Source organism: Sulfurospirillum sp. SCADC, assembly GCF_000743525.1.
Lineage (GTDB): Bacteria > Campylobacterota > Campylobacteria > Campylobacterales > Sulfurospirillaceae > Sulfurospirillum.
Genome location: NZ_JQGK01000004.1, coordinates 114,585 through 170,297 on the forward strand (window position 1 = coordinate 114,585; position 55,713 = coordinate 170,297).

The window sequence follows — 55,713 nt, forward strand, 5'->3', positions numbered from 1 at the left end:
CAAGGCGAAGAAGCGCTTGCCCTTGGTTATGATATGGAGCGCACGGGTTTACCACTGGTGGAGGCGTATCTTGAAGAGGTGCTTTTTGGAAGCAACAGTCAAAAAGCCAATCTGATCATCTCCTCCAATCGTAAAGAGATCGAGTCACTCATCGTCGAATCGATGGCATCGTTTGAGCAAGAGCTGCACTACTTAAACATCTCGCACGAAGAGATTGAGCAAGCTTACGCCAAACACCAAGACGAAAAAACAGTGATGGCAAGTTTCCTAGAGCAGATCAAAACCAGTGTGGCGCAAAGCAAAGAGGAGATGGAGCACTACTTTGGTACCCTTCAAAAATTTGCAAGCAACCAACTTGATAAACTGCAAAATGTTGTAAAACGACGTATTACCGATGATGTCAGTTATGAGTTTAGTAAAAACAAAAAAGCGCCCAAAGAGGAGCGCATTGGCTCGATGATCGAGACGGCGATGAAAGATGGTTTGGTCGATGTGGTGCGGGATTATCGCTATGAATTTCAAAAAAAGATGCAAAGTGCTTTAGAGTACATGGATGCCCAATACGGCGAATTTAAAAGCGATACATCGGCACATCATTTTGATGCGAGAGCCTTTTGTGAAGAGCATTTGGGCTCACTTTTGATCTTTAAAAACAGCACGATTGTGATCTCTGGCGTCAATGATGCGATCAAAAAATACGGCAAAAATGATCTTAATATGCTTTCAACATCCCTTGATACGATTTTGGGAACCGAATTTTTACATGTCAAAGAGATGCTCGAAGCGAAATTGCACACCATCAATCATGAGCTATTAAGCTCTTTTGTAAGCCTCTGCGAAGCACCAGCACGTCTGATCGAGGAGCGTTTTAGCACTGAAGAGGCGCTGTTAGAAAAAGCAATGCGTCAGATGAAAGATGCAACACTGAACCGTGAAGCGCGCATTTTAGAGATCGAAGAGAAAAAACGTGTGATGGGCATTGTTTTAAATGATTTACATGTAACTAAGGAGTCAAAATGAGCCTGATAGAGAGTTTTGTCACCTCCTATAAAGAGCATTTTTTAAAAGAAGCTCCTCAATTTGATGCGACGCTTTTAGGCGCACTCAAAAAAGTACAGTACGTGCTTCTTAGCGAAGAACACCACGCTTCCATTCAGCTCAAAAAAGCGCTAGATCGCCTTCAAATGCGCTCCGAAGAGCCGATGAAAGTGGCGATTACGGGACAGTTTTCGAGTGGAAAATCCACCTTTTTGAATGCGCTTTTAGCCAAAAGTATTTTGCCCACAGGCATTACGCCCGTAACGTCTAAAGTCAATTATATTCGTTATGGCGAAGAGTTTAAGATCCGCGTACGCTATAAAGATGGACGGGATGAGTACCATGACATCAACACGATTGCGCACTTTACCGATCAGCGAGAGCACGTCGAAGACATTGCCTATCTTGTGCTGTATGCACCACTCAATATTCTTAAAGACGTTGTGTTTGTTGATACGCCTGGTCTGAATTCGCAAGCTGCAAGCGACACGCAAACGACCGAAAAAGTGCTCAGAGAAGTGGATGGTATTATCTGGTTGACGCTCATCGACAATGCGGGAAAAATGAGTGAACTTCAAGTTTTGGAAGAGTACCTTGGCAAGTACCAAAACAAGTCACTCTGCGTTCTCAATCAAAAAGATAAATTTACACCGCAACAGATCGAAGAGACAACCAACTATGTCAAAACAGCGTTTAAAGAGTTCTTTAGCGATGTCATCCCGATCTCAGCGCGTCAAGCGTTGGAATCACGCAGTCACGACAAAAAAGTGATGATGGAAGAGACGTTAGAATCGTTCATGCACGCTTTACATGTAAAGCTGCAAAACGGTGGCGAGAAGCTTGATTTTAGTGGTATTGAGCATGAATTTAAGGCGTATCAAACCACGCTGGATTCGATCTTGCAAAGTGACTTGGGGGCAAATCTTAAGCTCTTGGAAGCGTCAAATATCGATAAAGTCTTAGAGTTTATTCGCAATGAGATTCAACCCAAATCGACCCAGTCCAAAGAGTTTGCGATCAAAAAAGAGGTCAATGAAATTACAACCAAACTGATCGCACAGCATCAGCTTTTCCTCTCCATTTACGATGAACTTTTAGAAGAGATCGTCCGTTTCGAAACCGAAGCCAAGGGGCTTTTTAGCGATCTTAAAAGCAAATTTTCACACGATCTTAAGAGTGCGTTTATGCGCATTGAACAGATCATCGAAACGATTGCGGACGCGATTTACAACCAAATGAGCAGTGAGAAGCTGACACGCTACGAAGCCCAAAAAGCAGGACTGTTTAGCAAACAAGCCATCTATATTCCCTTTGAGTATCAAGCGCCTAAAATCAACTCCGATCTCATCTATAAAAGTCTCTTTTACGAAGAGAATCTCATCGGTAAAATGTTCAAACAATACGTCCGAAATCTTCTCTCCATCCAAAATGAAGTCAACGATAAAAACCGTTTGGTGTATCGCTCGTTAGAGCAGGGTATTTTAAAGTGGCAAGCGCCGTATGAGGTGATTCGCAAAAGCGAAGAGCTTCACTCTGACATCGAGTTTGCCAATATGCGCCGTTTTGCCTCGAAAGCGTATGAGAGCATTCTTAAGCCCTTTAACGATGAGATTGCCAGTTCGTACGCCAAGATCAGCTCTGAGTTCAACCATCTTTCCAGCGCGGTGAGTTTTAACTACCAAAATGCTACCGAAGTGTGTGTCGCATTTTTGGAAAATAAGATCGAAAAGTCCGTCAAACTGTACGAGGAAAACCCCACAAAATTTTCGCTCTACACGCCCAAACTTGATGAGATCAAAGAGCGCCTTCGAACATCGTTTCACCTCTACGAGCTTGAAAATATGATGAACACACGCAACACGTTTCTCAATAAAGATTACGACCGCTTGATCAGTCAATTTACCGCGATTAAAGAGGAGAAAGTAGCCTTTTTAGAAGAGCGAAAAGCACGCCACCACACGATCATCGAGCAGATAGAGGCATTGAGAAAAGAGATAGTGTAAGGCTATCCCTTTTTTACATGTAAAGTCATTAAACGCGGCACATTACCTTTGTGTTTGCGATAGGACGAGTTCATCCAAACGATTCTTAACCCTTTGGATCACGCTTTCCCAATCTCCAAAAGAGGGTTGTCTAAAGAGCGTGAGTGTTGGATACCACGGCGAATCTTCTCTGTGGAGCATCCATCTCCAGCAGGTATCAAAGCGGTTTAAAAGCCACACGGGTTTTCCTATGGCGGCGGCTAAATGGGCGGTGGAGGTATCGACGGCTATCACTAAATCTAATTGTGAAATTAAACCTGCCGTATCGGCAAAATCTTCGATGTCATCCATATAGTTAAAAAGATTATCCGTGTTCCATAATTCAAGAGCACGACGTTTGAATTCACGCTCCGCAGGTTCGCCTTTTTGAAGTGAGTAAAAGTCGACATCGGCTCTATTGAGCTGAACGATAAGCTCTAAAGGGATATTCCGTCGGTTATTCGCATACCAAAGCTCTGGCTGATTTGCTCTAAACCCACCATTCCAAACAAGCCCAACCCGTAAAGCTCTTTTTGCACCTAAGGTCTGTTTCCAACGTTCAACAAGGGTATGCTCTACCTCAATATACGGATTTTGATTGGGAACGTTTGCAAGAGATGTGCGAAAAGCATACGGTAAACTTAAAAGGGGAGCGTGATAGTCAAACGTTGGAAGAGGTGAACCTTTTTCAATGAGGGTATGGATACCTTTAAGATTTTCTAACAGTCTCATTAAGGGTTTTTGAACTTCAAAAATGACGTGAGCCCCTTGATGGGCTAAGATCTCAATGTACCTGCAAAACTGCACGGTATCGCCCAGACCTTGTTCAGAATGAATCAGTATGGTTTTGCCATGAAGGGGAGCATCCCCTAACCACAGAGGTTGTGAAAAATTTCGTTTGAACTTTTGAAGTCCGCCCTCCACGTCCCAGCGATGCTCATAAAGTTTAAAGCCCTCACATAGATCGCCAGAGAGGAGCAGTGCCAAGGAGTGATTCCACAAGGCATCCGCATGATGTGGATTGAGCAATAATGCTTTGGTGTAGGCTTCCATGGCTTCATCAATTTTCGTTTGATCGTACAGCGCATTGCCAAGATTACTGTACGCATCGGCATACTGTGAGTCGAGCGATAACGCTTTAGTGTACGCCTCGATGGCTTCATCAAGCTTACCTTGCGCCTTAAGGGCCGTCCCCAAATTATTGTACACACCTGCATGATGCGGATGGATCGCTAAGGCTTTGGTATAGGTTTTGATCGCCTCTTCAATCTTCCCTTGTTTTTTAAGCAAAACACCAAGATTATTGTAGGCGTCAACATAATTTGGATGGATCGCTATGGCTTTTTCGTAGGCTGTCATGGCTTGGTTGATTTTGTTTTTAGCGTACAACGCATTGCCAAGATTATAATAGGCATCCGCATAGTGAGGATGGATCGTTAAGGCTTGGATAAAAGCTTCAATAGCGCGATCAATGTGACCTTTGGCATGCAGCGTCACTCCAAGATTATTATAGGCTTCAACATAATTTGGATTGAGCGATAGCGCTTTGGTAAACGCTTCAACGGCTTCATCCAGCTTCCCTATATCATGCAGACTCACTCCAAGATTATAATAAGCATCACCATACTGCGGATCGATGGATAGTGCTTTGGTAAACGCTTCAATCGCTTCATCGATCTTGCCTTTGTCACGCAGTGCATTACCAAGATTATGGTACATACCTGCGTAATTGGGATTGAGCGTTAACGCTTTGGAAAATGCCTCAATGGCGTCATCGATCTTGCCTTGCGCTTTAAGGACAATTCCAAGGCTATTGTAATAGATAGGATGCTGTTTCGTCTCTATCGCTTGATGAATAAGCACGAGCGCTTGATCGTTTTGGTTCCATGTGTTGTAGATGACGCCTAGGAGATGCAGGGCATCGCCATGGTGAGGATCTTGGTGTAAAATTTTTTCATAAAGTGCTTTAGCCTCATCTAGTTTGGAGCGTTGCTGAAGCTGTAGCGCTTGATCAAAAAGCTGCTCATTTTTATTGTTAGGAACGTTGTTTTGTTTCATTAAAAACCTTTGGTATCCCATAAAAGGAGACGGGCTAACTCTTTAAATGTGAGCCCATCTCTTTTTACATGTAATGTTTTTCTTTGAGCAGTTTGTAAAGCTTAAGGAGTGAAATAAAAAGCGTTGTAATCGCAGGTCCTAAGATCATTCCCCAAAAGCCAAAGGTTGTCAGTCCTGCAAAAATTGCGAAGAAAATTAAGAGTTCATTGACATTGGTCGGTGTTTTGACCATCTTGTCGTTGATGTATTTGATGATGAGTGGTTTGATGAAGGTGTCTGCGATGATGGAGATCACGACAATCGAATAGATCGCGATGATAATCGCTGTGGTGGTATTGCCGTGTGCGATTTCAATCGCGCAGAGTGGAATCCACATGATAGCTCCTCCAATGATAGGAATAAGCGATGCAAAACCGTAGAAAATACCGAGTAACAGTCCGTCATACCCAAAATACATACCGATAAACGAGAAAAGCGCACCTTGTAAAATGGCGCTCAGTAAAATGGAGTAAAACACCACACTCATCACATTGGTCACTTCTGAAAAGACGATATTGACCTCTTTGGCATCAATGGGCATCACGCTTTTAAAATAATCGACCAAATCTTTACCATTGAGGAGTGCAAAAAAGAAAAAGACCACGATGAGCAGCATATCTTTTAAAAAGCCAGCGCTGTTTTTGCCGATAGACCCAAAATAAGAAAGGGCACTGCTTGAGAGCTGAGCGATATTCAGTGAGTTGATGAAATCATCCAAGGGTGATTGCATAAAAGCCAGCGGTGCAGGCAGTTTATAATCAAGCGTGTGCAGATACGCTTGAACGCGCTCAATCATCGAAAAATCAAAATTGTTCACAATAGTACCCACCGAAGTGATAGTATATACAATGGGACCAAAAAGCAGCAAAGAGAGAAGCATCGTCGATAACACAGCCGCAATATGCCTGTTTTTAGTGAGTCCATAGAGTTTGAGGTTAAGATTGTACGTCGCCATAGCCAGTAAAGACGCAATGGCAATAATCATCAAAAAAGGCTCATAGAGCTTTATAATTGAAAAGAGAACGGCTAGAAAAATAGCGGTTAAAAAGAAGCGATGTTCATTCATACAGTATCCTCAAATAATCCATTTTGCAAAATGGGTGGGGTGAGACGAAAAAGCTCATACGTTTTAGGCGTAGCAACTCTTCCGCGCGCTGTTCGTTCGATATAACTGTTCGCAAGCAAATAGGGTTCGATGACATCTTCGATCGTGCCTTCATCTTCACTTAGTGCTGCTGCAATCGTACTCAGACCCAAAGGGCGACCTTTGCTTTGCAGTAGCAATTCGAGGTATTTAATATCAAGTTCATCAAAACCAAGGTCGTTGACACCCAGTTCATTCAAGCCATATTGTGCTCGCTCAATGCTAATGCTCTCTTCGTCCACCACATCCGCATAATCACGAATACGTTTCAAAAGACGAAGCGCAATTCTTGGCGTTCCACGCGAGCGTCTTGCCATCTCATGTGCAGCATCTTGAAGACAGATTTTCTCCAACTTGTGCGATGCTTTGGTGATGATGAGCGAGAGTTCCTCTTTGGTGTAAAACTGCAAACGAAAGTGCATCCCAAAACGATCGCGAAGTGGCGAGCTAATCATACCCGCCCTCGTGGTTGCTCCAATCAGGGTAAAATGAGGCAGATCAATCTTAATCGTCTGTGCCGCAGGACCAGACCCGATGATGATGTCCAGACGAAAATCCTCCATCGCAGGGTAGAGTATCTCTTCAATCGCAGGAGAAAGCCTGTGAATCTCATCGATGAAGAGGATGTCTCCTTCTTGAAGATTGGTCAAAATAGCGGCTAAATCACCACTTTTTTCGATCATCGGTGCGGCAGTTATTTTCATATTGGTGCGCATCTCGTTGGAAATGATATGCGCAAGCGTTGTCTTTCCAAGACCGGGAGGGCCAAAAAAGAGAATGTGGTCTAAACACTCGGAGCGTTTTTGTGCCGCTTGGATAAAGACTTGTAAGTTTTTCTTGATCTTCTCTTGCCCGATGTAATCTTCAAACGAAGAGGGGCGCAAGCTTTTTTCGTACTCGTTCTCAAAGGAGATTTTTTCGATTTCGACGATGCGTTCCATCACACTCACTTTGTATAGGTGTAAGGAGCTTCGGGAAAACGTCGCTCTTGCACCTCTTTGACATACGCATCAACGGCATCTTGAACCAGCGTGGCACCTTCTAAATAGCGTTTGACAAATTTGGGTTGAAACGCTTGGAAAAAGCCTAACATATCACTCCACACCAACACTTGTCCGTCGGTGTATTTTCCAGCACCTATACCAATGGTGGGAATTGAGATTGCTTCGGAAATGCGTTTTGCTGCCTCTTCAACAACCCCTTCGATGACCACGCTAAACGCACCTGCTTCTTCAACGGCTTTGGCATCTTTGATTAAGGCAAGTATGTCTTCTTCGCTACGTCCACGTACTTTATAGCCGCCTTCGCTTCTGACATATTGAGGCATGAGTCCGATGTGTCCCATAACAGCAACAGAATTTTGAGTCAGTGCTCTTATGATGTGAGCGCGACTCACACCACCTTCAATCTTAACGGCATGCGCATTGGTTTGTGCGTAAACGAGGGACGCATTATGCAGTGCCATTTTTTCATCGGTGTAGGTACCAAAAGGCATATCACAAACGATAAAGGTCTCTTTAGCACCCGCACATACTGCTTTGGTGTGGTAGAGCATCACGTCCATACTCGCTGAAAGTGTGTCTGGTTTGGCATTGAAACTCATATTGAGACTATCGCCAACGAGGATGATGTCGACCTTTTGATCGAAGAGTGAGGCAAAAAGGGCATCATAGGCTGTAATGACGCTAAGGGGTGTTTTCCCCTTGTGTTGTTTAATGGCTGTAATTGTTTTCATGGAGGAATTATACCCTATTTTACGACAAGAAAATTTTAGATTAAACATGATACAATGAGCTACTTCGGAGGGTAACAACATGGGTATTTTGGCACAATTGGAAGTTGATTTTGACATCGAAATTATCGGAGATTTTATCTCTCATTATGCCATTATGTTTGAAAATATGGAACCTCTCATTATTGGACTGAGTAAAAAAGAGCGTTATGCTGACAATATTGGAGATATTTTTCGCATTTTTCACAATATGAAATCAGCCGCAGGATTCTTAAAACTGGATCCTATTATTAAGTTAGCCGTATTGTGCGAAGATATTGTTGAAGAAGCGCGCATGTTAGAGGGTCCTGCAAGTGAAGAGTTTATTGATTGGTTGCTGTTGGTGAGTGATCAATTTGAAAAATACCGTAAAGATGTGGAAAATGATGCCGCATTTTTTACCGTTTTAAATCCCTTAATTATCAAAGTACCTCATACGTTGGAGAGAGCGTGAAGCAATTAGTTGCCTACATTACGGCGGGTTTTCCCGATAAGAATTTTTCATTAGATTTGGTTTCTGCCTTAAAAGAAGCAGGTGTCGATAAGTTAGAGTTAGGCATTCCTTTCTCTGATCCTGTAGCAGATGGTCCTATTATTGAGCTGGCTAACTTGCATGCCCTGCACAATGGCTTTAAAATGGAGACACTTTTTGAGATATCTTCGGTGGTTGCTCCTACCATTGAGACCTATTGGATGGGCTATTTCAACCCTTTTTACCACAAAGGCATGGAATTATTTGCCCAAAAGGCAGCCGAGTTTGGTGTCAAAGGGTTTATTATCCCTGATCTTCCGTATGAAGAAGCTACGCCATACATTCCGTTGATGGATCAGCATCACGTCTCATTGGTCAGTTTTGTAGCACCAACGCACACTAAAGAGCGCATCGCTACGGTTGTGAAAGATGCCAAAGGATTTATCTATTTGGTTGCGTATGCTGGCATTACAGGTGCGCACGCGAGTGAAGACTTGAGCAAAACGATCCAGATGATTAAAGAGCAGAGTCAAACACCTCTGTTTGTAGGATTTGGTGTCAATGAAAAGACTGCAAAAGAGCGTGTTCGTGGTGTGGATGGCGTTATCGTAGGCAGTGCTTTTGTGGAAGTGCTTTTAAATGAAAGTCTCAGTGGAAGTGAAAAGATTGCGAGTATTGCTCAAAAAGCACGAATCATTAAAGAGAAAATTAACGCGTAAAAAAGTGCGTAGCAGTGGTGATTATATCACTGTTACTTTGGTGTTGGCTCATCAGGTTGTTTGAGTTTTTCAAGCAAGGAGTCAAACGAATCTTTGGTTAAAATATCGGCAAACTGCGTACGGTAGGTTTGAATAATGCTCACCCCTAAAATATCCACATCGTAAATCATCCAGCTGCCATTTTTATCTTTATAAAATTTGTAGATAATCTCATACACTTCGCTGTTTTTCATAAGATGCGTCGTTAAATGAATCCGCGTATCTTTAATTTTTTCCAAATTCTTAATGACAATCTTCTCATCCGTGTAAAGATCCAATTTTTCCATGTATGATGTTTTGAGTTTCATCTCAAAAAGTTTGGTAAATTCCGTTTGTTTGGGAGAGGCAAGCGATGCCCACTGTTTTCCACCCAGAGAAAGTTGTGCCATTAAGGTGTAGTCAAAAATAGAATCAAAAATAGTGAAAAGTTTTTCAGTTTTTTGAGGCTTGGGCATTTTTTTATCACGTAAAATGGTGGTGGCAAGGTCGATATTGCTTTGCATAAACGAAGGAATATCGGCTTCTGGAATCGCAAAAGAGACGTTACATGTAAAGAGTAATGCTAAAAAGATACGTGCAAAAAAGTTCATACGTTACTCACTGATTAGTTTAGTTCTGCGTGATTCATAGACATCGCGCAAGAAAGGATAGAGCTCAATCGCATCTTTTTTAAAGTTGTCATACTCTTTTACATGTAAAGAGGTTTTATTGATGGTGTAAAAGGCAGTAGCCGCCATTGCTTGACCTGAATTATCAAGCAGATTGGCATCGTGACGCCCTTTCATGTAGGTAATGGGATTAAGCCACATATCGCCAGCAAGTCCTGCAATATCGCGAACATTGGATGGTCCAAAGAGCGGAAGGACAACGTGGAAGCCATTGCCAACACCATAATAGCCCAGTGTCTGACCTAAGTCTTCATCGTGTGCTTTGATGCCAAGTTCTTCAGCCGCCACATCGCGAAAGCCCAAAATTCCCATGGTTGAGTTCAGTACAAACCGTTCCGTCTCTTCCAAACTGTTGTAAAATTTGAGTTGCAAAAGGTTGTTGACAAGACGAATAGGGTAAAAAAGATTCTCAAAAAAGTTTGAGACACCGTGACGCGCCATTTCAGGCATAACATACGCGTACCCTTGCGCCGTCGGTCTTAGAAGATATTCGTAAAAATTATCATTAACGCGTGTCATCACTTCATTGTAGCCACTGAGTGGATCGAAAAGATTTTCGCTGTTGTTCGTATTAAATTCAGTCTCAAAGTCATCATTATTATGCGTAGTCGTACCGATATAGTCACTTGCAGACAAAAAGGTTAGGCTTAGTAAACAGGCTAAAATAAAACGCAAAATAGTACCTCTTTTGTTTAAAATTGCTCAATTATAGGATTTTTTTGATTTAAAGTAAATTAAAGTAAGCATCTTTACTTATAGTTAGATTAAAACAAGCAAAATTTAATCTTCTTTTGACTATAATCACCGTCCAAATCTCACACACACCAATCCTTTACGGTTGCAGTTTACGCTGTTGATGGGTGTGGAGGCAAAACCAAAAAAAAACACAAGGAGCAAATTCATGGTAACCATGAAAGATCTATTAGAATGTGGTGTACACTTCGGACACCAAACACGACGTTGGAATCCAAAGATGAAAAAATTTATCTTTGGCGAGAGAAAAAACATCTACATCGTAGATTTACAAAAAACATTACGTTATTTTAGATACACGTACAATGTTGTTAAAGATGCAGCAGCAGAGGGCAAAACAATGCTTTTTGTTGGTACAAAAAAACAAGCAAGCCAAGCCATTAAAGAGTACGCAGAAAAATGCGGTATGCCATATGTGAATCACAGATGGTTAGGCGGAATGTTGACTAACTACCAAACCATCAGACAATCAATCCGTAAACTTGACATCATCGAGAAAATGGAAGAAGATGGACAAATTGACCTTCTGACTAAAAAAGAAGCGTTAATGCTTAGAAGAAAAAAAGAGAAACTTTTGGATTACCTTGGTGGTATCCGTAATATGAAAAACTTACCAGATATGATTTTTGTTATTGACACCGTCAAAGAAAAAATTGCCGTTCAAGAAGCAAGACGTCTTGGAATCACCGTTGTGGCTCCACTTGATACCAACTGTGATCCTGATGTTGTTGATCTTCCAATCCCAGGAAACGATGATGCGATTCGTTCAATCCAACTTTTCTGTAAAGAGATGTGTGAAGCGATGACTGAGGGTTATGAAATCCGTTCAAAAGATGCTCCTGCAACTGAAGAAGTAGTAGAGATCAACGAAGATGAGAAAAAAGAGTTGATCGCAGAAGTGGTCAGCGAAGCAGAATTTGCAGTAGAGGAAGGCGAATAATGGCTGAGATCACTGCTGCTTTAGTCAAAGAACTACGTGAGTCCACTGGGGCTGGTATGATGGACTGCAAAAAAGCACTGGTCGATACCGATGGTGATTTTGAAGCAGCAAAAGATCTTTTAAGAGAAAAAGGTCTTGGTAAAGCGGCTAAAAAAGCTGACAGACTTGCCAGTGAAGGTTTGGTCAACGTTTTTGTTGATCCAAGTCTTAAAATAGCAACCGTGAGTGAAATCAATGCTGAAACAGACTTCGTTGCAAAAAATGAAGGCTTTATCAATTTAACCAAAGATACAACGTCACATATTCAAACAACCAATGTTGAGACGGTTGAAGAGTTGATGAAAACAACCATCAATGGTACAGTGTTTGAAGAGTATTTTGCAACCAAAGTTGCAACGATTGGTGAAAACCTTGTCGTTAGACGTTTTGCGACACTAAAAGCGGGTGCCAATGGCGTTGTCAATGGCTATGTTCATTCAAACGGTCGTGTGGGAGTTTTAATTGCGGCTAATTGTGACAGCGAAAAAACAGCAGCGGCAGCGGGCGAATTTATCCGTAACTTGTGTATGCACGCTGCGGCAATGAAACCTAGTTTTTTAAGCTACACAGAACTTGATGCTGAGTTTGTTGAAAAAGAGACCATTGGTATTAAAGCAGACATTGAAAAAGAGAATGAAGAGTTAGCACGGCTTAAAAAACCTCTTAAACGTATGCCACTTTTTGTTTCTCGTGTACAGTTAACCGATGCTGTTTTAGAGAATGCTAAAGCTGAGATGCAAGCAGAACTTAAAGCACAAGGTAAACCTGAGCAAATCTGGGATAAAATCATTCCTGGACAACTTGAGCGTTTTATCGCTGATAACACTCAGCTTGACCAACAGTACACCCTTTTAAGTCAATTCTATGTTATGGATGATAAAAAAACCATTGCACAAGTGGTTGAAGAAAAAGCTAAAGAGCTTGGTGGTAAAATTGAGCTTGTAGGCTATGTTCGTTTTGAACTAGGCGAAGGCTTAGAAAAAAAAGCATGTGACTTTGCGAGCGAAGTTGCTGAGCAACTCAAATAAATCTAAAATTTTTCGTGGTGGAGAGGCAACTCTTCACCCTCTTTCTTGAAGGACATTGATGTCTTTACTGCATGCACAAAATATCTCTCACGCTTTTGATTATCTTCTGTTTGAAAATGTTGATTTTAGCCTCGCTCCGAAAGAATCGATGGCGATTTTAGGTGTCAGTGGCAGTGGAAAATCAACCTTACTTCATATTTGCTCGACACTGCTTCAGCCCAATCAAGGCGAAGTCATTTTGTGCGATCATACTATTTACAGCGATAGTGATGATGCAAGATTAAAACTCAGACGTTACGATGTAGGGATAATTTTTCAGTCTCACTATCTTTTTAAAGGTTTTTTTGCCAATGAAAATGTGGAACTTGCCTCCTTTATCAGTGATCAAGCAATTGACCCTAGCATGTTAGAGCGTTTAGGCATCAGCAACTTTATGCACTACCGTGTGGGTGATCTCTCAGGTGGTCAACAACAACGTGTCTCTATAGCGCGTGTACTGGCGAAAAAACCCAAAATTATCTTTGCCGATGAGCCCACGGGAAACTTGGATGATAAAACTGCACAAGAGGTTATGAACGTTTTGTTTGAGTATATTGAAAAAGAGAATGCTGCCCTTCTTTTAGTCACTCATAATCATCAGTTAGCCAAACAATGCACCTACACCAGACATCTCCATGTGGATGGACTCAAAGAGGAAGCATAACGTGGAATCACTTGTTAAACTTTTTGGTGAAGGACAGGTTATTCTCTTTTTTCTTCTTTTTGCTCGTTTAAGTGGTCTTTTTGCTTTTTTCCCTTTTTTTTCTCATTCCAATATTCCACTGAGCATTAAATCAGGTATCACGTTTTTTATGGTTATTTTTTTATTTCCACTGCTTCCACCAGCCTTACATGTAAATGCAACACTGCTTACTCTTTCGTTGGCGATTGTAGGAGAACTTTTAATTGGTTTTGTAGCTGGGCTTTTTTTAACCATAACGATTTCCATTTTGCAGATGGCGGGAATGCAGATCTCCTTTGTGATGGGTTTTACGATGGCAAGTGTTGTGGATCCTCAAACGAGTACCTCGATTCCTCTCATATCCCAAATGCTCTCATTAATTGGTCTTATGGTTATTTTAGCGTTTAATGGGCATCATCAAATGCTCCTTTTTATCGCTGATTCTCTAACACTTTTGCCGCTAGGGAGTTTTTATCCACAAACCAATATTCTCGTCTATCTTCTCAAGGCGATGACAGGAATGTTTGTGTATGGGTTTATTCTCTCGTTTCCTGTGGTAGGCTTTTCGCTTCTTTTAGATGTTGTGTTTGGAATGCTGATGAAAACAATGCCTCAATTTAACCTTTTGGTGATTGGATTTCCTATTAAGATTATGGTTTCTTTAGTGGTCCTTGTTGCTATATTGGCATCGATGATGCTGCTCTTTAAGAAAGAATTTATCGAAGCGCTCAACCATTTGACCATTCTTTTCGTACGTTAAAGCAATCATAAATTTTTTTATACTACAATGAGTGTTAATAATTCTCATTCAGGAGTGAGCATGCGCCTGTTACTACTCAATAATAATCCCGCTGTTTCAAGATTGATCAAACTTAGTGCCGAAAAAGCAGGGTATGAGTTAGACGAGTTTGAAGATTACGGCTTAGTGCCACTCACTATGTATGATCTCATTTTAGTCGATAATGAGCTCTACGATGAAAATGCTCTAGCAGGTCTACGGGAACATACAGACTGTGATTATGTCGTTTACATTTGCCAAAGAGGCTCCAAAAAACCTGAAGCTGTTAATGTTGTACTTGAAAAACCCTTTTTACCAACCGATTTTTTACTTCTTTTAGAGAAGATTAAAAATGTGATTGAAAGCCACAAAGCAGAAGAGGTCAAAGAAGATCCCGTAGCGGTCTCTTCTGGAGCAACCGATGCGTTTGATATTGATCAAATTGATACACTTGAGGGTGAAGAGGATATGCTACCTATTAACCTTCTGGAAGAGTATGACAATGACGTTAAAAAAGAGGAGTCAGACAATCAAAGCGACAGCTTTGATGACCTTGACGATCTTGACGATTTGAACGTAGACGATCATGCGTTAGAAGATAGGGAATTTGACCTCGAAGACAAAGCATTGACACTTGAAGATACATTCTCCTTTGACACGGTTGATGCTTTGGATAAAGAAGAGGCTACGACACCTTTTGAAGATTTTGATTTTGAAGAAGAGCCGAGTGCTGCTACGTCATCTTTGGATGAAGAAGAGGATGAGAGTGTCGATGAAGAGGTGCATAATCCTTCCGTTTTGGATAAAGATGATATTGATGAAGTGAAGCAACTGTTAGATGAAAGCGAAGAAGTAGAGGATGAAAAAGAGATTGACACATTGTCACTAGAGGCTCTTGGTAGCCAAGAAGACGATGCCGGAACCTTCTTCTTGGATGAAGATGAGAAAGAAGAAGAACCTCTGGTGAAAGAGGAAGATTCTTTAGCGCTTGAAGCGGATGATATGTCGGATTTAACCTTTGAAGAGGTACCTCCCGTAGACGATGAGATGGAAGAAGATCCGGGAGAAGATGCGATTGCTGTAGAAGATCAAGAAGAGATTATTGATGATTTTGCAGAAGTGATTGAGGAAAAAATAGAAGAAGAGAAAGAACAAGCATTAGAAGAAGATGCGTTCCTTCCAAATCTTGATAATGACCTTAGTGGCTTGGATGATGCGCTAGGAGAGATTGACTCTTTGGATGATCTGAATGAATCGATGCTCAAAGTGGCTTTTGGTGAAGAGGTTGAAGAAGAAGCTCCTGCTCGTGTCGCTGCTGCAGCTCCAAAAAGCCAAGATATTGAAGTGATTCGTGATGAGATTGAGAATAGCATTGCGCGCAGTATCTCAAGTTTAGCACAAAGTGACATTTTACGTGAAGCGCTTAAGGGAATGCGTCTGAATATCTCCATTACCTTTGATGAGAAGTAGCCGTGAAGGGTAACCTTTTAGTCATTTCAGGACCGAGTGGCTCGGGGAAAAGCTCTTTAATGAAAGAGGTGCTTCAAGAGATTCCCGATGCGTACTTTTCAATTTCAAGCACAACACGCTCCATTCGTGAAGGGGAAAAAGATGGTGTTAATTACCACTTCATCTCCAAAGCGGAGTTTGAAAAAGATATAGATGAAGGGTTTTTCCTAGAGTGGGCAAAAGTGCATGATAACTACTATGGTACATCACTCAAGCCTATTTTAAAAGAGTTGCATGAAGGTAAACTGGTCATTTGCGATATTGATGTGCAAGGACATAAAATTGCACGGGAAAAATTTGGAAGCATTATCACCTCTGTTTTTATCACAACACCCGATCAAAAATCACTCAAAGAGCGTCTGATCAACCGTGGAACTGATAGTGCAGAAGTGATTGAAAAGCGTTTAGATAATGCTGTTTCTGAGATGACACGTATTCGAGAATACGATTATCTTTTAATTAATGACGATTTTAAAACCACGTTGCACGCATTGTTTGCCATTGCACATGCTTCACGAAAAAAAATGGCGTTAATGGATTTGGGTGAATTTATGAGTGCGTGGGCCAACATCGAATAGACTTTTTGTTTATCAAAAAATGGTACAATACCAATAACTATATATATCGTTATCAGACAAAGGAGAGAGTATGGGTTCGTTTAGTATTTCACATTGGTTAGTCATCTTAGCAGTGGTTGTTTTGCTTTTTGGTGCAAAAAAAATACCAGAACTTGCTAAAGGTGTAGGTCAAGGTATTAAAGATTTTAAAAAAGCGATTAAAGAAGATGAACAAGCAAAAACAACAGTCGATCAAGTAGAGACAAAACTTGAATCTGGTGCTACACCAACGGCTACAACATCAACACCCTCAGACGAAAAAAAGTCTGTATAAGGTTACGTATTGAAAAAATCGGTTATTCGTGCTATTCAAGAAACATTACAAAGAGAGTTTGTTTTAGAGAAACCTACCAATCTCTCTTTTGGTCATTATGCAACCCCCATCGCTTTTTCGCTTGCGAAAGAGCTCAAAAAATCCCCGATTGCCATTGCAGAAGAGATTTGTGCCCAGTTTGATCTTGGTGATATTTTTCAAGAAGTAACCCCGATTAAAGGGTACATTAACTTCAAACTCAGTGAAAGCTTTTTGGATCAGTATGCCACATGGGTGATTCAAAATGAGGCACTTTTTGGAAAAGACGATCAAACGGAGACGATACTGCTTGAGTATGTCAGTGCCAATCCAACAGGTCCCTTGCATATCGGTCATGCTAGAGGTGCCGTTTTTGGTGACGCTCTTGCACGCATTGGAAAACACTTAGGGTATAAGATTACCACAGAGTATTATGTCAACGATGCAGGGAATCAAGTGGATCTCTTGGGACTTTCTCTTTATCTCTCAGGGCGCGAGCACATTTTAGGCTTACATGTAAACTGGCCAGAAGAGTTTTATCGAGGTGAATACATCATTGATCTCGCCCATGTTGCCAAAACAGAGCTAGGCAGCACGATTTTTGAAGATGAAGCCAATATTAAAATGCTCTCCATCTGGGGCAAAGATAAGATGTTAGAATTGATTAAGTCCAATCTTGCTGATGTGGGCATTGAATTTGAACAATTTGTCAGCGAAAAATCTCTTTACGATAAATGGGATGAGAGCTTTGTTAAACTTCAAAAAAATGACAAAACCTATGAAGAGGGTGCTAAAATCTGGATTCGCTCTACCGAACTAGGTGATGAAAAAGATCGTGTGGTGGTGAGAGAAGATGGCAGACCAACCTATCTTGCAGGGGATATTATCTACCACGATAACAAATTTCAACGAGGCTATGATCGCTACATCAATATCTGGGGTGCAGATCATCACGGGTATATTGCACGGGTCAAAGCCGCGATTAACTTTTTAGGGTATGATGAGCAAAAGCTTGAGGTTTTGCTGGCTCAAATGGTCTCTCTGCTTAAAGGCGGTGAGCCGTATAAAATGAGCAAACGTGCGGGCAATTTTATTCTAATGAGTGATGTGGTTAGCGAAGTGGGAAGCGATGCCTTACGTTTTGTTTTCCTCAGTAAAAAATCGGATACACATCTTGAATTTGATGTGGATGTCTTTAAACAAGAAGACAGTAACAATCCTATTTTTTACATCAATTATGCCCATGCGCGCATCAATCAAATTTTTTCAAAAGCAGAAAAAACACTGGAAGATGTCCAAAATATCACGTTAGAAAATCTCAGCGAAGAGGCACACAATCTTCTCTTTAGCGCCCTTTTATTGCCTGAGGTGCTTGAAGATGCTTTTAACTCGCGTCAAGTACAAAAATTGACAGAATACCTTAAAAATTTAGCGGCAAGCTTGCATAAATTTTACAATGAAAACCGTGTTGTCGGTAGTGCGGATGAAGAAAAATTTCTCAAACTCTTCGCTGTTGTAGCCCTTTCACTCCGCGTAGGACTTAAACTGATAGGTATTAACGCCAAAGATAAAATGTAACGTATGCGTGTGAAACGATCGTTTATTATTTCTGCTCTAACACTGTGTCTTAAAAATCTAAAACTATTTTTAGTAGCCCTTCTTTTAGGAGGGTTATCCTACTCGTACGAAGTTTTCATCGCACGCGATACGATGAGCTTTCAAGGCATTCCTATTGCAACGCAAAACTCATCCTACACACGTATTTTTCGAAACAGTGCTTATATGGTCGGTTACTCTGATCTTAAAGGCAATCCTCTTTGGGTTGTTTATAAACTGACGCCTGCCGATGAAAATGCACCTCACCTTAAACGCCCTGATGGCTTTCATGCCGATTGGCGCAATGTAGGGTTGATCACTAGCAGTGATTATACGAACAGTGGTTACGATAGAGGTCATATGGCACCCAACCATGCCATTGCGCTTCTGTATGGCAAAGAAGCGCAGTATGAGACCTTTTTGATGACCAACATTACCCCTCAAAAACCCTCTTTGAACCAAAAACTGTGGCAACAGTTAGAAGCAATGGAATTAGACACCTTTGCGCCGAAATTTAAAACGCTTTGGGTCTACACGGGTCCTTTGTTTGATCAAAAGGTTACGCGATTGAAAAGCTCGTATTGTGTAGAAATTCCTGATGCGTTTTACAAAATTTATGTGGGAATAAAAGAGAGTGGTGAGATCAAATCTTTAGCCTTGATTGTTCCTCAAAATGCAAAAGCCAATGATCGTTTGGAAAAATATGTGGTGAGTATCGATGAGGTGGAGCGTCGTAGTGGATTTGATTTTTTACATGAGTTGGATGACACGCTTGAAAATACACTTGAAAAAAAGATAGAGCTAAAGAGCTGGTTTTAATCTTTACATGTAAAGATTTTAGGCGTCGATGGTAGGGCTAGGTTTTGAGAAAAAGTGACCTTGCGCATACTCAATACCCAAGGTTTGAATCATCTCATAAATGGACGCATCACTGACATATTCAGCAATCACTTTAATCTGCGCTTCCTTCGCAAAAGCAACAATGTTTTTAACCAATAAAAACGAGATTTTATCGTCTAACACTTTTTGAATAATTGCGCCATCAATTTTAATATAATCGGTTTTAATCTCTGCAAGATAGATAAAATTGGAGCATCCGCTACCAAAATCATCAATGTAAATGGTATACCCGAACTCTTTAAGCATCAAAAGATTGTTTTTGGCATCTTCTCTGTTGGTAATATCTTCAGTTTCAATGATCTCTAGTTCGAGCCTTGAAGCAAAAAGCCACTGGTGGTTGTTTTTGAGCCTGTAAGAGAGTAGTTGGTAAGTCCTAATTGGTTGGTATTGACGTTAAAAAGAGGCAGCTCTTTTAAAATGTCATTGAGCTTGGTGTATTGCATGAGGCGGATCTCTTTTTGAGAATAAATTACCACATGCCCGATCTTTTCATTGACTGTTTGTAACGAATTATCAGACGTTGCTTTGTACTCTTGCAAAAGTGCATCAAGTGAGTCAGAAAAGAGCAGACTACTCAAGAGCCCAAGCAGTACAATAATCTTCATGGTAGAGTCTGCAATCCTTACATGTAATATAAAATTGTTATTAGTGTATAGAAAAGAAAAGCTTAATAATCTCTATGGAAGCAGTAAGGCGTAATCGAATTGTAATAGGCTATGGAAATGCCTTCACGGTTTTGGAAGCACATACTTTACATGTACCGTTCATGACGATAAAACTATGGCTGATATGAAAGCCACTTTGCGAAACAATCGTTTCTAAAAGCGGTTTTGTCTCTATAAACAGATCTTCAACACTGCCACATTCTGAACATAGAAGATGAATATGCGGTACTTTTTTGATCTCGTACTGCTGTTTTTGCTGTGGAAGTTTGACCTCTTCTAAAATGTGAAACGAGATAAGATCGTTGATGTTTCGGTAAAGTGTTGCTTTAGACATCGTGGGGTATTTTTGAAAAATGGAGTCATAGAGTGTATCAATATCGACATGCCCAAACTGATCGATGGAATCTAAAATCGCAAGTCTTTGGTGCGTTGATTTGAGGTTGCTTGCTTTTAAGACCTCTTTAAACCGATCCATTTGAATGCTGTCCTTTACATGTTATGTCAAATTTTATAGGAGCTGAACTTAATAAGATATTAACTATCCTATTTATTCTTTAAGTATAATAGGAAATTATTCTAAATAAGATTAATTACTATTTAAGATTTAAATTCATATACTTCTCATATAAACTTAAAAAGGAGAAGAAATGCAAATTTCTAAGATACTTAGTCTTTGCGCACTCAGTGCAACCGTTGTTTTCGGGGCAAACACGCTAGTCGATAAGGTGAAACAAAATGGGATCGAAGCCATTCCTGTAAGTCAACTGGAAGTTTTAAAGCTAATTGATGATCCTAAGGATCCAATCACGCCTGCCAAAGTCGAATTGGGCAAAAAACTCTACTTTGATCCTCGTATGTCACGAAGTTCGATCATCAGTTGCAATACCTGTCACAATCTTGCAACAGGAGGAGTGGATGGTATTAGTGCGGCAATCGGGCATGGTTGGACTGCCAACCCACACCATCTTAACTCCCCAACGGTCTATAACTCTGCCTTTTTTAAAGCCCAATTTTGGGATGGTAGAAGCCCACACTTAGCTGACCAAGCGCAAGGTCCTGTTCAAGCAGGTCCAGAGATGGCTGCCCCTCCAAAATTGGTTGAAGAGCGCATAAACTCTATTCCTGCGTATGTCGATGAGTTTAAAGGTGCCTATGGCGATAACGTGAAAATCTCATTTGAGAAAATTACATCCACGATTGCGATTTTTGAAAAAACGTTGGTTACCCCATCGCGTTTTGATGATTTTTTAAATGGCAATGCAAATGCCTTGAGTAAAGCTGAAAAAGAGGGGTTGGAAGTGTTTATGGATAAAGGGTGTGCGAGTTGTCATAATGGCATTGCTTTAGGTGGGACGATGCAACCGTTCCAAGTCGCTGGTAAATATAAATTTGCCCAAGTGGGTGATTTTGCAGGGGATAAAAACGGTATGGTGAAAACACCAACACTTCGCAATATCACAGAAACAGCGCCATACTTCCACAATGGAGCGATCTGGACACTCAAAGATGCGATCAAAGAGATGGGAAGTACCCAACTGGGCATCAGCATCAGCGATGCAGAGAGTACTAAAATAGAGACATTTCTGAAAGCGTTAAAGGGGAGAAAACCAGTAGTGATCTATCCTGAGCTTCCGGAGAGCAGTGAGAAAACGCCCAAACCTGACGCAAAACTTTAATAGATTTTTTCAAAAGAGTCAAAAGTTTTTGCCTCAAAAGAGGCAAGCTTTAGTGTATAGCGCAGCGTAGGCTCTTAGGCTTTGCCTAGGAGCCGTTGTTAAATAAGCTTACTCTACGCCTCTTACTTTTTTCATCTCGTCTTCGCGCTCTTTGAGGAAAAGTTCAAGATTGTATTTTTGACGATACACGGGTGTCATAAGGTGAATTAAAATGTCTCCCATATCAATCACCGTCCAGTTATCATCGGCGTCAACGTTTAAAAAACTCTCCCCCGCACCTTTGAGTTCGGTTTTGAGGTGGTCTAAAAGTGAAAGACCATGTCTCTCGCCCATCGTGGTTGCGATCACAACCGTGTTGACAAAATAGTCTTTATTTGTCATATCAAATACTTGTATCTCTTCTGCTTTTTTATCACTTAAAGCAGTGACAATTCTTTCGATTCTATTATCCATTGGATTCCTTGTATAAAACGCTATCACTTCATTTTTGATGCTTTTGGGGATAAATCGTGGGTCCAAAAATGAGCGGAGCTTTGAAGAACTGATATTAACATTAATTGGTAAAATTTTCAAGTCTTTAGGTGGGCTAAAAGTACCTCTGGGAGCTACGACAAATTCTACGTGAGAGCAAAGCTCGTCATAACGGTTCCATTTGGGCAAAGCGGTAAAACTGTCACTGCCCACAATAAGATAAATCTTGGCATTTTTGTAAAGATGCTTTACATGTAAAACGGTTTCGATGGTCGGAACCTGTCTTTTTTGATTGCATTCGTACGAAAAAATCTCTACTTTTTCCATGCCTTCAAACATCGTGGCAAGCCAACGTTGGCGCATTGGAGCTGGAGCGCAAAAGCTCTCTTTAAAAGGGCTAAGATACGTAGTAACCACTAAAAGCTTGTCAATATCGAGGATTTCAAGGGCTTTTTGGACGATGAGCTCATGCCCTGTGTGGGGAGGATCGAAAGAGCCTCCAAAAATAGCTATGTTCAACGGTGTGTCTCCATGGACTTTAAACTTTTTTATACATCATTTTTGCTAAAATAATTCGCTTTTCTAAAAGCGAGTATGGATTAAAACGACTATTATATCAAAAGGAAGACCTATGGCACTCAAAATTGCTATAAATGGATTTGGTCGCATTGGAAGATGCGTTGCTAGAATTATTGATTCACGCGATGATGTTGAGCTCGTATGTGTTAACGATACGGCAGATCGTGCTATGACAAAACAGTTACTCAAATACGATAGCGTCCATGGTGTGTTTCCTGGCAGCGTTGCATTATTAGAAGATGATTATATGCAAATAGGAAAAGCAAACGTCAAAATGTTTTCAACCCGCGATCCTAAAGCGTTAAATTTTGCAGACTACGGTGTTGATGTGGTTCTTGAATGCACGGGCGCACTTTTAACGCTCAAAGATACCCAGGTGTTTATTGACAATGGCATCAAAAGAGTCGTTATGTCCGCTCCTGCAAAAGACGATACACCAACCTTTGTGATCGGTGTTAACGAACACACCTATGCAGGTCAGAGCATTGTTTCCAATGCCAGCTGTACGACCAACTGTTTGGGCCCTGTCGCCAAAATTTTGGATGATGCTTTTGGCATTGACAAAGGATTGATGACAACGGTTCACTCGTATACCAACGATCAAAATATTTTAGATGTCAAACACAGCAAAGATTTACGTCGCGCTCGTGCGGCTGCGATCAATATGATCCCAACGAGTACCGGAGCTGCTAAGGCGATTGGGTTGGTTCTTCCACACCTCAAAGGACGTTTGCACGGACAAAGTGTGCGTGTTCCAACGCCAAACGTTTCAATGGTCGATCTTAACGTTCTTCTTAAAAAAGAGACCACCAAAGAAGAGATCAATGCACTCTTTCGTGAGCAAGCCAATGGCAAACTCAAAGGCATTTTAGAAGTCGATGTGGAACAAAGAGTTTCTCAAGATTTCGTTACCAGTACGCTGAGTTCCATTGTTGCCTTAGATCTTACACAAGTCATCGGTGGCAATATGGTCAAAGTGATGGCATGGTATGACAATGAGTGGGGCTATTCAACCCGTTTGGTTGATATGGCGTTACATGTAAGCAAATAAACGTAAGGATTAGGAATGATTCGCTCCATTAGAGACCTCGATATTGCAGGCAAAAAAGTATTTATTCGTTGTGATTTCAACGTGCCTTTAGATGAATTTACCAATATCACCGATGACAGACGTGTTCGCTCAGCGATTCCTACGATTCGTTACTGTTTGGACCATGGCTGTTCGATTATCTTAGCCAGTCATTTGGGTCGCCCAAAAGGTGCTGTGGATGAAAAATATTCCTTAGCGCCCGTTCAAATGAGACTTAAACGACTTTTAGACAAAGAGGTTCTTTTAAGCTCTGATGTCATCGGGAAAGATGCGCAAGAAAAAGCGACACATTTACAAGCAGGGGAAGTTCTTTTATTGGAAAATTTACGTTTTCACAAAGGTGAAACGGCGAATGATGAAGAGTTCGCCAAAGCGCTTGCGGACATGGCAGAAGTGTACATCAACGATGCGTTTGGTGTGTGTCACCGTGCGCATGCTTCGGTAGAAGCGATTACGCATTATTTCAATGAAAAAAGTTCTGCCGCTGGATTTTTACTTCAAAAAGAGGTTGAGTTTTCTAAAAACTTGCTTCGTCGCCCAACCCGACCGTTTGTTGCCGTTGTGGGTGGGAGCAAAGTCAGTGGAAAACTTCAAGCACTGGTAAATTTACTGCCTCGTGTCGATAAACTCGTTATTGGTGGCGGTATGGCATTTACGTTCTTAAAAGCACAAGGGTTAGACATTGGTAACTCCTTGGTCGAAGATGAACTTTTAGATGAAGCCAATCGTGTGATGGAAGAGGCAAAACGCTTGGGTGTGAAACTTTACTTACCAGTCGATGTTGTAGCGGCACAAACCTGCTCACAAGACGCAACGATCAAATTTGTCACGGTTCAAGAGATTCCTAAAGGCTGGATGGGCTTGGACATTGGACCTGCAACATCACGTCTGTTTAGAGAAGCACTTGCTGATGCACAAACGATTCTTTGGAATGGGCCGATGGGCGTTTTTGAGCTTGAAAAATTCTCCAAAGGCAGCTTTAAAATGTCGCATGTGATCGCAGAAGCACACGCAACAACCGTTGTTGGTGGTGGTGATACCGCCGATGTCGTCGCTCGTGCAGGTGATGCCGATGAGATGACGTTTATCTCCACTGGTGGGGGAGCGAGCTTAGAATTGATCGAAGGCAAAGAGCTTCCAGGCGTTAAAGTGCTGAGCCAAAGTGAGACGGAATAAGCATGATCATTGCTTCAAATTTTAAAACCAACTACACCAGAAGCTCGGCAAAGGCGTTTATCCAAGCGATACAAGCGTTTGTTGCCAATACCAAAAGCGAGCAACAGGTGCGCATTTTTGCCCCTTTTACGGCGCTAGATCGCTTTGATGAGGTTGCGAGTCTTAAAGTGGGTGCTCAAAACTTTTACCCCGTGCAAAATGGCTCGTATACCGGTGAAATTGGCTTTGAACAGCTCGAAGAGTTTGGCATCCAAACTGTTTTGATTGGGCACAGTGAGAGACGTCATATCTTAAAAGAGTCACAGAGTTTGAGTGCGCAGAAGTATGATTTTGCCAAAGCCAGAGAGTCTGAGATCATTTATTGTATTGGTGAACCTGCCGAGATTCGTGTGCAAGGCATTGATGCAGTCATGAGCTATCTGTGGGAGCAGTTTGAAGGCATTGATATTAATTACGACAAACTTATCATTGCCTATGAGCCTGTTTGGGCGATTGGGACGGGTTTAACGGCTAGCTTGGAAGACATTGAAGAGGTGTTAACACGCCTGCGTGAAAAACTCTCAGCACCCCTGCTGTATGGCGGTAGTGTGAAGGTTGAAAACATTGAAACGATCTTACATGTAAACGCATGCGATGGTGTTTTGGTCGGAACGGCGAGTTGGAATGAAAACGCGTTTTGCGAGATGATTCGCATCGCAGATAACGTTAAAAAATAAGAGGAGAGTGAAGTATGGTCATGAAGGGCAAAAAAGGTCTTATCGTAGGAATTGCCAATAATAAATCGATTGCGTATGGCATCGCAAAAGCGTGCAGAGAACAAGGGGCTGAGCTTGCGTTTACCTACTTAAATGAATCGTTGGAAAAGCGTGTACGCCCCATTGCCGATGAGTTTGGTAGTGATAAAGTATATGAGCTTGACATTAATAATCCAGCCCATTTAGAAGCCTTGACCGCTTCATTGGAAAAAGATTTTGGGAAGATCGATTTTGTGGTTCACTCAGTCGCATATGCGCCTAAAGAAGCCCTTAGCGGTAAATTTGTCGACACCACCAAAGAGGCATTTGACATTGCCCTTGGCACATCGGCGTACTCCTTGGTTTCCCTTTCACGCGCATGTTTGCCTGTGTTGAATGACAATAGTTCTATTTTAACGCTCTCTTATTTGGGCGGCCCTCGCTATGTGCCACATTACAATGTGATGGGTGTTGCTAAAGCGGCTCTTGAAGCAAGCGTGCGTTACCTTGCGGTTGATCTTGGTCGTCAGGGCATTCGTGTGAATGCAATCAGTGCAGGGCCTATTAAAACCCTTGCGGCGAGTGGCATAGGTGATTTTAGAATGATTCTTCGTTGGAATGAGATCAACGCACCGCTTCGTAAAAATGTGACGACCGATGAAGTGGGCAACAGCGGCATGTACCTTTTAAGTGACCTTTCCAGTGGCGTTACGGGTGAAATTCACTACGTCGATAGCGGCTATAACATCATGGGTATGGGAATGGACGAGACCAATGAAGAGGGTCATACCATTCTTGCATGGGATAATCAAAAATAAGGAAACCGCATGAAATTAGTGCTGCAAAAACTTGGATATGTAGTACTGATGCTCTGCATTATTTCTTTGATCTCTTTTGGGGCGATTCATCTCGCCCCGAATTCGTTTTTTGCCAGTGGTGAACTCAATCCCAACATTACTCCCGAATCACTCGAACAACTCAAACGTGTTTACGGGCTTGATCAATCCCTCACAGCGCAATTTTTCGCATGGTTTAAAGCGATGCTCCAGCTTGACTTTGGTATCTCGTTTGCCAGTGGAAAAGCAGTGCGCGATGAGATATTAGAACGCCTTCCGATCACCCTTTTGATGAATGTGATCAGTATGATTTTAGTCTTTATGTTAGCGCTGTATTGGGGCATCAAATCGGCCATGAAGCATTCAAAGCTTTACGATAAAAGCATCAAGCAAATCGCACTGATCAGCTACGCGATGCCTTCGTTTTACCTGGCACTTCTTCTGGTCATTCTCTTAGCCGTTCAGTGGAAACTTTTTCCTATCTCTGGGCTTCACTCTCAAGGGATAAGCGAAAGTGGATGGGTTTATCTGTCCGATATGGCGTGGCATTTGGTTTTGCCCATTTTTGTGATGGTTTTTGGAGGATTGGGGAGTTTGATCTTGTATGTGCGAAGTTTGACACTCAATATTTTAAAAAGCGACTACATCTTTTTTGCCAAAAGCAGAGGCATTGAAGGAAAAGCGCTTTTGATGCGGTTTATTTTACCCAATCTGTCCCCTCCGATTGTAACGATTCTAGGGCTTTCGCTACCTGGTCTCATTGGTGGCAGTGTCATTTTGGAGTCTATTTTTGCGATCAATGGTATGGGATTGCTCTTTTACCAAAGTGCTTTAAGCAGGGATTATCCTGTGATTATGGGGATACTCATTATCTCCTCTTTTTTAACGTTACTGGGCAATATGATTGCCGATTTGATTTTAACAAAACTCAATCCTCATTTTAAACGTAGAGGATAAAACACTTTAAAGGAAAAAACAATGAAAACGACTCTTTTAACATTGCTTATCGTGGGACTCATGAGTGGATGCGCGACATGGGGAGGCATTAAAAAAGATGCCAAAGATGGTGCGGAGTGGACCAAAGAGAAGATCAATCATGGGGCTGAATACGTGAAAGAGAAGACGGAATAAAGAGAAAAAAGAGGTTTACATGTAAAGCGTTTTCGCTTTACATGTAAAGACGATTACAGTCCACCAAAAAGGTTTTTAAGGGCGTTTGGATCGCGTTGTTCGGCTAACTCATCGCTGTTTGGATTTGCATTTGCACTTGCGCCACCTGATTCAACGAGTTCAATTTCAAAACCGGTCAGCATGGACGTCAAACGAATATTGATACCATTTTTGCCAATCGCTTTTGATTTTTGATCACTTGGAAGGGTAACGATGGCTTTGCCATTTTGAATTTTGACATTGGAGATAATGGCAGGACTGAGTGCGCGCGCGATAAAAATTTCAGGAACGTTTGAGTACTCAATACAGTCGATATTTTCATTGTGCAGTTCTTTGCTGACCGCATTAATTCTCACACCCTTGGTTCCAACGGTTGCGCCCACCGCGTCAATGTTGGGGTGAAGGGAGGTTAATGCAATCTTCGCGCGCTCCCCTGGGATTCTCGCACTGCCGATGATTTTAATCAACTCATCTTTGATCTCAGGCACTTCAAGCTCTAAAAGAGACTCTAAAAATTTTGGGCTGGTACGTGAAAGTTCAACATACATGCCTTGTGATTTATCGATGAGCACTTTACGAATCACGCTTTTAACGACGTTACCGACTTTAAATTTCTCGCCTTTAATACGGTTTTTACGTGGCAATACGGCTCTAATTTCTTCAATCTCAATGTACGTATTTTCATCATTATCCACACGTACCACGGTTCCAAAAACGGTTTTGCCTACGAGCTTTTGGTATTTTTCAAAAATGTTATTTTCTAAGAGGCGTTGAATGTGATACTCTAGCTCTTTTTGAAGCGTTGCAGCAGCTGTTCTGCCTAGGTTATCGAGAGGCAATTCATAGGTCAGTTCATCGCCAATGTCAATCTCAGGATCAACCTCTTTTGCCTCTTTAATCGCGATAAAATTTTCATTGCCCTCTAGAAGTCTTGCATCATCAGGTTCGACAACGATGACTTTTTGATAGAGTTTAAGTGTTTTGGTCGCAGGGTCAATCTCTGCACCGTATTCGTATTCTGCGCCGTAAATTCGTTTTGCCGTTTTAATGAGTGCCAAGGTTACGGTGTTCTTAACTTCTTTAATGTCGAGCCCTTTTTCATGGGCAATAGATTCTATAATGTCTACAATTTTTTCCATAAGTTTCCTTAATAAAGATACATATTTTTTATGTCATGTGTGTTATTCGCAATGATGAAAAATCAAAATGGAAATTTAAACGATTGCGGTGAAGAGTAAGGATTATAACTAAAATCTTCTTTTATTTTTCTTTATAAGAAAGCATCTGTTTGCTTTTAATGAGGAATTTATCGAAAACAAAGTATACTTCGCGATATATCTTTGTGCGTGTTGTACACATACGATAATTTTTGCGATAGAAAAGAGGTTTACAATGGAAATCAAATTAGCACGAAATGAAATTAATGGAAAACCAAAGACAATTACATTGGACAAAGTGACAGAGATTATTGAGAAAGAGGGACAAAAGATTTTTTATTTTGACAAAGAAAATTCTCATAAAGACCTCGTGGCACTGGTCGAGCACTTTGAAGCACAAGGGTTTAGCGTCTATTTAAGAGACATTCGTTACGGGTTGGGTGAGAGCGATTACATGTACGAAGTACATATCCTCTAAGGCTGGATTTTGGGTATAGCAGAATCAAAAAAGCTTTATATCGAGACCCTTGGGTGTGCGATGAATGTGCGGGACTCTGAGCACATTATCGCCGAGCTTGGGGATAAAGAAAATTATGTTTTAACGAACAATCTACAAGAAGCAGATCTGATCTTGGTCAACACCTGTAGTGTGCGTGAAAAACCTGTCAGTAAACTCTTTTCAGAGATCGGAAAATACAACCTTCAAAAAAAAGAGGGGGCGAAGATCGGTGTGTGCGGATGCACCGCAAGTCATTTGGGCAAAGAGATCTTCAGGCGCGCGCCGTATGTGAGTTTCGTCATCGGCGCACGCAACGTCTCCAAAATCTCCACAGCAGTTAATACAGAAAAATTTCTCAGCGTCGATACCGACTATGATGAGAGCACCTATGCCTTTGGAGAATACCGCAACAGTTTGTACAAAGCGTATGTGAACATCTCCATCGGCTGCGATAAAAAATGCACCTACTGCATCGTGCCCCAAACCAGAGGCGATGAGATTTCTATTCCAGCCGATTTGATTGTTAATGAAGCTCGAAAAGCAGCCAAAAATGGGGCGAAAGAGATCTTTTTACTCGGGCAAAATGTCAACAATTATGGCAGACGTTTTAGCGGAAATATCGAGCGTTCTATGGATTTTTCAGACCTACTCAATTTGATCAGTGAAATCCCAGAAGTTGAGCGCATCCGTTTTACCTCACCGCACCCCTTGCACATGGACGATAAATTTTTAGAAACGTTTGCAAACAATCCAAAAGTCTGTAAGTCGATGCACATGCCCTTACAAAGCGGCTCGACCCATATTTTAGAGCAGATGAAACGAGGTTACAGCAAAGAGTGGTTTTTAAATCGCGCATTAAAGCTTCGTGAAATGATTCCCGATGTCTCGATCAGTACGGACATTATTGTCGCTTTTCCCGGAGAAAGTGACGTTGATTTTGAGGATACGCTTGATGTCATACGACAGGTTAAATTTGAGCAGATTTTTGCGTTTAAATACTCTCCTAGACCTTTGACCAAAGCGGCTGAGTTTACGAACCAAATTGATTCTGAGATAGGCTCAGCGAGACTGGAGCGCTTGCAGCTTTTGCAAGATGAAATTTTAGATGAAATTGCAGCAAAACACCTCAATAAAACCTATCCTGTTTATATTGATGAACTTCGGAACAGTGGCTTTTTAGCAGGGCGAAGTGATAACAATGCCCTTGTGCAGATTAAAGGTGATGAGAGCTTGCTTGGACAAACAATTAACATCAAAATCACCAATCCAAAACGTCTCTCCCTCTATGGCGAAATTGTTCTCTAAAACGATGCAACGCAAACTCTTGGTGTGGATTCTTCCACGCCTTGCTTATGTGTTCATGAACCTTCTTTTCTTTACATGTAAAAAGAAATTTCACTATCAACAGCGTGTTTTTGGTTCTCCTACGCTGTATGCTATGTGGCACGGTGAGTTATTGATGGCTGCGTTAGCCTATCGACATTATTCGCAACGTACCCACATTAACACTGTTGATACGATCATCAGCAACCATTTTGATGGGGAGATGATCGCAAAATTGATGGATCTTTACGGCGCAAAAACGATTCGTGGAAGTTCTTCGAAAGGCGGTGTGTCCGTTTTGAGACATGCGTTAAAATCGCTTCAAAATGGGCGCGATATTGGCATAACACCTGATGGTCCTAGAGGTCCAAGGCATAGCGTTGCCGATGGTGTTGTAGCCCTTGCTCGAATGAAAAAAGTGCCTATTGTCGCTATGAATTGCAGACCAACGTCGTATTGGAAAATGAAAAGTTGGGATCAGTTTTGCATTCCAAAACCTTTTTGCACGTTAGAGTTCTACTACAGTGATCCTTTCTATGTGCATGAGTTTTCACTCGAAGAGGCAAAGGCGCTGATTCAAAAACGTCTTTTAGAACACGCTGTTTGATGCACTTCGCCCAAATGGTACCGCTTTTGCTTGATATTTTACAAAACTTAAGCAAGATTAGTCTAATATATAGTACAAATTCAAATCAACACAAGAGTAGTGATGTGAACAAAGAGTCAGAAATATGGGCATAAGAACTGTTCTTCAGAAAAAATTTCAGAATCTTTTTGTGGCTGTTGTGTTAAGTGAGACTGAATGTACCCTGCGTTGTAAAGTGCTTAAAGAGGGCGCCATTACTCGAACGTTTACCAAAACCTTTACGTTGACATCTCCATTAGATGCGCTTGATAAAAACCTTGAAGATTATTTGATGAATTTGCAAGATGAGTATCAGTTTGTTTACATCGCTTTTTTGCTAAGTTCTTTAGGGCAAGGTGCCATTTCAGGCACAGGAAACAGTGCTTTTAGCAAGCACAGCGTTGATATGCAAAATGTTTACAACGTCGCTTTGTTCAACCAATGGTCTGCGTATGCTTCGTTTATCGAGATCAAATGGGCTAAGAATCTTTTTTCTGAAGTAGGTCTGGATTTTATCTACTCACCTTTTATTCTTTTGAGCGATTTTGTCGTTTCTCAAAAACTCAAAAACAAGCCTACATGTTATCTTCTCAACTGCCAAGATTTTTTTATTTTAGCGATTTTTGAAGAGCGTCAATTACACTTTGGTGCTTTTTTCAAAACACAAACGGACACAGCATTTACCCACAGCAATGATATGAATGATTGGGAAAATGAACAAGAAGAAGAGGGTATTATCGACTCGACTGAAGAGATGTCCGAAATAGTAACCGCCAATGATGACGAGGAAGCGCAAGAAGAAGAGATTGAAGAACTCAGTGAATTAGGTGAACTTGGTGATCTTGAAGATATTGATGATTTGCGCTCTACCGACTCTTTCTCCGATGTGAATGATCGCTCCTTAAGTCAATTAAGAGGCATGGACGCGCTCAAAGATGAGGACATCAGCCTAGAGCTTTATGGGCGCGATCTTTTGGTCTATAAGTACTTGAAAACGGCACTGGAAGAGTATTATCACAACCCTTTGTATGTCAGTGAATTTATTGATGAGATTATCATTTTTGATGGCTATGAGATCAGTTCCGATTTGATTCATCAACTTGAAGATGAGCTAATGATGGACGTGGAGATTCACAAAGTGGACGTGGGTGATCGTATGTGTGACATCGCGATTAAAGAGGTTTTTAAATGAGACTAAGTTTCATCGCACCTCGTCCGAAGCCCTTTTTATCCCTCTTTAGCAAAATGTGGGTCATTTTTATTACTTTGATGTCTCTGTTTATGATTATTTTCAATTTTTACATCGTGATTGAGATGAGCTCCTTTAAAAGTGGCGTGGTTGATCTAACCAAAGAGCGTGAAATGCTTGAACAAAAGATCGATGAAGACGATGCAACCATTGGGCTGATTTTGCGCCAGAAAGCGCTCTCTGAAGAGATCTTTTCAAACAATACCCTCTTAAAAGAGAGCATGAAAAATCTGTTTGATTTAGTCCCAGATCAAATTACACTCAAAAAAGTACAAATGGAGCGTAATTCGCTTATTTTATACGGTATCTCCCCCACACAAGATACCTTTAATTTTTTGTTAGCAGCACCGCTCAAATCGATTTTTCATACCAGCAACACCACCTTTTACCTGACAAAAGAGGGGTGGTATAATTTTGTGAGCATTAACAAAATCATTGGCGAGGATGGCTTAGGTGAATAGTTTTGACCGCAGTTTAGACAAAATCGACATGATGAAATTGCTCATTTTTTTAATGGTGTTTATCATGGTTACCTTTGCCTTTGTTTTTTTGCTGATCATCCCCAATGTCAAAGAACACCGCATCTTGCAAGCAGAATACAAACGGGTTTTGGTGCATAAAACCAGAGTTGAAAACCTCTTTTTGGAGCGCGAAGCAGAACTCTCTAAACTCAAAGCCGAGAACGTGCATGTGATCTCTGCGTTTAAACACCCCTTTACGCAAGAGGAGTTTATGCGCTATGCTGGAAAATTTTTTACCCAAGTATCACTCAAAGAAGTCACAAAATCAGCGTATAAAAAAGAGTTTGTTGAGTATGAACTCAACGTCACGTCAACCCTCAAAACACCGACCAACTTTTATAATTTTTTAGAAGGGCTGAACCGCTACACCAGCATCGTTCAAGCCGATTTTCCGATCTATCTGGAATCTAGTAGTGAGAGTATTAGCTCAACCTTTAAAATTAAGGTCTACGATCTTAACGCAACGCATTAGGATCAAGAGCGTGCGCGTAGAGGTAAGGGCGAATTTTTAGAGGAATGTGCGCTTTGCGACACGCCTCTTTAAATTTTTTCCCCATAGCATGTTTAAGATAAGGTGCTATAAAAATCTTCATCTCACCAAAACAGACCGCTATATTTCCGCCTATGACACAGTTTTTGGTGTTTAAAATCTCATCCCTTTGTGCTTTGGATAAAAGCGTTCCCATTTGTTTGATAATTTGATCGATTTGACGAATGTTGATAAGGTCATCCGCGTCGCGTGGCAGTATACAAAGCTCACCAATACGTTTAGCCTGATGGGGCAAAAGTCGTTTACGATCTTCGATTAAGTAGGCAAAACTTTTAGCGATACCTTCTTCGTACATATCAATCAGCGGCGTTGCATAGTCGTGTCGAAATTGATTGCGTAGATGCTTGCGTGAGGCATTACTTTCATCATTAAAGTAGGTGATTTGATGCTCATGAAGGTAGGTTTGAAGCGTCTTTTTGCTTACATGTAAAAGAGGGCGAACCAGCGTATAATCGTTTCGTACTTCCACCTCTTGCATCCCTATCATCTCCACAAGTCCTGCTCCACGACCGAGTTGCATTAAAAACCATTCGAGTTGATCTCCTAAATGATGCGCCATTAAAAGCGTATCGTAGCCATGTTCTTGGAGAATGGTTTCAAAAAAAGCGTAGCGCTCTTCTCTAGCATGGTGCTCAAAATTGCTCCCTTCCAGTTTACATGTAAAGCTAAAAAGGTGTTTATGATGCGTTGTGGCAAGTGCTTTGGCATGCGCCTCTTCAGCATCACTTTGCGCTCTGGTTTGGTAATTCACATGGGCTATATCAAACGAAATGTTCTGCTCTTTGAGTAAAAAGAAGAGGGCAGTGGAGTCTCCACCGCCTGAAAATGCTACTAAATTTTTTGATCTTTTAAGAAGTTCAAGTGTTGCATTATGCAACAGTGGTGATGGTTGCAATGAGTTGATTCCCAGCACATTCGCTAATCGTTGCGCGGTAGCACTTGCCTACTTCAATGTTTGCGATGTCTGAGTCATTGACCAAGACTTCACCATCAATACTCGGTGCCCAAAGAAGCTCACGCGCGCCCATAAAATACTCGTGTTCGCTACTCTCTCCCTCAACTAAGATGACGACCTCTTTGCCCACCTCGTTTTTAAAGCTTTTTTTCGTTTTGGCTTGGACGAGTTTGTCGAGTTGTTTGATGCGTTTATTGATCGTTTTGGTGTCGATTTTTTCATCCATCCCGTAAGCGCTGGTATCTTCTTCATCTGAATATGCAAAGATGTTGACACGGTCAAAATCAAACGCTTTGGCAAAGTCCAAAAGCTCTTTAAATTCCGCGTCGCTTTCGCCGGGATGTCCTACGATAAAACTGGTGCGAATAAAGCTATTGGGCGCTTTTTTCATGAGTTCTAATTGCTCAATGATTCGCTCACGTCCAGCACCTCGTTTCATGCGTTTGAGCATAGAGTTGCTGATGTGTTGGATCGGCATGTCAAAGTAGTTGTGAAACAGCGGTGAGCTAATAATGCGCTCAATCAGAGCGTTTGACGTTGTGGTTGGGTAAAGATACAAAATACGCGCACTCTTCACACCATCGATTTTTTCCACTGCATCAATGAGTTTAATCAGTCCCTCTTTTTCCCCCACATCGCGAAGAAATGAACTGCTATCTTGAGAGATAAAACTAAAGTCATAAAAACCTTTGGCAACGAGCGCTTTGACCTCTTTAATGAGAGATTCAAGGGTTCGTGAATGCAGTTTGCCTTTAAATCCAGGAATGGCGCAAAAGCTACAGGCTTGGTTACAGCCTTCGGAAAGTTTGACATACGCATGCGCATTGGAACCCGTAATCACGCGCTCTTCTTCGTTTAGGAGGTAGGTTGCCGGGCTAAAACGGTTCTGGCGAAGGGCGATGATCTCATCGATTTTGTCATAATCACCCACGCCTGTAAAAAGGTCGACCTCTTTAAGCTCTTGGGTCAAATCTTCTTTGTAACGTTCGCTCAAACAGCCTGCCATGACAAGCACAGAGCCTTTTTTACGCGCTTCGTGGAGTGAGAAAATGGTGTTGAGACTCTCCTCTTTCGCAGGTCCGATGAAACCACAGGTGTTGACGATAAGTACGTCCGCTTTGGAGGGATCATCGCAAAGCTCATAGGCTTGAAGTTTGCCGAGCATCACTTCGCTATCAACGAGATTTTTATTGCAGCCCAGTGAGACTAAATGTAGTTTTTTCAATGTATTCCTTAATAGAGTTCTTTCAGAACTCGTTTTACGCTTCGAAAGCAAAGCTTCCAAAGCTACGTTTGCAACTAGGGCACTAAAGCTTGCCTCTTATGAGGCAGAAAAATACCTTAGATCCATAAATTATCAATGAGGCGAGTGGTGCCAACTTTGGCGCAGACGAGAATGATAGAGTTGCCTATTTCAATGGTTTCTATTGTATCAAAATCACGATTTAAAATTTCCACGTATTCTACATGTAAAGGTTTGAGGGTCTGTAACATTTCAGCTTGAATCGTTGCAATATCACGCTCCCCTGCGATCACTGCATGGGTTGCCACTTTCAAAGATTCGCACAAAAGCAGTGCATCTTGGCGCTCTTGGGCGTTTAGATACGCATTGCGACTCGAAAGTGCGAGTCCGTCATCTTCTCGGATAATTTCGCACGGGATAATCTCCAAATCCAAAAAGAGACTTTTGACCATATTTTGAATCAAATAGAGCTGTTGCGCATCTTTTTTACCAAAATAAGCCCTATTGGGTTTGGTAAGATGAAAGAGTTTGAGCACAACACGTAAAACGCCATCAAAATGCCCAGGGCGCGCTAAGCCCTCCAAAATATAAGCTTTGGCACTGGGTGCTAAAATCGTTGGTTCCATGGGTGAGTACATGATTTCAGCCGTGGGCATAAAAAGAATGCTCACGCCTGCAAGTTCACAGATTTTGATGTCAGCTTGGGTTCGCTGTGGGTAGGTACTAAAATCTTCTCCTGCTAAAAACTGTGTAGGATTGACAAAAACAGAGACAATGGTATGATCATTCTCAGCGATGGATTGTTGCATCAACGAAAGGTGTCCGTTGTGCAAGGCTCCCATGGTTGGCACGAAGCCAATGGAGCCTTGAAGCTCTTTTCTTGCTTGGGATAATTCAGTGATAGTTTTTACTATTTTCATTTTAGGCACTTTTGAGTAAAATATAAGACTAGACTTCTAAGAAACGGTTCTTAGGAAAAGTCTTTTAAATTGAAGCGAGTATTATAGCAAAAGGAAACCATTTGGATAGTTACGAATACACCGAACTTCTCAAAAAATTAACCACAAAAGTGGACAATATTGCTCAGATTATCAAGCCAGAAGAGTTGATTTCAAGGCTAGGTGAGATTGAGATGATCGAGCAAGACCCTGAATTTTGGAACGATGCGAAGAAGGCCGCTGAGTTGCAAAAAGAAAAAACCTCTTTAAATTCCTTACTGACCCGTTATACCAAAGCCAAAAATGTGGTTGTGGATGCGGTCGATTTGTACGAGATGGCAAACAGTGAAAACGATGAAGCAACCATCGAAGAGCTTTACAAAGATGCAGACCATTTGGAAGATCACATCACCAATTTAGAGATAGCCATGATGCTTAGTGGCGAAAATGATAACAAAAATGCCATTATCTCCATTCACCCAGGTGCTGGAGGGACGGAGAGTCAAGACTGGGCGAGCATGTTGTACCGTATGTATTTAAGATGGGCGGAACGCTCTGGTTTTAAAGTCGAAGTGCTCGACTACCAAGAGGGTGATGAGGCTGGGCTTAAAGATGTGAGTTTTATCATCAGTGGTGAAAATGCGTATGGCTACCTTAAAGTTGAAAATGGCATCCACCGTTTGGTGCGTATCAGCCCCTTTGATGCCAATGCCAAACGTCACACATCGTTTAGTTCTGTGATGGTCTCTCCTGAAGTGGATGATGACATTGACATCGTTATCGAAGATCGTGACCTTAAAGTAGACACCTACCGATCAGGCGGATCAGGTGGTCAGCACGTCAATAAAACCGACAGTGCGATTCGCATCACTCATGTGCCTACAGGCATTGTGGTACAGTGTCAAAATGATCGCTCACAGCATAAAAACAGAGCAACGGCGATGAAAATGTTGAAGTCACGTTTGTATGAGTTTGAACTTGAAAAACAACAAGCGGTGAAAGATGGGGTTGAAAAGAGCGAAATTGGTTGGGGACACCAGATACGCAGTTACGTTTTAGCGCCCTACCAACAAGTCAAAGACAACCGAAGCACCATCGCCTATTCGCAAGTCAATAACATTTTAGATGGCGATATTTCAAAAATGATCGAAGATGTGCTGATTGCACAAAAACGCTAAAAATACTCTATACAAGGAAGAACCAATGGAAAAACAAGCAATCTTAACACAACTAGGCTACAGTGTTACACCAAAGTCTGAAGCGCAACTTGAGTGCGTTATCAACAATACCATAGGGTTTGAACATGTTGGCAAACACCTGCTTGCACTCCACGATGCCCTTAAAGTGCATCACTCTTTTGTGGCACTCTCTAGTAACAAAGATTACTTCAAAATCAAAAACGAAGCCACCAGTGCTGATCTGATTGATGAAGTCAATGAAATGATTCACAAATGGGCAGCAAAATATAAAGTGACTTTGGAAAAAGTTCCTCACAAAAACACCTATTACGTCATAGGCTACAAATAACAAAGGCTCTGTATGTCAAAAACAAAATACCTCATTATCGCTGCTGTGGTTGCATCGGCTCTTGGCGTCACACCACTGGTTGTTTCTCACAACGTTGATAGCATCATTGAAACCAACAGCGCACTGCTCGAAAAAAATGGGCTTAAGCAAGAGATTTTAAGTAAAAGTGGCTATTTCACCAGTGTGCGAACCTTTAGCCTTGAAGTGATCGATGCCAAAAAAGCACGCGACTTTTTACTTGCGCAGTTGGTTGCGAAAAACGCCCAGTACACACTTTTTGCCGAGGCGATGAAAGAAGAGAGTAACCATGGCATCAACGAATCGTTGGATGGTCTCACATTCAAAGGAGAAATGATCCACTCCAATCTTTTGCCAGGCGATGTTAAACTCTCCTTATCTCTCGATCAACTGCCCAAATCAGTTCAAGAAGAGCTTGCCAACAACAAAGCAGTCAGCGATGCGATTAACCCACTGTTGACGCGCGGTGTTTTAGCAGTTGAAATGATCTTAACGAGCGATCAAAAACTCAAAGATCTGAAGTTCAAAGACATCAAAGAAGAGATCAAAGCAGAGGGGGCAGTGCTAAGCATTGACACGCAAAACCAGCGAATGAGCCTTAATGAACGTGGTGGTGTCGTGCAAGGTGTTTTAGGCGTTGGCAAACAAAACCTTGGTGTGATGGGTGAGATGTTTATGTTTAAAAGCGAGCTCAAAGATTTTGTCTATAACTTTAACTACAAAGATGAGCTCAATAACAGAGGCGATATGAGCATTGGCACGTACGCGCTTGAAATGAACGATGAGTATTCCAATGTCAAATTTGACCTTGGCTTTTTGAAAGCAAATAGTAGTATTGAAGATGTGCAAAAAGATCTTCAGGTCAAAGCCGACTATACGCTGGGCAACATTGCGCTGCTCAGTGATACCGATGACATTAAGCTGGAGACACTTTTTGCCAAACTCTTTTTACGTGGGGTTCATTCCGACACGATGAAGAAAGTACAAGCAGACTACAATGCGTTGCTTCTTGGGACGACTACGGTTGAAGATAAAGTGCTGATTGATGACTTTGTAGCGTTGGTAAACCATGGGGTAAAAATAGATTTAGACATCGCTCTAAAGGGGCTTGCAACACAAATGCTCACGCTTAAAGATGTGAGTGTAGATACTAAGCTTGAGATTGCGCCCAACAGTTACAACGACACCCAAAGCCCACTTGCACTTATTGGATTGGTTGATATTACGTCCAAAGTGAAAGTGCACAAAGATGACCGTGTGATGCTTGAATTGATGGGGTTGACTTCAGCGGAAGATTTTGCGCGAGGCAAGGCTGAGGGTGATTTTTTCATCTATGAAATTGCGATGAAAAAAGGTGCCATTAGTGTTAATGGTCAAATCATCCAGTAAGTCATGAATACACCCACTCAAACCAACATTTTTGCCCTAGCTCTTGGAGATACACTCTCTCCAAGGGTTTTACTCGTTTCTCTGCTCTCGTTTCTCTTAACCATCGTTGTTTTTATAGGTGCGATTTGGCTGCTGTTTGGCGGTATGGGCGCACTTTCCGAATGGGTCGCACAGAGTTTGCAAAGTTTTGAAGGGAGCATCGAGCAGAGTTGGTTTTTGAGTATGGTTTCACTCATCTTCATCACCAAAACAGTGGTGGCGATTCTCTTCTTTTTTACCTCTGCGATGGTGACGTACTATCTTTTTTTGATGGTTTACTCGGTGATCGTCGGGCTTTTTGCAGGCTATTTCATTAAAGAGATCGGCACCATTTACTACCCAACGGTTGCTTTTCGTGGCATTGGGCTTTTCAGTTATCTGTGGATGGTGCTAAAGACGCTGTTATGGACGACACTGATGTTTTTGCTGCTCTCACCGTTGGTTTTTATTCCGGTGCTCAATTTCGCGCTTCTCGTACCTGTCTATTACCTGTTTCATAAACTTTTAGTCTTGGATGTGGCTTCGATGCTGAATTCGACGCAGGAGTATAGGGAGCTTAAACGCTTGTATGCAGGGCAGATGAGGGGAATTTCGTTGGTCTGTTTTGCACTGACGGTTATCCCGTTTTTAGGGGTGGTCATCTATCCTTATTATGTGATTGTGATGAGTCACTTTTTGTTTCGCAAAACGAAGGGGATTCGAGCTCTTTAACAGAGCTCAAAAATCCCTTTTGGACGGTTTTTGTAGATTGTTCCATGGCTGGCAACAGCACCGTGCATAGCAAGATAAACACCGTTTTTTTCTCTTACATGTAAATCACCAAGCGCCATCATGAAATTCGCGGTTGCTTCGATCGTATCGATGCTAAAAGGCACCATTGCACCTGTAAGAGAGATAATTTTATCTTTTACATGTAACGCTAAAAACGTAGCGGTCACATCCATCGTGTCGGTACCATGGACGATCAAAACTCTCTTGGCGGATGAGGCTTGAATCGTCTGAACAATCAACTCGCGATCTTCCTCACTCATCTCCAGACTGTCTTTGTGAATGATGTTTAAAAGTTCATACGAAGTATTGGTACAATACTGCAAAATAGACTCCACGGCAATGCCGTCCGTGGGAACTTCCAGCTCTCCTTTGAGGGGATTGTAGCGTTTGTTAAATGTGCCACCTGTGTTGAGAATAAGGATTTTCTCCATCGATTAGACCTTTTGGCGAATTTGGATTTTTTGAGGATCAAACAGCTCCGTGGCTTTTTGAACAAAAGGGGTGTTGAGCACCTCTTTGGCATCAATCTCTTTTTTATCTGCCATCAACGCTCCTGCGGCACAACTATCGCCCTGAGGTGCTTGTGCCTCTTCAAACACAAGACTTTCCATCATTGAGGCGCTTTGATCGTTGGCATTGAACTCTGCTTCACTCATTTGCAGCGCAATATTGGGATCAAATGTGGGGGTGGGTTCAGCGTGGGGAACTTGGATTTTATTGATTTGAATTTTAGTCTCAAAGCCAAAAATATCTTGAACAAAATGGCGTATAATGGCTGAATTATTTTTAAGAATTTTTCCACTCTCCTCGTGAGCACTAGAGTTGAGTGTTAACGTAGCGTCACTAAACTGATCAAAACGAATGTGCGTTTTAAAACATTCACCCAGTTCCGCATTACGGTCGAGCAGTTTGTCACAAAGGCGCGCAAAAAGTGTCGCTGGAGTCACGCCTTGATCGTTTACATGTAAAGGCTCTTCCGCCTTGGCTGTCGGCGTTTCAGTGCTTTGCTCTATCTGCTGTTTTGCCTGAGTTGCTGGAAGGCGATACTTCTCATTTTCAAGCGAATCGATCATCTCTTCAACGGTTTTAATGTTGGTCGCTTCGATCATTTTAAAGAAGATCAGTGAAAGCACAAACCCATTGTTAGCGTTGATGTAAAGAAGACTCTTCGCTTCACTGAGAATCTTGAAAAAACGCTCATACAACAGCGTTGAAAAGCGGCGATCTTGTGCAAAAAAAGCATTTTTAAGATACGCGATCAACTCATCGATGACGATCTCGCATTCATAACTCTCAAGCTCTTTGATAAGGTGCAGCATCTCGTTTTTGTTCCCACTTAACAGGGTGGTAAAGATGGATTCGAGCTGGTTTGGATCCAAAAGTCCTAACATCGTTGCAACATTCTCAGGCGTGATGTACCCTTTAGAATAGATAATCGCTTGATCCAAAAGTGTCAAGGTATCACGCAATGAGCCATTCCCTGCACGGCTTAGCATCTCAAGCGCCTCTTTTTCGTACTCGATATTTTCAAGATTGAGAATGTGGCAGAGGTGATTGACCACGTCGCTTTGTTTGATCTGTTTGAAACGAAAATGTTGCGCCCTGGATAAAATTGTTGCAGGCAGTTTCAATGGATCAGTCGTTGCGAGGATGAATTTCACATAACTGGGAGGCTCTTCCAATGTCTTCAAAAGCGCATTAAACGCTTGTGTGGTGAGCATGTGGACTTCATCGATGATGAAGATTTTAAAACGTGCACTGGTGGGTTTGTATTTGGTACTCTCAATCAGCTCACGAATATCATCAATGCCACGGTTTGACGCCGCGTCCATTTCGATGATGTCGATGTGACGGTTTTCGTTGGCACTCAGACAGTGTTCGCACACTTCGCACGGTGTTGAAGTGAGTCCTTGATCACATACGAGTGCTTTGGCAAAGATACGCGCGGTTGAAGTCTTGCCACTCCCTCTCAGTCCCGAAAAAAGATAAGCATGCGAAAGCCGGTCTTGGTTAAGCGCTAAACTAAGCGTTTGGGTGATCGACTCTTGGCCGATCAACTTATCAAACGAGGAGGGACGATATTTGAGAGCAAGTACTTGTGATGACACAGCGCAACCTTTAGGTTTTTAGTCGTTCATGATGGATAAAAGTTCTTCATTGTCCTTGGTTTTAAGCATTTTAGCATACAAGAATTTAAGCGCTTCAATGTCATCCATTTGGCTAATAGCACTACGAAGCGCCCAAATTTTTTGGAGCTTATCGGGAGAGAGCAGTAACTCTTCTTTACGTGTGCCTGATTTCATAATGTTAATGGCTGGGTAAATTCTACGATCAGAGATATTGCGATCCAGAACGATTTCGCTGTTACCGGTACCTTTAAACTCTTCAAAGATGACTTCATCCATACGACTTCCCGTCTCGATCAATGCGGTTGAAATGATGGTCAAACTCCCACCAAATTCGATGTTTCGTGCTGCACCAAAAAAGCGCTTTGGTTTGTGCAGGGCATTGGCATCCACACCACCACTGAGCACTTTACCGCTTGAAGGCGTTACGGTGTTGTACGCACGAGCCAGTCTGGTGATGGAGTCTAAAAGAATGATGACATCTTTGCCCATCTCCACGCGTCTTTTGGCTTTTTCAATGACAAGGTTTGCGACACGAACGTGGTTGGATGCTGGCATATCAAAGGTTGAACTGTAGACTTCACCTTGCACACAACGCTGCATATCGGTCACCTCTTCGGGTCGCTCATCGACCAGTAAAACGATCAGTTCTGCCTCAGGATGATTGCGTGAGATACCGTGTGCGAGCTCTTTCATCAGCTCTGTTTTACCACTTCTAGGAGGTGCTACGATCAACCCACGTTGACCTTTACCCAGAGGCGTAAAAAGATCAAGTACGCGTCCTGTGATTTTCATCGGATCGTATTCAAGTTTGATTTTTTCGGTTGGATAAAGCGGTGTTAAGTTTTCAAATAAAGGGCGTTTTTTACTCTCAACAAGCGGAAGGTAGTTGATCGCTTCGATTTTGAGAAGGGCGTAGTAACGCTCTTGATCTTTGGGAGGTCTGACTTGTCCTGTAACGATGTCACCGGTACGAAGTGCAAATTTTTTGACTTGCGTACTGCTGACGTAGGCATCATTGGCACTGTCTGAGAAGTTGGCGTCTGTGGCACGTAAGAAACCATATCCTTCCCCTGCGATCTCCAAAATGCCCGTAAAGAGAATGAATCCGCCTTGGTTGACTTGCGATTTTAAAATCTCAAACATCAAATCTTGGCGTTTTAATTCGTTGGGGTTTTCAATGCCAAGCTCTGTTGCGATCTCTAAGAGTTTTTCCAGAGGCGTGGTTCTAAGCCCTTCGATTTTGTAGCCATCAACGGGAACGTGCGTTCGGGTTTTGTTATAGTGAGTTGGTTTTGCTTGTACGTTTCCGTTGGTATTTCCGTTGGGTGGAGTTCCATTTGCGCAGGATTGATTGTTCGAGGTAGGAGTGTTTCCGCTCATTGTGCCTTCTTTGTTATTAGTTTGATCGTTCATGAAGCTAGAGTCTCTTATAGGGTGAAAGATTCCCAAAGGTAGAGTTGCTTGAGTCGATTGTTATGAGACTACTTTGTGAGAATTCTAAAAAGTAGTGATGGCGTAATTTTAGTCAAAGTGGCAGGATTTGTCAAGGTGGGCTAAAGAGAAAAAAGATAAAATGGCGCTCATAAATTGTGAGCAGCAAAGAAGTGAAAAATGAATGATTTAGTGCATTTGGCGATTATTATGGACGGCAATGGCAGATGGGCACAGCGTCAAGGAAAAGAGCGCTCTTTTGGACACAAAGAAGGCGCTAAAAAGGTACGCGAGATCACGAAGTATGCCGCTAAGATGGGCATCAAGTATCTAACACTCTACGCTTTTAGTACCGAAAACTGGGATCGCCCCAAAGCGGAAGTCACGGTTTTGATGAAACTGCTTTCCAAATATTTGCACAGTGAAATTGCTACCCTTGTGGAAAACAATATCCGTTTTGACGTCATCGGCGATATGAGCAAATTTTCCACCTCTCTTCAAAAAGAGATCATGTATGCCAAAGCGATGACAGAACACTGCACAGGGCTTAGACAAATCCTTGCGATCAATTATGGTGCGCACGATGAGATCCTTCGCGCGATCAATAAATGTTTACATGTAAAGGGTGAAATCACCAAAGAGATCTTAGAATCCAACCTCGATACCGCAGGCATTCCCGATGTTGATCTATTGCTTAGAACAGGGGGTGACTACCGCCTTTCAAACTTCTTGCTCTGGCAGGCTGCGTACGCGGAACTTTTCTTCACCAAAACGCTCTGGCCAGAATTTTCCACAGGAGAACTCGAAGCGATTATCTCCGAATACACATCCACCGAAAGACGGTATGGCAAAATTTAATCTATTTAACGCGATCATCGCTTGGAAAGATTCGAGTCTTTACATGTAAAAGTCTTGATTGAGATCAATCAATGACTTAGCTCTCTCCTCTTGCTAAGATGCTGGAAATTTTTCAAAGAGGATAAAAAATGTCTTTAAACATGTTATGTGATCAATGCTCTATGAGTGCCATCAATGGCTGTGGTTCTAAAGGTCAAGATGTAGGAACGTGCGGCAAAGATGCCAACTTGGCGAAACTTCAAGACATCATGATTTACGGTCTTAAAGGGCTAAGTGCGTATCGAACCCACGCCAATGAATTTGGTGCCAATACCAAAGAAGTCGATGACGTCATCGCTCAAACACTTTACTTCACCCTCACCAACGTGAACTTCAACTTTGACGATCACATCGCTCAACTGATGAAAATCGGCTCTGCGGGTGTGAGAATGATGGACATCTTAAGCGAAGCGCACACCTCTCACCTTGGTATCCCAACGCCTGTTCAAATCAGTCAAAACAGAGCTGAGGGTAAAGCGATCTTAGTCAGCGGTCACAATCTTGACATGTTCTTAGAGCTTTTGAAACAAACAGAAGGTAAAGGCATCAATGTGTATACGCATTCAGAAATGCTTCCAGCCCATGCGTATCCTGAGCTTAAAAAATACCCTCATCTTAAAGGTAACATCGGTAAATCATGGTTTGACCAAACGAAACTCTTTGAGCAATGGGGCGGAACTATCATCGTTAATACTAACTGTATCGTTCCTCCAAAATCAAACTCAACCTATATCGATAGACTTTATACTTACGACATCGTAGGCATCAAAGAGGGCAAAAAAATCCACAATAACGATTTTAGTGAAATTATTGCTCAAACATTAGCGCTTCCCGATGTAACAGGTTTTGACAGTGACGAGACACTCGTAACGGGTCACCACTATAAAACCATCCTCGGTCTTGCACCTCAAATTTTAGATGCTGTCAAAGCAGGTAAAATCAGCCAGTTTTTCGTTATCGCAGGCTGTGATGCTCCAGGAAGTGGCGGCGAATACTACCGAAAAATGGCAGAAAGCCTCCCCAATGACTGCGTGATCTTAACATCAAGTTGTGGTAAATTTAGATTTAACGACATCGACTTTGGAACGGTTGCAGACACAGGCATTCCTCGCTACTTAGACCTTGGTCAATGTAATGACAGTAACGGCGCTGTTCACATCGCTCTAGCCCTCGCAGGCGCACTTGGCGTTACAGTACATGACTTACCAGTATCCATCGTTCTTAGCTGGATGGAGCAAAAAGCAGTTCTTATCCTTTTAGGACTCTTTAGCCTTGGTATCAAAAATATTTATCTCGGACCAAAACCACCACAATTTGTGAACGACGACATCTTCGCTTTCTTGCAAGAGAACTTTAACTTGCATTTGACGGATGACGCGGCATCTGACGTGGAGAAATTACTGCTTAGAAAACCTGCGTAAATCTTTTACATGTAAAGATGGAGAAGCTTCGAGATGGGCTTTCTCTATCTTTGTTTAGACGACCAACCAACCAAACTCTTTTAATTTCTCTACGCGTTCAAAAAATTTCTTTTCCAAAATATCCGAAAATTCTATTTCCTCTTTTAATGCTCTTTTATCTTTAGAATAAGAGCTGATTGGCTTACGCGTAAAAAAAGGCATTGAGCCTAGCGTTTTGAGGTGTTCTATGTAGTGAGGCATTTTATCGGCATAGATCAAAGCCGTTTCTCTAGCAAGTCTTAAAAAATCTGAAAAAGAGACATCTAATTTTTGACAAATCACTTTAAAATCGTTGGGTCTGATGTTTTGCTGTTTGCCGTTTATCGTTAAATGTGATTCATAACCATAACATGAATCATAAATAGCCGTTGTCGCAACATCGTAAAGTGGCGACATAAACGAGCGATTTTTTGTGTGCATGATGCTTAAATTTTTTGTGTGCATATCTTCATGAACGATTAAAAGAGAGTAGAAAAGATAGTGTAAAAAAATCAACCGTTCCTTTTTGTCTAAAAGCTCTTTGGCAACCCTTTGCGCCATTTTTTCAGTTGAAGTATCGTATTTCGTTTCGCTATTGAGTCCCATCAAAGAAGAGACATTTGTTTTGGCAAAAACGCTGTTTTGGTACTTGTCAAATCGTTTGACAATGTAATGCCAATCTTTTCCATCTTTGATGATAGCAGACCATGGCACATCAAAGCCCAATTCATTTTTAGCAAAACTCATGTGCAAGTGTTCATTTACCGACAAATAGGGAAGATATTTTTGTAAAGTAGGATCCGTATAATCTTTGTTGTATGGCTTGATAAAATAGTATGTTGGCTCACTTTTGTGTGGTTCTCGCAAGACCCCATTAGCCTCATCCATAATAACGTGCATTTTATGTTGTTGCCCCGATAAGCCAAATTGAACAGAAGGTTGCGTTGCTTTGGCTATATCTTTGATAAACAATTTTTCCTTATCTATTTTGATGTCTAACGCTAACATATTAGGAAAGGTATGTGTACCCAAAATCTCTTTTTTATGCGTATGATAAAAAATGCCAACATCGCTATTGGGCGTTAAAACACTCTTTTCTTTTGAAAAAGATAAATCCCCCACATTTTGTTCAAGTGCTAATAATAATGCAATTGGAGAAGAAGATTTTTCTTGGTATTCCAATGCTTGCCTGTCTATCCCCTCTGGCAATAACTCTTCAAATACGGGAAATAACTCTGTCGATTCAATGAGGGCAAAAGGAGTATCCAATGTTGGAATGATTTCGATGGGCTCAGAAAAAAGGTAATGAACATCGTAGGAAAATATAAACTTTTCCAAAGATGTGGAGAACCCAACAACGCCAGCGTATCTTTTGTTCTTATACACATAGGCAAAAAAGTCCATGATTTCTTCAGGAAATCGAAGTCTATAGGTCGTGCTTGAAGCATTGCCATAAGAGACAAGTCTTCTTAAAGTGATTAACTCTTTGATATGCCTTTGCAATGTTCTTGGCTCAATTTTGTATTTAAAATTGCTTATTATTTCACTTAAGGATAGATTGGTTTTTTTGTCAATAAATAGTTTTAAAATATCGATATACTCTCTTTTTATCTTCATATTTTATCCTTAAGGTTATTGCGACATATATTTAGTTATATTTAAGTTAGTGTAAATCATAGAGTTATTAATATTAAAATATACTGAATATGTGTCGTGATAACATTAAAGTGATTTTTGAGTCAAATGTATAGTGAGTTTTCTTTACATGTAAAGAAGAAAAGCTTTGAAAAAATATGCTAAAATGAGGCACTAGAAACATCGATAAAGGACAAATGATGAACACAACAGTTACCATCAAATCATCCAAACGAAGCGGTAAGCCTTGCATTCGAAATTTACGAATTACGGTTTATGACATTCTCAATATGCTCGCAAATGGCATGAGTTACGATGAAATTTTAGAAGACTTCCCAAAACTGACCAAAGAAGACATCTTAGCTGCCCTTGCTTATGCAGCCGATAGAGAGCATAAAACGCTTACGGCAAAACTCAGTGCATAAACTCCTTTTTGACAATAACATCTCCCATCGTGTCTTGTCAAAAATAGCAGACATCTTCCCCAATTCTTTACATGTAATGCTCAAAAACCTTGACGAATCAACCGACTTGGAAGTTTATATCTCGTATTTTTTATATAATGTTAAAAGTTCAATTAAAATTTAAAATTTTATATTAAAAGGATCTTATAAAAATGGATTTTATCAACACTATCAAAATACTGTCTACAATATTAATCCCTTTCTTTTCCCTTTACCCTATAAAATATGCATTTGAGTACCTTTTTAACAGAGATAGAATATTGTTAGATAAATTAAATTTATTGGAAAAACACAACGATATAATAAAAGACCAAACAATTTTTGAAAAATTTCGAAAAACTATATATGTTCATATTGTTTATGGATTAAAATTTAAAAATATTGATCTAGCGTGTTATATTGTAGATAAAAATATTAATTATGAAGGATCTTATTATCTCTTTAAAGCACAAAAAATTATCTCTTTTGAAAATAACAAACTAAAAATAGACCCTTTTGCACAAAAAATGCTATATTTTAATATTCCCTTTGGATTAGCTTTTTATGGCGTATCCTGTATCTTTATGTATCAAATATTAGATACACAAGAATATGTTTTAAACGGTATCTATTTTTTATTATCGAGTTTTGCCTCTTTATTGTATTTTAATTTACCACTAAATATGTGGCTATTTAAAAAATTTAATGAAACAAAACATTCCAAGACTTATGACATATAATTTTAAAACGGATGAAAATATGGGGCTAAACTTGTAACTTATTTTCACTCCTCCTCAACCAACCTCTGCCTTATCCCCTTCAACTCTTCTTTCCGTTTGTCATCCGCTTCAGGGTAGTGCATATCAAGCGCCTTGAAAGTATCTAAAAGAATATTTGAGATGATGAGACGGGCATTTTTTTGTCGTCTGCGGGTACGATGTACCATGGGGCATGTTTGGTGCTAGTGGCGCTGAGGCAGGACTCGTAGGCGTGCATGTACTGTTTCCAGTATTTTCGCTCTTCCAGATCCGCAAGGCTAAATTTCCAGTTTTTATTGGGTTTGTCGATGCGATCAAGAAAGCGTTTTTTCTGCTCATCTTTGGAAAGGTGGAGGAAAAATTTGATGATTTTGGTGCCGTTGCGGTGGAGATGGTTTTCCAAATCCGTGATGGAGCGGTAATGCTCTTTCCAAACCGTCTCTTCACCCAGCACGCTATCGGGAAGTCCTTGTCCTTGCAATATCTCAGGATGAACTCGAACGATGAGCACTTCTTCATAATACGAACGGTTAAAAACGCCTATTTGTCCTCGTTCAGGAAGAACGCACGTCGTGCGCCAGAGAAAATCATGCTCAAGTTCGGTGGCGGCGGGATGCTTGAAGCTGAAAACCTGACACCCTTGGGGATTGATGCCTGAGAGAACATGCCTGATGACACCATCTTTTCCTGCCGCGTCCATCGCTTGAAAGATCAACAGTACGGCGTATTTATTGGATGCGTAAAGCAGTTCTTGCAAGTCGCTTAACTCTTTTACGCCCTCTTTGAGCGCATCTTCGTAGTCCTCTTTGGATTTGTAAAATGCTTTAATAAGGGTAGGGGACTTCTTAAGGTCAACCTTGGTGCTCTCATGAACGAGAAAATTTTCTGTTTTTAGTTTCATGATTCATCTTTGTCCTTACATGTAAAGTCTAAATGGGCTATTTTAAAGCACTCTCAACTTCTATCTTCTCATCGCCTACTTCAATCACTTCGCCAGCGACGATTTTAGCGCGTTTTCTAAGCTCAACTTCACCGTTTCGCTTAACCTGTTCCTCTTCGATGAGCATCTTAGCTTGTGCGCCACTGTCGGCAACTCCTGTCACTTTGAGAAGTTTAAAGAGCTCTATGAAGTCATCTTCTAGTTCAAATTTCATGTTAATTCCTTTATTTATGGGTAATAATATCCGAATCCATCTTTACATGTAAACCTCTTAGGGCTTTCCAAAAGTCAGTAAAATTTTATTGAGGGAACTTTTTGGTAAAATAGTCACACGCAAAGCGTTGCATAAAGGAAAATGGGGATGGATCGAAACCGAAGACTGGTGAATTACTCGCTCTTAGCGCTGACGGGGACGGGTGTGTATTACACGGTCGGTACGATGTTTCAGTCCTTAGAACCACCCAAAAAAGCACTCCTTGATGCGGCAACTTACATTGATACCATGTCGTTACATTTGAATGAAATTTCCTATTTTTCGTGGCAGAAAAAACCGCTTTTTATCCTCAAAAAAGACGCTACGATGGTGTTAGATAAAAAACGAGATATTAAAATTGGCGACTATTATTACACGGTGATGGTGGGGATTTGCACCCATTTAGGCTGTGTGCCTAAGTATGATGCCTCCTCAAAACGCTTTATCTGTCCGTGTCATAACGGGCAGTTTGACTACAATGGCAACGCACTTGCTAGCCCTGTTACGAAGCCCTTGGTCATTCCTCCTTTTAAAGTGCTCAACGAGACGATTATCGTCGGAGAGGTGGGTGAGGCGTACCTCCAACTCATGGAAGCGGCGAAGGCATGAATGCGAAACTAAAAAACTTCAATATTTTACTCTACACAGGCGCTATCATGGTGGTTTTGTGCCTTTTGATGTTGATTTCTGGCATTTTTCTTGCGATGCACTATATTCCCGATGCGGACAAAGCCTTTGTGAGTGTGCATACGACCATCATGCAAGAGGTTAATTACGGTTGGTTGTGGCGAAAAATTCATGCGCTTGGTTCAACCTTTTTCTTTTTACTGCTCTACATTCATCTCTTGGGCATGCTTTATTTTGGGTTTTACAAACACGGCAAAACGAAGTATTGGTACAGTGGCATGGTGCTTTACTTTTGCTGTATGGTCATCGGTTTTACGGGATATGTGCTTCCAATGGGGCAGATGAGTTACTGGGCGGCGCAGGTAATAACCAGTTTGTTGGAGTATATTCCAGGGGCTGGGGAAGACATCGTGCTGTGGGTACGGGGCGATTTTAGTGTGAGTGGCATCACGTTGTTGCGCTTTTACACTTTGCACATTGTGGTGATGCCTTTAAGCATTGTCCTGATGATACTTGTGCATACGGATTTTGTGAAGTGGTACGCGACCACGAAGCTTTCATGGAATCGCAAAGGCTTACATGTAAGCAAAGAGGAGCGTTTTAGCAAACACGCCATCACCCCTAAAGAGCCAAAACCGTTTTTCTCCAATGCCGTTTTAAAGCCATTGTTGGCGTGTACACTCTTTTTAGCACTCTTTTTTTATTGCGTCTTTTTTCATGACTATCTGGCGTTTGATGCGCTCAATCTCACCCCTGCAAATCCGAGCGATACACCTGCACATATCTACCCTGAGTGGTATTTTTTATGGATGTTGCAGTTGTTGAAAAGCTTTTTCTTTGACATCGGGATGATCAAAGGCTCGTACATCGGCATGGCTTCGTTGGTGGTGGTTAATGTTGGGCTTTTACTCATGCCACTGTTAGACAGAAACCCTCGTCGCATTCCTGCACATCAGCGCCCTTTCTTTTTGGTGTGGTTTTGGGCGTTGGTAGTCTCTTTGATAGGTCTTAGTATTTTAGGAAAATTACCAAGTTCGACGCTTACGTTGTGGGTTGGGTTGTTCTTCTCCACTGTGTTAATGGCACTTTTTTTCATTTTGCCTTTTTTGTCTGGGAAGGAGTTTTATGCCAAATCTTAAAATTTTTGCGGCAATCGTGATGTGCATTTTTGTACTTGTTATTGGGCTTGAGTGGTTACCGAAGCAGTGTGTTCCACAGAGTAGTGCGGTTGTCATAGAGCAACTTAAAATGCAAACGAATGAAGAAAAAGCGATTTACGAAAAAGAGATGAGCCGACGTGATGTGATCGGGTATAGCATTGTGGGGTATTTTCTTTTACTCTCGGCGTTGCTGTACATCAAAATTATTTTGCAACGCTCCAAGCCAACCGAGTAAAGAAACGCTTTACATGTAAAGACTAGGGTTTCTTTTTTCCATCCAAAATCACGTCAATAATCATGGCAAAAATACCTAAAGTAATGAGGGTAAATGCCCATGAAAAGCTCTTGGTGATGACATATCCGACAATTAAAATGGCAAGTGCGGTAGGGACTTCGTTGTAAGCTCTGAAAAATTTACCACTTTGAGTGCACGTGTCATTAGCAAGTTCCAAACGGTACTTTTCGAGTGAAAACGAATAAAATGTGAGCGCAATAAGTACCGTAAACTTCGCATAAATCCACCCACCGCTTGAGAGCAGTTGTGGGTCAAACACTATCATGCCAAAACCACTTGCAAGGGTCGCCCAAAAGGCAGGAAGCCCGATGTACTTATAGATTTTGTACTCTTGAATTTTTACAACTTCCACAAACTCTTTTTTCTCAGCATGCTCAACATGGTAAACAAAAAGCCGTGGCAAGTAAAATAACATCGCCATCCACGACATCAACGCTATAATGTGAAAGGCAAGCAACCATTTATAGTGTTCCAACATCTATCCTTTTTTCATTTTGCATACACATTATAACACCACAAACTTACCCTAAACTGGCTTTACATGTAAACGACTCAAACCTGCTCTAAAGTGAAACTATTCTACAATGCCGACAAAGACACAAAGGATGCCAAACCATGCCATTTTCTACCCTCAAACTCTGCCCTCAAATCCTCGAAGCGCTTGCGCAAGAGAACTTTACTACGCCAACGTCCATTCAAGAAAAAGTGATTCCTCTTGTGTTGGAGCGAAAAGACATCATGGCAAGAGCGCAAACGGGAAGTGGTAAGAGTGCTTCGTTTGTACTGCCGATGTTGGAGCTTTGGAGAGCAAGTAAAGGCGAGGGAAAAGCGAAGATCAAGGCATTGGTTTTAACGCCTACGAGGGAGCTTACCGTACAGGTCGCTGAGGCGTTTAAAAGCTTTGGAAAATGTTTACATGTAAAACCCAAAGTGGTGAGCATCATCGGTGGTGAGAAGATCGGTGAGCAACTTTATGACATCCAACAAGGGTGTGACATCGTGGTCGCAACTTCGGGGCGTTTGCTAGACATCATGAGCAAAAAACAGATTGACCTTTCTCGTGTCGAGTTTTTTGTGCTTGATGAAGCGGATAAGATGCTTGACCTTGGTTTTGAGCAAGAACTGAGCTCCATTCTTGAAGCCTTACCCGAAAAACGCCAAAACCTTCTTTTTTCGGCAACCTACCCAGAAAAAATGCAAGCCATTGCTTCCAAGATAACGAAAAGTGCGGTGGAAGTGAGCATTGAAGCGGAAGCACCAACGGTTGAGCTTATCACGCAACGTGCCATCGAGGTCAATAAAGAAAACAGAGCACCACTGTTGCGTCAGTTATTGCGTGAAAACACATGGGAACTGGTTTTGGTTTTTATGGCAAATAAACGCGCGTGCGACAACATCGCGGTGAAGTTTCGCAAGCATGGATTTTTAGCGGAATCCTTTCATGGAGATTTGCTTCAAGAAGACCGTTCATGGACGTTAAAGTCCTTTAAAGAGCGAAAGATTCGTGTTTTATTTGCCACCGACATCGCTTCACGTGGGCTTGACATCGACGATGTGAGTTGTGCCATCAACTTCGATTTACCTCGCGCAACGGAAGACTACATCCACCGCATCGGACGAACAGGGCGTGCGGGTAAAGAGGGTTTGGCGATTTCATTTATAGACCATAAAGACAAGGCGCATTTTGCACTGATTCAAAAACGTTGTGGTGTGAAGCTTGAAACAGAGCAGATCAAAGGGTTTGAACTGATAGGCGAGGCACCTGTAAAAGAGAAGGGAAGTGCGCCCATCAAAGGCAAACGCAAGAGTAAAAAAGACAAGTTACGAGAAGCGCAAAAAGAGGGTGCAAGCTCCTAAGAGCCGGCACCTAAAAGAGCATTAAATAAAGATAACAGACATAACATAAACGACTGCAATGGTCACAAGTCCTTGTACTAAAGTTGCCATAGTAAATGCCTTGTATGCGGTTGGAACGTCCATTTGACTGAAACGTGAGACAACCCAGAAAAAGCTATCGTTGGCATGGCTGACGGTAAGTGCGCCTGCGCCAATCGCCATAACGGTGAGGACTTTGCCCATTTCACTATCGAGTCCTAAACTGGCAAGCAATGGATACATAATGGTCGAAGTCACCACCAGTGCCGTCGTGGAAGAGCCTTGAGCGGTTTTAAGGGCTGCTGCGATGATGAACGGTACAAAGATGCCAAGGCTAAGTGTTTGAAGCGTTAGTCCCAGATAATCACCAATACCACTGGCTTTAAGAACAGCTCCCAGTGCTCCACCTGCTCCTGTGATGATGAGAATCTCACCTGCGTTTTTAACGCCTTCACCAACCCAGCCTGAAAGCGTCTCTTCGTTCCATTTTGGAAGTAAAAGGCTTGCAAAAAGTACACCGACAAAAAGCGCGTTAGCAGGGTGACCTAAGAAAACAAAAAATTTATAGATAAACGTTTCGCTAGAATCTTTAAATGCAAGCTTTGCGATACTCTCAATTGCCATCAAAAGAACAGGAATAAAAATAGGCGCAAACGATTTAAATGCACTAGGAAGCGTGCCGTATTTGGCTTGAACTTCGCTGTCTTTTTCTAAGTCAATATCAAGGTCTTCACCACTTTGGTACAATGGTCCTCGTTTCATTGCCCAAAAATAACCTGCAAGCATCGTGAAAACAGCGACAAATAGACCCACGAGAATGACCAAACCAAGATTTCCTACCATCAAGTTACCTGCCGCTGCAATAGGGCCTGGTGTTGGTGGAACCAGCGTATGGGTGGCATAAAGTCCTGTTGCAAGGGCGACACTCATCGCTACGCCTGAAACTTTAAGCTGTTTGACCATGGAGCGTTTGAGGGCGTTTAAGATAACAAAACCGCTGTCACAAAAAACAGGAATCGAGACGATATAGCCGATGATGGACATCGCAAGAATAGGGCGGTCTTTACCCACAATTTTAAGAACAACGTTTGCCATTTTAATGGCAGCACCGCTTTTTTCCAAGATAACACCGATGATGGTTCCAAGCACAATGACGATACCGATGTACGCTAAAATACTTCCAAAACCTGATGTGATAGTTTTTGCGATGTCGGCGTATTTCATGCCCACACTAAACGCAATTCCATATGCCGCAACAAGCAGGGCAATAAAAGGGTGTAATTTCCATTTGCTGGTTGAAAGTACGATAAATCCTATCGCTACAAGTAAGATAACGATTAACATTCTGACTCCTTCTTTAGTTTATAAACCCAAACTGCTAGTTAAACAGTAGAGCTTTTTTGTCATCACCAAGCTTCAAAAAGCAATTGATAGCATAAGCGGTGATGAAAAGTTTGAGCTTTGTTAAAAAGCCACCAATGGTTGTAG

61 protein-coding genes and 1 pseudogene (1 of these 62 cut by a window edge) are annotated in these 55,713 nt (G+C 41.6%); 39 read left to right on the forward strand and 23 right to left on the reverse strand.

What is annotated here, in order from left to right; all coding sequences use genetic code 11:
- Together JU57_RS03855 and JU57_RS03860 are read left to right on the forward strand one after the other, a co-directional pair.
- Positions 1 to 1,020, forward strand: partial view of a dynamin family protein gene (locus tag JU57_RS03855; protein ID WP_037957187.1) — the end only. 1,353 nt of this gene lie to the left of the window's left edge; only the last 1,020 of its 2,373 coding nucleotides appear in the window; its start codon lies beyond the left edge, outside the window; its stop codon occupies positions 1,018 to 1,020.
- On the forward strand, positions 1,017 to 3,041 hold the full coding sequence (locus JU57_RS03860; protein WP_037957189.1) for a dynamin family protein: 2,025 nt from the start codon (positions 1,017 to 1,019) through the stop codon (positions 3,039 to 3,041). The genes JU57_RS03855 and JU57_RS03860 overlap by 4 nt, the downstream gene beginning before the upstream one ends.
- Positions 3,042 to 3,083: 42 nt before the next feature.
- Here JU57_RS03860 and JU57_RS03865 read toward each other — a convergent pair whose 3' ends face one another.
- The 4 genes from JU57_RS03865 to panB all read right to left on the reverse strand — a co-directional run bounded on the left by JU57_RS03865 (position 3,084) and on the right by panB (position 8,035).
- Positions 3,084 to 5,117, reverse strand: coding sequence for a tetratricopeptide repeat protein (locus tag JU57_RS03865; protein ID WP_051906568.1), 2,034 nt, complete (start codon positions 5,115 to 5,117; stop codon positions 3,084 to 3,086).
- Between the two features lie 64 nt (positions 5,118 to 5,181).
- Complete coding sequence (locus tag JU57_RS03870) at positions 5,182 to 6,222, reverse strand: AI-2E family transporter (RefSeq protein ID WP_037957191.1); 1,041 nt, start codon at positions 6,220 to 6,222, stop codon at positions 5,182 to 5,184.
- Positions 6,219 to 7,241 (reverse strand): Holliday junction branch migration DNA helicase RuvB, encoded by a 1,023-nt coding sequence (ruvB, locus tag JU57_RS03875; RefSeq protein ID WP_037957193.1) that lies wholly within the window; start codon positions 7,239 to 7,241, stop codon positions 6,219 to 6,221. The genes JU57_RS03870 and ruvB overlap by 4 nt, the downstream gene beginning before the upstream one ends.
- 5 nt (positions 7,242 to 7,246) lie before the next feature.
- Complete coding sequence (gene panB / locus JU57_RS03880; protein ID WP_037957194.1) at positions 7,247 to 8,035, reverse strand: 3-methyl-2-oxobutanoate hydroxymethyltransferase; 789 nt, start codon at positions 8,033 to 8,035, stop codon at positions 7,247 to 7,249.
- 79 nt (positions 8,036 to 8,114) lie between these two features.
- On the opposite strand from panB, the gene JU57_RS03885 reads away from it, so the two are divergent.
- The gene (locus JU57_RS03885; protein ID WP_037957196.1) at positions 8,115 to 8,525 is read left to right on the forward strand and encodes an Hpt domain-containing protein; all 411 of its coding nucleotides are present in this window, start codon (positions 8,115 to 8,117) and stop codon (positions 8,523 to 8,525) included.
- Positions 8,522 to 9,262 (forward strand): tryptophan synthase subunit alpha, encoded by a 741-nt coding sequence (gene trpA, locus JU57_RS03890; protein ID WP_037957198.1) that lies wholly within the window; start codon positions 8,522 to 8,524, stop codon positions 9,260 to 9,262. Before JU57_RS03885 ends, trpA begins: the two co-directional genes overlap by 4 nt.
- A 32-nt stretch (positions 9,263 to 9,294) precedes the next feature.
- Here the strand turns inward: trpA and JU57_RS03895 are convergent, their stop codons facing one another.
- Complete coding sequence (locus JU57_RS03895; protein WP_037957200.1) at positions 9,295 to 9,891, reverse strand: ABC transporter substrate-binding protein; 597 nt, start codon at positions 9,889 to 9,891, stop codon at positions 9,295 to 9,297.
- Between the two features lie 3 nt (positions 9,892 to 9,894).
- The gene (locus JU57_RS03900) at positions 9,895 to 10,644 is read right to left on the reverse strand and encodes a VacJ family lipoprotein (RefSeq protein WP_037957202.1); all 750 of its coding nucleotides are present in this window, start codon (positions 10,642 to 10,644) and stop codon (positions 9,895 to 9,897) included.
- Positions 10,645 to 10,870: 226 nt separating this feature from the next.
- Here JU57_RS03900 and rpsB point away from each other — a divergent pair, with 226 nt between their 5' ends.
- The 9 genes from rpsB to JU57_RS03945 all read left to right on the forward strand — a co-directional run bounded on the left by rpsB (position 10,871) and on the right by JU57_RS03945 (position 19,061).
- Positions 10,871 to 11,662, forward strand: coding sequence for a 30S ribosomal protein S2 (rpsB, locus tag JU57_RS03905; RefSeq protein WP_037957205.1), 792 nt, complete (start codon positions 10,871 to 10,873; stop codon positions 11,660 to 11,662).
- Entirely contained in the window at positions 11,662 to 12,729 is a 1,068-nt protein-coding gene (gene tsf / locus JU57_RS03910; RefSeq protein WP_037957208.1) for a translation elongation factor Ts, read from the forward strand. The genes rpsB and tsf overlap by 1 nt, the downstream gene beginning before the upstream one ends.
- Positions 12,730 to 12,787: 58 nt before the next feature.
- Complete coding sequence (locus JU57_RS03915; RefSeq protein ID WP_037957211.1) at positions 12,788 to 13,432, forward strand: ABC transporter ATP-binding protein; 645 nt, start codon at positions 12,788 to 12,790, stop codon at positions 13,430 to 13,432.
- Positions 13,410 to 14,210 carry a flagellar biosynthetic protein FliR gene (gene fliR / locus JU57_RS03920; RefSeq protein ID WP_051906570.1) on the forward strand — a complete coding sequence of 267 codons (801 nt, stop codon included), beginning with the start codon at positions 13,410 to 13,412 and terminating at the stop codon, positions 14,208 to 14,210. Before JU57_RS03915 ends, fliR begins: the two co-directional genes overlap by 23 nt.
- Positions 14,211 to 14,270: 60 nt before the next feature.
- Positions 14,271 to 15,698, forward strand: a complete 1,428-nt coding sequence (locus tag JU57_RS03925; protein WP_037957217.1) for a hypothetical protein — start codon at positions 14,271 to 14,273, stop codon at positions 15,696 to 15,698.
- Between the two features lie 2 nt (positions 15,699 to 15,700).
- A complete protein-coding gene (gmk, locus tag JU57_RS03930; RefSeq protein ID WP_037957220.1) occupies positions 15,701 to 16,315 on the forward strand; it encodes a guanylate kinase in 615 nt (204 codons plus the stop codon).
- 70 nt (positions 16,316 to 16,385) lie between these two features.
- Positions 16,386 to 16,628: a twin-arginine translocase TatA/TatE family subunit gene (gene tatA, locus JU57_RS03935; RefSeq protein ID WP_037957223.1), complete on the forward strand. Its 243-nt coding sequence runs from the start codon at positions 16,386 to 16,388 to the stop codon at positions 16,626 to 16,628.
- Positions 16,629 to 16,637: 9 nt separating this feature from the next.
- Positions 16,638 to 18,224 (forward strand): arginine--tRNA ligase, encoded by a 1,587-nt coding sequence (gene argS, locus JU57_RS03940; protein WP_037957226.1) that lies wholly within the window; start codon positions 16,638 to 16,640, stop codon positions 18,222 to 18,224.
- Positions 18,225 to 18,227: 3 nt separating this feature from the next.
- Positions 18,228 to 19,061 carry a DNA/RNA non-specific endonuclease gene (locus JU57_RS03945; protein WP_037957229.1) on the forward strand — a complete coding sequence of 278 codons (834 nt, stop codon included), beginning with the start codon at positions 18,228 to 18,230 and terminating at the stop codon, positions 19,059 to 19,061.
- Between the two features lie 18 nt (positions 19,062 to 19,079).
- On the opposite strand, the gene JU57_RS03950 is transcribed toward JU57_RS03945, so the two are convergent.
- The 3 genes from JU57_RS03950 to JU57_RS03960 all read right to left on the reverse strand — a co-directional run bounded on the left by JU57_RS03950 (position 19,080) and on the right by JU57_RS03960 (position 20,282).
- Complete coding sequence (locus tag JU57_RS03950) at positions 19,080 to 19,520, reverse strand: EAL domain-containing protein (RefSeq protein WP_349678034.1); 441 nt, start codon at positions 19,518 to 19,520, stop codon at positions 19,080 to 19,082.
- Positions 19,445 to 19,747, reverse strand: a complete 303-nt coding sequence (locus tag JU57_RS03955) for a hypothetical protein (RefSeq protein WP_037957234.1) — start codon at positions 19,745 to 19,747, stop codon at positions 19,445 to 19,447. Before JU57_RS03955 ends, JU57_RS03950 begins: the two co-directional genes overlap by 76 nt.
- Positions 19,748 to 19,856: 109 nt before the next feature.
- Positions 19,857 to 20,282, reverse strand: coding sequence for a Fur family transcriptional regulator (locus JU57_RS03960; RefSeq protein ID WP_037957235.1), 426 nt, complete (start codon positions 20,280 to 20,282; stop codon positions 19,857 to 19,859).
- Positions 20,283 to 20,454: 172 nt separating this feature from the next.
- Here JU57_RS03960 and JU57_RS03965 point away from each other — a divergent pair, with 172 nt between their 5' ends.
- Entirely contained in the window at positions 20,455 to 21,483 is a 1,029-nt protein-coding gene (locus JU57_RS03965) for a cytochrome-c peroxidase (protein ID WP_037957237.1), read from the forward strand.
- 108 nt (positions 21,484 to 21,591) lie between these two features.
- Here JU57_RS03965 and nadD read toward each other — a convergent pair whose 3' ends face one another.
- Positions 21,592 to 22,473 (reverse strand): nicotinate (nicotinamide) nucleotide adenylyltransferase, encoded by an 882-nt coding sequence (gene nadD, locus JU57_RS03970; RefSeq protein WP_037957238.1) that lies wholly within the window; start codon positions 22,471 to 22,473, stop codon positions 21,592 to 21,594.
- Positions 22,474 to 22,585: 112 nt separating this feature from the next.
- Between nadD and gap the strand changes: the two genes are divergently transcribed.
- From gap to JU57_RS13985, 6 genes are read left to right on the forward strand one after another with little or no spacing between them, the layout of a single operon-like run.
- Complete coding sequence (gene gap / locus JU57_RS03975) at positions 22,586 to 23,584, forward strand: type I glyceraldehyde-3-phosphate dehydrogenase (RefSeq protein WP_037957240.1); 999 nt, start codon at positions 22,586 to 22,588, stop codon at positions 23,582 to 23,584.
- Positions 23,585 to 23,599: 15 nt separating this feature from the next.
- Complete coding sequence (locus JU57_RS03980; RefSeq protein WP_025343763.1) at positions 23,600 to 24,799, forward strand: phosphoglycerate kinase; 1,200 nt, start codon at positions 23,600 to 23,602, stop codon at positions 24,797 to 24,799.
- Positions 24,800 to 24,801: 2 nt separating this feature from the next.
- The gene (locus tag JU57_RS03985; RefSeq protein WP_037957241.1) at positions 24,802 to 25,515 is read left to right on the forward strand and encodes a triose-phosphate isomerase; all 714 of its coding nucleotides are present in this window, start codon (positions 24,802 to 24,804) and stop codon (positions 25,513 to 25,515) included.
- A 14-nt stretch (positions 25,516 to 25,529) separates the two neighbouring features.
- Positions 25,530 to 26,351, forward strand: coding sequence for an enoyl-ACP reductase FabI (gene fabI / locus JU57_RS03990; RefSeq protein WP_037957244.1), 822 nt, complete (start codon positions 25,530 to 25,532; stop codon positions 26,349 to 26,351).
- Positions 26,352 to 26,360: 9 nt separating this feature from the next.
- A complete protein-coding gene (locus JU57_RS03995; protein ID WP_037957246.1) occupies positions 26,361 to 27,326 on the forward strand; it encodes an ABC transporter permease in 966 nt (321 codons plus the stop codon).
- A 21-nt stretch (positions 27,327 to 27,347) separates the two neighbouring features.
- On the forward strand, positions 27,348 to 27,500 hold the full coding sequence (locus JU57_RS13985) for a hypothetical protein (RefSeq protein ID WP_294875757.1): 153 nt from the start codon (positions 27,348 to 27,350) through the stop codon (positions 27,498 to 27,500).
- Positions 27,501 to 27,553: 53 nt separating this feature from the next.
- Here the strand turns inward: JU57_RS13985 and nusA are convergent, their stop codons facing one another.
- Positions 27,554 to 28,678 carry a transcription termination factor NusA gene (gene nusA, locus JU57_RS04000; RefSeq protein WP_037957247.1) on the reverse strand — a complete coding sequence of 375 codons (1,125 nt, stop codon included), beginning with the start codon at positions 28,676 to 28,678 and terminating at the stop codon, positions 27,554 to 27,556.
- 253 nt (positions 28,679 to 28,931) lie between these two features.
- Between nusA and JU57_RS04005 the strand changes: the two genes are divergently transcribed.
- From JU57_RS04005 to JU57_RS04030, 6 genes are all read left to right on the forward strand, one after another.
- Positions 28,932 to 29,174 (forward strand): HP0268 family nuclease, encoded by a 243-nt coding sequence (locus tag JU57_RS04005; protein ID WP_025343768.1) that lies wholly within the window; start codon positions 28,932 to 28,934, stop codon positions 29,172 to 29,174.
- Positions 29,175 to 29,189: 15 nt separating this feature from the next.
- A complete protein-coding gene (gene miaB / locus JU57_RS04010) occupies positions 29,190 to 30,500 on the forward strand; it encodes a tRNA (N6-isopentenyl adenosine(37)-C2)-methylthiotransferase MiaB (RefSeq protein ID WP_037957362.1) in 1,311 nt (436 codons plus the stop codon).
- The gene (locus JU57_RS04015) at positions 30,481 to 31,125 is read left to right on the forward strand and encodes a lysophospholipid acyltransferase family protein (protein ID WP_037957249.1); all 645 of its coding nucleotides are present in this window, start codon (positions 30,481 to 30,483) and stop codon (positions 31,123 to 31,125) included. The genes miaB and JU57_RS04015 overlap by 20 nt, the downstream gene beginning before the upstream one ends.
- A 124-nt stretch (positions 31,126 to 31,249) precedes the next feature.
- Positions 31,250 to 32,335 carry a hypothetical protein gene (locus JU57_RS04020; RefSeq protein WP_037957251.1) on the forward strand — a complete coding sequence of 362 codons (1,086 nt, stop codon included), beginning with the start codon at positions 31,250 to 31,252 and terminating at the stop codon, positions 32,333 to 32,335.
- On the forward strand, positions 32,332 to 32,853 hold the full coding sequence (locus tag JU57_RS04025) for a hypothetical protein (protein ID WP_037957253.1): 522 nt from the start codon (positions 32,332 to 32,334) through the stop codon (positions 32,851 to 32,853). Before JU57_RS04020 ends, JU57_RS04025 begins: the two co-directional genes overlap by 4 nt.
- Positions 32,846 to 33,385 (forward strand): hypothetical protein, encoded by a 540-nt coding sequence (locus JU57_RS04030; RefSeq protein ID WP_037957256.1) that lies wholly within the window; start codon positions 32,846 to 32,848, stop codon positions 33,383 to 33,385. Before JU57_RS04025 ends, JU57_RS04030 begins: the two co-directional genes overlap by 8 nt.
- On the opposite strand, the gene tilS is transcribed toward JU57_RS04030, so the two are convergent.
- The 3 genes from tilS to panC form a co-directional block, all read right to left on the reverse strand.
- Entirely contained in the window at positions 33,369 to 34,358 is a 990-nt protein-coding gene (gene tilS / locus JU57_RS04035) for a tRNA lysidine(34) synthetase TilS (RefSeq protein WP_051906572.1), read from the reverse strand. The two genes, JU57_RS04030 and tilS, sit on opposite strands and share 17 nt — an antisense overlap.
- Entirely contained in the window at positions 34,333 to 35,643 is a 1,311-nt protein-coding gene (rimO, locus tag JU57_RS04040; protein WP_037957258.1) for a 30S ribosomal protein S12 methylthiotransferase RimO, read from the reverse strand. The genes tilS and rimO overlap by 26 nt, the downstream gene beginning before the upstream one ends.
- A 116-nt stretch (positions 35,644 to 35,759) precedes the next feature.
- The gene (panC, locus tag JU57_RS04045; protein ID WP_037957260.1) at positions 35,760 to 36,581 is read right to left on the reverse strand and encodes a pantoate--beta-alanine ligase; all 822 of its coding nucleotides are present in this window, start codon (positions 36,579 to 36,581) and stop codon (positions 35,760 to 35,762) included.
- A 101-nt stretch (positions 36,582 to 36,682) separates the two neighbouring features.
- Between panC and prfB the strand changes: the two genes are divergently transcribed.
- From prfB to JU57_RS04065, 4 genes are read left to right on the forward strand one after another with little or no spacing between them, the layout of a single operon-like run.
- Complete coding sequence (gene prfB / locus JU57_RS04050) at positions 36,683 to 37,777, forward strand: peptide chain release factor 2 (RefSeq protein WP_037957261.1); 1,095 nt, start codon at positions 36,683 to 36,685, stop codon at positions 37,775 to 37,777.
- A gap of 25 nt (positions 37,778 to 37,802) precedes the next feature.
- Positions 37,803 to 38,126, forward strand: coding sequence for a hypothetical protein (locus JU57_RS04055; RefSeq protein ID WP_037957263.1), 324 nt, complete (start codon positions 37,803 to 37,805; stop codon positions 38,124 to 38,126).
- A 12-nt stretch (positions 38,127 to 38,138) separates the two neighbouring features.
- Complete coding sequence (locus JU57_RS04060; protein WP_037957266.1) at positions 38,139 to 39,533, forward strand: hypothetical protein; 1,395 nt, start codon at positions 38,139 to 38,141, stop codon at positions 39,531 to 39,533.
- 3 nt (positions 39,534 to 39,536) lie between these two features.
- The gene (locus JU57_RS04065; protein WP_037957268.1) at positions 39,537 to 40,283 is read left to right on the forward strand and encodes an EI24 domain-containing protein; all 747 of its coding nucleotides are present in this window, start codon (positions 39,537 to 39,539) and stop codon (positions 40,281 to 40,283) included.
- Here the strand turns inward: JU57_RS04065 and JU57_RS04070 are convergent.
- The 3 genes from JU57_RS04070 to rho are packed head-to-tail and all read right to left on the reverse strand — an operon-like array spanning position 40,280 to position 43,852.
- Complete coding sequence (locus JU57_RS04070; protein WP_037957271.1) at positions 40,280 to 40,774, reverse strand: asparaginase domain-containing protein; 495 nt, start codon at positions 40,772 to 40,774, stop codon at positions 40,280 to 40,282. The genes JU57_RS04065 and JU57_RS04070 overlap by 4 nt on opposite strands.
- A 3-nt stretch (positions 40,775 to 40,777) precedes the next feature.
- Entirely contained in the window at positions 40,778 to 42,451 is a 1,674-nt protein-coding gene (locus JU57_RS04075; RefSeq protein ID WP_037957274.1) for a DNA polymerase III subunit gamma/tau, read from the reverse strand.
- 18 nt (positions 42,452 to 42,469) lie between these two features.
- Positions 42,470 to 43,852 carry a transcription termination factor Rho gene (gene rho, locus JU57_RS04080; RefSeq protein ID WP_294875776.1) on the reverse strand — a complete coding sequence of 461 codons (1,383 nt, stop codon included), beginning with the start codon at positions 43,850 to 43,852 and terminating at the stop codon, positions 42,470 to 42,472.
- Positions 43,853 to 44,083: 231 nt separating this feature from the next.
- Here rho and uppS point away from each other — a divergent pair, with 231 nt between their 5' ends.
- Together uppS and hcp are read left to right on the forward strand one after the other, a co-directional pair.
- Complete coding sequence (uppS, locus tag JU57_RS04085; protein WP_037957280.1) at positions 44,084 to 44,761, forward strand: polyprenyl diphosphate synthase; 678 nt, start codon at positions 44,084 to 44,086, stop codon at positions 44,759 to 44,761.
- 128 nt (positions 44,762 to 44,889) lie between these two features.
- Complete coding sequence (hcp, locus tag JU57_RS04090) at positions 44,890 to 46,221, forward strand: hydroxylamine reductase (RefSeq protein WP_037957283.1); 1,332 nt, start codon at positions 44,890 to 44,892, stop codon at positions 46,219 to 46,221.
- Positions 46,222 to 46,275: 54 nt separating this feature from the next.
- Here hcp and JU57_RS04095 read toward each other — a convergent pair whose 3' ends face one another.
- Complete coding sequence (locus JU57_RS04095) at positions 46,276 to 47,856, reverse strand: type II toxin-antitoxin system HipA family toxin (RefSeq protein WP_037957286.1); 1,581 nt, start codon at positions 47,854 to 47,856, stop codon at positions 46,276 to 46,278.
- Between the two features lie 218 nt (positions 47,857 to 48,074).
- On the opposite strand from JU57_RS04095, the gene JU57_RS04100 reads away from it, so the two are divergent.
- Genes JU57_RS04100 through JU57_RS04105 form a run of 3 tightly spaced genes read left to right on the forward strand, consistent with a single transcriptional unit; the run spans position 48,075 to position 49,057 of the window.
- Positions 48,075 to 48,299 (forward strand): DUF433 domain-containing protein, encoded by a 225-nt coding sequence (locus JU57_RS04100; protein ID WP_037957288.1) that lies wholly within the window; start codon positions 48,075 to 48,077, stop codon positions 48,297 to 48,299.
- A complete protein-coding gene (locus JU57_RS14240) occupies positions 48,250 to 48,462 on the forward strand; it encodes a DUF5615 family PIN-like protein (protein WP_363914219.1) in 213 nt (70 codons plus the stop codon). Before JU57_RS04100 ends, JU57_RS14240 begins: the two co-directional genes overlap by 50 nt.
- Before the next feature lie 28 nt (positions 48,463 to 48,490).
- On the forward strand, positions 48,491 to 49,057 hold the full coding sequence (locus tag JU57_RS04105; protein WP_037957290.1) for a hypothetical protein: 567 nt from the start codon (positions 48,491 to 48,493) through the stop codon (positions 49,055 to 49,057).
- Between the two features lie 142 nt (positions 49,058 to 49,199).
- Here the strand turns inward: JU57_RS04105 and JU57_RS04110 are convergent, their stop codons facing one another.
- Positions 49,200 to 49,976: an ADP-polyphosphate phosphotransferase gene (locus tag JU57_RS04110; protein ID WP_294875783.1), complete on the reverse strand. Its 777-nt coding sequence runs from the start codon at positions 49,974 to 49,976 to the stop codon at positions 49,200 to 49,202.
- Between the two features lie 37 nt (positions 49,977 to 50,013).
- A complete protein-coding gene (locus JU57_RS04115) occupies positions 50,014 to 50,229 on the reverse strand; it encodes an RNA-binding S4 domain-containing protein (protein ID WP_037957291.1) in 216 nt (71 codons plus the stop codon).
- Between the two features lie 147 nt (positions 50,230 to 50,376).
- On the opposite strand from JU57_RS04115, the gene JU57_RS04120 reads away from it, so the two are divergent.
- Genes JU57_RS04120 through JU57_RS04130 form a run of 3 tightly spaced genes read left to right on the forward strand, consistent with a single transcriptional unit; the run spans position 50,377 to position 52,290 of the window.
- Complete coding sequence (locus JU57_RS04120) at positions 50,377 to 50,877, forward strand: Rieske 2Fe-2S domain-containing protein (RefSeq protein ID WP_037957293.1); 501 nt, start codon at positions 50,377 to 50,379, stop codon at positions 50,875 to 50,877.
- Entirely contained in the window at positions 50,874 to 52,034 is a 1,161-nt protein-coding gene (locus JU57_RS04125; RefSeq protein WP_037957295.1) for a cytochrome b N-terminal domain-containing protein, read from the forward strand. The genes JU57_RS04120 and JU57_RS04125 overlap by 4 nt, the downstream gene beginning before the upstream one ends.
- A complete protein-coding gene (locus tag JU57_RS04130; protein WP_037957297.1) occupies positions 52,021 to 52,290 on the forward strand; it encodes a hypothetical protein in 270 nt (89 codons plus the stop codon). The genes JU57_RS04125 and JU57_RS04130 overlap by 14 nt, the downstream gene beginning before the upstream one ends.
- A gap of 22 nt (positions 52,291 to 52,312) precedes the next feature.
- On the opposite strand, the gene hemJ is transcribed toward JU57_RS04130, so the two are convergent.
- Positions 52,313 to 52,825 (reverse strand): protoporphyrinogen oxidase HemJ, encoded by a 513-nt coding sequence (gene hemJ / locus JU57_RS04135; RefSeq protein ID WP_294875790.1) that lies wholly within the window; start codon positions 52,823 to 52,825, stop codon positions 52,313 to 52,315.
- A 140-nt stretch (positions 52,826 to 52,965) separates the two neighbouring features.
- On the opposite strand from hemJ, the gene JU57_RS04140 reads away from it, so the two are divergent.
- Positions 52,966 to 54,207 (forward strand): DEAD/DEAH box helicase, encoded by a 1,242-nt coding sequence (locus JU57_RS04140; protein WP_037957301.1) that lies wholly within the window; start codon positions 52,966 to 52,968, stop codon positions 54,205 to 54,207.
- 21 nt (positions 54,208 to 54,228) lie between these two features.
- Here JU57_RS04140 and JU57_RS04145 read toward each other — a convergent pair whose 3' ends face one another.
- Positions 54,229 to 55,569, reverse strand: coding sequence for a GntP family permease (locus JU57_RS04145; RefSeq protein ID WP_037957302.1), 1,341 nt, complete (start codon positions 55,567 to 55,569; stop codon positions 54,229 to 54,231).
- A gap of 34 nt (positions 55,570 to 55,603) precedes the next feature.
- Positions 55,604 to 55,713 (reverse strand): annotated as a pseudogene (locus JU57_RS13990) (IS982 family transposase); the annotation flags it as partial.

Coding starts and splice junctions, on each gene's coding strand:
- JU57_RS03860 (WP_037957189.1), top strand. CDS start 1,017: ATGAGCCTGATAGAGAGTTTTGTCACCTCCTATAAAGAGCATTTTTTA.
- JU57_RS03865 (WP_051906568.1), bottom strand. CDS start 5,117: ATGAAACAAAACAACGTTCCTAACAATAAAAATGAGCAGCTTTTTGAT.
- JU57_RS03870 (WP_037957191.1), bottom strand. CDS start 6,222: ATGAATGAACATCGCTTCTTTTTAACCGCTATTTTTCTAGCCGTTCTC.
- ruvB (WP_037957193.1), bottom strand. CDS start 7,241: ATGGAACGCATCGTCGAAATCGAAAAAATCTCCTTTGAGAACGAGTAC.
- panB (WP_037957194.1), bottom strand. CDS start 8,035: ATGAAAACAATTACAGCCATTAAACAACACAAGGGGAAAACACCCCTT.
- JU57_RS03885 (WP_037957196.1), top strand. CDS start 8,115: ATGGGTATTTTGGCACAATTGGAAGTTGATTTTGACATCGAAATTATC.
- JU57_RS03895 (WP_037957200.1), bottom strand. CDS start 9,891: ATGAACTTTTTTGCACGTATCTTTTTAGCATTACTCTTTACATGTAAC.
- rpsB (WP_037957205.1), top strand. CDS start 10,871: ATGGTAACCATGAAAGATCTATTAGAATGTGGTGTACACTTCGGACAC.
- tsf (WP_037957208.1), top strand. CDS start 11,662: ATGGCTGAGATCACTGCTGCTTTAGTCAAAGAACTACGTGAGTCCACT.
- JU57_RS03915 (WP_037957211.1), top strand. CDS start 12,788: ATGTCTTTACTGCATGCACAAAATATCTCTCACGCTTTTGATTATCTT.
- fliR (WP_051906570.1), top strand. CDS start 13,410: ATGGACTCAAAGAGGAAGCATAACGTGGAATCACTTGTTAAACTTTTT.
- JU57_RS03925 (WP_037957217.1), top strand. CDS start 14,271: ATGCGCCTGTTACTACTCAATAATAATCCCGCTGTTTCAAGATTGATC.
- tatA (WP_037957223.1), top strand. CDS start 16,386: ATGGGTTCGTTTAGTATTTCACATTGGTTAGTCATCTTAGCAGTGGTT.
- JU57_RS03945 (WP_037957229.1), top strand. CDS start 18,228: ATGCGTGTGAAACGATCGTTTATTATTTCTGCTCTAACACTGTGTCTT.
- JU57_RS03955 (WP_037957234.1), bottom strand. CDS start 19,747: ATGAAGATTATTGTACTGCTTGGGCTCTTGAGTAGTCTGCTCTTTTCT.
- JU57_RS03960 (WP_037957235.1), bottom strand. CDS start 20,282: ATGGATCGGTTTAAAGAGGTCTTAAAAGCAAGCAACCTCAAATCAACG.
- JU57_RS03965 (WP_037957237.1), top strand. CDS start 20,455: ATGCAAATTTCTAAGATACTTAGTCTTTGCGCACTCAGTGCAACCGTT.
- gap (WP_037957240.1), top strand. CDS start 22,586: ATGGCACTCAAAATTGCTATAAATGGATTTGGTCGCATTGGAAGATGC.
- JU57_RS03980 (WP_025343763.1), top strand. CDS start 23,600: ATGATTCGCTCCATTAGAGACCTCGATATTGCAGGCAAAAAAGTATTT.
- JU57_RS03985 (WP_037957241.1), top strand. CDS start 24,802: ATGATCATTGCTTCAAATTTTAAAACCAACTACACCAGAAGCTCGGCA.
- fabI (WP_037957244.1), top strand. CDS start 25,530: ATGGTCATGAAGGGCAAAAAAGGTCTTATCGTAGGAATTGCCAATAAT.
- JU57_RS03995 (WP_037957246.1), top strand. CDS start 26,361: ATGAAATTAGTGCTGCAAAAACTTGGATATGTAGTACTGATGCTCTGC.
- JU57_RS13985 (WP_294875757.1), top strand. CDS start 27,348: ATGAAAACGACTCTTTTAACATTGCTTATCGTGGGACTCATGAGTGGA.
- nusA (WP_037957247.1), bottom strand. CDS start 28,678: ATGGAAAAAATTGTAGACATTATAGAATCTATTGCCCATGAAAAAGGG.
- JU57_RS04005 (WP_025343768.1), top strand. CDS start 28,932: ATGGAAATCAAATTAGCACGAAATGAAATTAATGGAAAACCAAAGACA.
- JU57_RS04015 (WP_037957249.1), top strand. CDS start 30,481: ATGGCGAAATTGTTCTCTAAAACGATGCAACGCAAACTCTTGGTGTGG.
- JU57_RS04020 (WP_037957251.1), top strand. CDS start 31,250: ATGGGCATAAGAACTGTTCTTCAGAAAAAATTTCAGAATCTTTTTGTG.
- JU57_RS04025 (WP_037957253.1), top strand. CDS start 32,332: ATGAGACTAAGTTTCATCGCACCTCGTCCGAAGCCCTTTTTATCCCTC.
- panC (WP_037957260.1), bottom strand. CDS start 36,581: ATGAAAATAGTAAAAACTATCACTGAATTATCCCAAGCAAGAAAAGAG.
- JU57_RS04055 (WP_037957263.1), top strand. CDS start 37,803: ATGGAAAAACAAGCAATCTTAACACAACTAGGCTACAGTGTTACACCA.
- JU57_RS04060 (WP_037957266.1), top strand. CDS start 38,139: ATGTCAAAAACAAAATACCTCATTATCGCTGCTGTGGTTGCATCGGCT.
- JU57_RS04065 (WP_037957268.1), top strand. CDS start 39,537: ATGAATACACCCACTCAAACCAACATTTTTGCCCTAGCTCTTGGAGAT.
- JU57_RS04070 (WP_037957271.1), bottom strand. CDS start 40,774: ATGGAGAAAATCCTTATTCTCAACACAGGTGGCACATTTAACAAACGC.
- rho (WP_294875776.1), bottom strand. CDS start 43,852: ATGAGCGGAAACACTCCTACCTCGAACAATCAATCCTGCGCAAATGGA.
- uppS (WP_037957280.1), top strand. CDS start 44,084: ATGAATGATTTAGTGCATTTGGCGATTATTATGGACGGCAATGGCAGA.
- hcp (WP_037957283.1), top strand. CDS start 44,890: ATGTCTTTAAACATGTTATGTGATCAATGCTCTATGAGTGCCATCAAT.
- JU57_RS04095 (WP_037957286.1), bottom strand. CDS start 47,856: ATGAAGATAAAAAGAGAGTATATCGATATTTTAAAACTATTTATTGAC.
- JU57_RS04100 (WP_037957288.1), top strand. CDS start 48,075: ATGAACACAACAGTTACCATCAAATCATCCAAACGAAGCGGTAAGCCT.
- JU57_RS14240 (WP_363914219.1), top strand. CDS start 48,250: ATGCAGCCGATAGAGAGCATAAAACGCTTACGGCAAAACTCAGTGCAT.
- JU57_RS04105 (WP_037957290.1), top strand. CDS start 48,491: ATGGATTTTATCAACACTATCAAAATACTGTCTACAATATTAATCCCT.
- JU57_RS04110 (WP_294875783.1), bottom strand. CDS start 49,976: ATGAAACTAAAAACAGAAAATTTTCTCGTTCATGAGAGCACCAAGGTT.
- JU57_RS04115 (WP_037957291.1), bottom strand. CDS start 50,229: ATGAAATTTGAACTAGAAGATGACTTCATAGAGCTCTTTAAACTTCTC.
- JU57_RS04120 (WP_037957293.1), top strand. CDS start 50,377: ATGGATCGAAACCGAAGACTGGTGAATTACTCGCTCTTAGCGCTGACG.
- JU57_RS04125 (WP_037957295.1), top strand. CDS start 50,874: ATGAATGCGAAACTAAAAAACTTCAATATTTTACTCTACACAGGCGCT.
- JU57_RS04130 (WP_037957297.1), top strand. CDS start 52,021: ATGCCAAATCTTAAAATTTTTGCGGCAATCGTGATGTGCATTTTTGTA.
- JU57_RS04140 (WP_037957301.1), top strand. CDS start 52,966: ATGCCATTTTCTACCCTCAAACTCTGCCCTCAAATCCTCGAAGCGCTT.
- JU57_RS04145 (WP_037957302.1), bottom strand. CDS start 55,569: ATGTTAATCGTTATCTTACTTGTAGCGATAGGATTTATCGTACTTTCA.